The sequence below is a fragment of the Micromonospora sp. NPDC002296 genome (genome assembly GCF_040296145.1).
Lineage (GTDB): Bacteria > Actinomycetota > Actinomycetes > Mycobacteriales > Micromonosporaceae > Micromonospora.
On the sequence record NZ_JBEOWQ010000006.1, the window covers coordinates 1 to 56,804 of the forward strand.

At 73.5% G+C, this 56,804-nt stretch carries 53 protein-coding genes, 1 tRNA gene and 1 pseudogene (1 of these 55 running past the window's edge); 32 read left to right on the top strand and 23 right to left on the bottom strand.

What is annotated here, in order from left to right; all coding sequences use genetic code 11:
* The first annotated feature begins 147 nt into the window (after positions 1-147).
* From ABT023_RS06995 to ABT023_RS07010, 4 genes are all read left to right on the top strand, one after another.
* Positions 148-828, top strand: a complete 681-nt coding sequence (locus ABT023_RS06995) for a creatininase family protein (RefSeq protein WP_350882559.1) — start codon at positions 148-150, stop codon at positions 826-828.
* Positions 825-1,778, top strand: a complete 954-nt coding sequence (locus ABT023_RS07000) for an amidohydrolase family protein (RefSeq protein ID WP_350882561.1) — start codon at positions 825-827, stop codon at positions 1,776-1,778. The genes ABT023_RS06995 and ABT023_RS07000 overlap by 4 nt, the downstream gene beginning before the upstream one ends.
* Positions 1,779-1,843: 65 nt before the next feature.
* Entirely contained in the window at positions 1,844-3,301 is a 1,458-nt protein-coding gene (locus ABT023_RS07005) for an argininosuccinate lyase (RefSeq protein ID WP_350882563.1), read from the top strand.
* A gap of 37 nt (positions 3,302-3,338) precedes the next feature.
* The gene (locus ABT023_RS07010) at positions 3,339-4,268 is read left to right on the top strand and encodes an ROK family protein (protein WP_350882565.1); all 930 of its coding nucleotides are present in this window, start codon (positions 3,339-3,341) and stop codon (positions 4,266-4,268) included.
* A 101-nt stretch (positions 4,269-4,369) separates the two neighbouring features.
* Here the strand turns inward: ABT023_RS07010 and ABT023_RS07015 are convergent, their stop codons facing one another.
* Positions 4,370-5,086: a class I SAM-dependent methyltransferase gene (locus tag ABT023_RS07015; RefSeq protein WP_350882567.1), complete on the bottom strand. Its 717-nt coding sequence runs from the start codon at positions 5,084-5,086 to the stop codon at positions 4,370-4,372.
* A 198-nt stretch (positions 5,087-5,284) separates the two neighbouring features.
* On the opposite strand from ABT023_RS07015, the gene ABT023_RS07020 reads away from it, so the two are divergent.
* Entirely contained in the window at positions 5,285-5,725 is a 441-nt protein-coding gene (locus ABT023_RS07020; protein ID WP_350882569.1) for a VOC family protein, read from the top strand.
* Positions 5,726-5,858: 133 nt separating this feature from the next.
* Positions 5,859-6,077: a hypothetical protein gene (locus ABT023_RS07025; RefSeq protein ID WP_350882571.1), complete on the top strand. Its 219-nt coding sequence runs from the start codon at positions 5,859-5,861 to the stop codon at positions 6,075-6,077.
* Between the two features lie 76 nt (positions 6,078-6,153).
* Here ABT023_RS07025 and ABT023_RS07030 read toward each other — a convergent pair whose 3' ends face one another.
* The 8 genes from ABT023_RS07030 to ABT023_RS07065 form a co-directional block, all read right to left on the bottom strand.
* Positions 6,154-7,671, bottom strand: coding sequence for an LPXTG cell wall anchor domain-containing protein (locus ABT023_RS07030; RefSeq protein ID WP_350882573.1), 1,518 nt, complete (start codon positions 7,669-7,671; stop codon positions 6,154-6,156).
* 324 nt (positions 7,672-7,995) lie between these two features.
* Complete coding sequence (fabF, locus tag ABT023_RS07035; RefSeq protein WP_350882575.1) at positions 7,996-9,222, bottom strand: beta-ketoacyl-ACP synthase II; 1,227 nt, start codon at positions 9,220-9,222, stop codon at positions 7,996-7,998.
* Between the two features lie 2 nt (positions 9,223-9,224).
* Positions 9,225-9,464 carry an acyl carrier protein gene (locus ABT023_RS07040; protein WP_350882577.1) on the bottom strand — a complete coding sequence of 80 codons (240 nt, stop codon included), beginning with the start codon at positions 9,462-9,464 and terminating at the stop codon, positions 9,225-9,227.
* A gap of 83 nt (positions 9,465-9,547) precedes the next feature.
* The gene (locus tag ABT023_RS07045; protein WP_350882579.1) at positions 9,548-10,492 is read right to left on the bottom strand and encodes a beta-ketoacyl-ACP synthase III; all 945 of its coding nucleotides are present in this window, start codon (positions 10,490-10,492) and stop codon (positions 9,548-9,550) included.
* Positions 10,492-11,661, bottom strand: coding sequence for an acyltransferase domain-containing protein (locus ABT023_RS07050; protein ID WP_350882581.1), 1,170 nt, complete (start codon positions 11,659-11,661; stop codon positions 10,492-10,494). The genes ABT023_RS07045 and ABT023_RS07050 overlap by 1 nt, the downstream gene beginning before the upstream one ends.
* Before the next feature lie 107 nt (positions 11,662-11,768).
* A complete protein-coding gene (locus tag ABT023_RS07055; RefSeq protein WP_350882583.1) occupies positions 11,769-12,998 on the bottom strand; it encodes a PucR family transcriptional regulator in 1,230 nt (409 codons plus the stop codon).
* Positions 12,995-13,705 (bottom strand): response regulator, encoded by a 711-nt coding sequence (locus ABT023_RS07060; protein ID WP_350882920.1) that lies wholly within the window; start codon positions 13,703-13,705, stop codon positions 12,995-12,997. Before ABT023_RS07060 ends, ABT023_RS07055 begins: the two co-directional genes overlap by 4 nt.
* Positions 13,706-13,803: 98 nt before the next feature.
* Entirely contained in the window at positions 13,804-14,988 is a 1,185-nt protein-coding gene (locus ABT023_RS07065; protein ID WP_350882585.1) for a sensor histidine kinase, read from the bottom strand.
* A gap of 266 nt (positions 14,989-15,254) precedes the next feature.
* Here ABT023_RS07065 and ABT023_RS07070 point away from each other — a divergent pair, with 266 nt between their 5' ends.
* From ABT023_RS07070 to ABT023_RS07080, 3 genes are all read left to right on the top strand, one after another.
* Positions 15,255-15,794, top strand: coding sequence for a hypothetical protein (locus ABT023_RS07070; RefSeq protein WP_350882587.1), 540 nt, complete (start codon positions 15,255-15,257; stop codon positions 15,792-15,794).
* 103 nt (positions 15,795-15,897) lie between these two features.
* Entirely contained in the window at positions 15,898-16,227 is a 330-nt protein-coding gene (locus ABT023_RS07075) for a hypothetical protein (protein WP_350882588.1), read from the top strand.
* Between the two features lie 104 nt (positions 16,228-16,331).
* Positions 16,332-17,258: an NADP-dependent oxidoreductase gene (locus ABT023_RS07080; RefSeq protein ID WP_350882590.1), complete on the top strand. Its 927-nt coding sequence runs from the start codon at positions 16,332-16,334 to the stop codon at positions 17,256-17,258.
* A gap of 57 nt (positions 17,259-17,315) precedes the next feature.
* Here the strand turns inward: ABT023_RS07080 and ABT023_RS07085 are convergent, their stop codons facing one another.
* Positions 17,316-18,008, bottom strand: a complete 693-nt coding sequence (locus tag ABT023_RS07085; protein WP_350882592.1) for a hypothetical protein — start codon at positions 18,006-18,008, stop codon at positions 17,316-17,318.
* A 277-nt stretch (positions 18,009-18,285) separates the two neighbouring features.
* On the opposite strand from ABT023_RS07085, the gene ABT023_RS07090 reads away from it, so the two are divergent.
* Positions 18,286-18,849: a copper resistance CopC family protein gene (locus ABT023_RS07090; RefSeq protein ID WP_350882594.1), complete on the top strand. Its 564-nt coding sequence runs from the start codon at positions 18,286-18,288 to the stop codon at positions 18,847-18,849.
* Between the two features lie 121 nt (positions 18,850-18,970).
* Here the strand turns inward: ABT023_RS07090 and gltX are convergent, their stop codons facing one another.
* From gltX to ABT023_RS07105, 3 genes are all read right to left on the bottom strand, one after another.
* The gene (gene gltX, locus ABT023_RS07095; protein ID WP_350882596.1) at positions 18,971-20,380 is read right to left on the bottom strand and encodes a glutamate--tRNA ligase; all 1,410 of its coding nucleotides are present in this window, start codon (positions 20,378-20,380) and stop codon (positions 18,971-18,973) included.
* Between the two features lie 72 nt (positions 20,381-20,452).
* Positions 20,453-21,730 (bottom strand): MFS transporter, encoded by a 1,278-nt coding sequence (locus tag ABT023_RS07100; RefSeq protein ID WP_350882598.1) that lies wholly within the window; start codon positions 21,728-21,730, stop codon positions 20,453-20,455.
* 4 nt (positions 21,731-21,734) lie between these two features.
* Positions 21,735-23,093, bottom strand: coding sequence for a GH1 family beta-glucosidase (locus ABT023_RS07105; RefSeq protein WP_350882600.1), 1,359 nt, complete (start codon positions 23,091-23,093; stop codon positions 21,735-21,737).
* Positions 23,094-23,337: 244 nt separating this feature from the next.
* Here ABT023_RS07105 and ABT023_RS07110 point away from each other — a divergent pair, with 244 nt between their 5' ends.
* Positions 23,338-23,784 carry an SRPBCC family protein gene (locus tag ABT023_RS07110; RefSeq protein ID WP_350882602.1) on the top strand — a complete coding sequence of 149 codons (447 nt, stop codon included), beginning with the start codon at positions 23,338-23,340 and terminating at the stop codon, positions 23,782-23,784.
* A gap of 139 nt (positions 23,785-23,923) precedes the next feature.
* On the opposite strand, the gene aceE is transcribed toward ABT023_RS07110, so the two are convergent.
* Positions 23,924-26,662 carry a pyruvate dehydrogenase (acetyl-transferring), homodimeric type gene (gene aceE, locus ABT023_RS07115; protein WP_350882604.1) on the bottom strand — a complete coding sequence of 913 codons (2,739 nt, stop codon included), beginning with the start codon at positions 26,660-26,662 and terminating at the stop codon, positions 23,924-23,926.
* 239 nt (positions 26,663-26,901) lie between these two features.
* Here aceE and ABT023_RS07120 point away from each other — a divergent pair, with 239 nt between their 5' ends.
* The 7 genes from ABT023_RS07120 to ABT023_RS07150 all read left to right on the top strand — a co-directional run bounded on the left by ABT023_RS07120 (position 26,902) and on the right by ABT023_RS07150 (position 32,120).
* Positions 26,902-27,135, top strand: a complete 234-nt coding sequence (locus tag ABT023_RS07120) for a hypothetical protein (RefSeq protein WP_350882606.1) — start codon at positions 26,902-26,904, stop codon at positions 27,133-27,135.
* Between the two features lie 55 nt (positions 27,136-27,190).
* The gene (locus tag ABT023_RS07125; RefSeq protein WP_350882608.1) at positions 27,191-27,595 is read left to right on the top strand and encodes a secondary thiamine-phosphate synthase enzyme YjbQ; all 405 of its coding nucleotides are present in this window, start codon (positions 27,191-27,193) and stop codon (positions 27,593-27,595) included.
* An 86-nt stretch (positions 27,596-27,681) separates the two neighbouring features.
* Complete coding sequence (locus ABT023_RS07130) at positions 27,682-28,164, top strand: MarR family winged helix-turn-helix transcriptional regulator (RefSeq protein WP_350882610.1); 483 nt, start codon at positions 27,682-27,684, stop codon at positions 28,162-28,164.
* Between the two features lie 51 nt (positions 28,165-28,215).
* Positions 28,216-30,828: a transketolase C-terminal domain-containing protein gene (locus ABT023_RS07135; protein ID WP_350882612.1), complete on the top strand. Its 2,613-nt coding sequence runs from the start codon at positions 28,216-28,218 to the stop codon at positions 30,826-30,828.
* Positions 30,829-30,940: 112 nt separating this feature from the next.
* Positions 30,941-31,378: a DUF3052 domain-containing protein gene (locus ABT023_RS07140; protein WP_350882614.1), complete on the top strand. Its 438-nt coding sequence runs from the start codon at positions 30,941-30,943 to the stop codon at positions 31,376-31,378.
* A gap of 120 nt (positions 31,379-31,498) precedes the next feature.
* Positions 31,499-31,966 carry a peroxiredoxin gene (locus ABT023_RS07145; protein ID WP_350882616.1) on the top strand — a complete coding sequence of 156 codons (468 nt, stop codon included), beginning with the start codon at positions 31,499-31,501 and terminating at the stop codon, positions 31,964-31,966.
* Between the two features lie 82 nt (positions 31,967-32,048).
* Positions 32,049-32,120: transfer RNA gene (locus tag ABT023_RS07150), tRNA-Val, on the top strand.
* 465 nt (positions 32,121-32,585) lie between these two features.
* On the opposite strand, the gene ABT023_RS07155 is transcribed toward ABT023_RS07150, so the two are convergent.
* The 4 genes and pseudogenes from ABT023_RS07155 to ABT023_RS07170 form a co-directional block, all read right to left on the bottom strand.
* Positions 32,586-33,983: a hypothetical protein gene (locus ABT023_RS07155; RefSeq protein WP_350882618.1), complete on the bottom strand. Its 1,398-nt coding sequence runs from the start codon at positions 33,981-33,983 to the stop codon at positions 32,586-32,588.
* 218 nt (positions 33,984-34,201) lie between these two features.
* Positions 34,202-34,565, bottom strand: a pseudogene (locus ABT023_RS07160) (replication initiator); the annotation flags it as partial.
* A gap of 143 nt (positions 34,566-34,708) precedes the next feature.
* A complete protein-coding gene (locus ABT023_RS07165; protein ID WP_350882620.1) occupies positions 34,709-34,945 on the bottom strand; it encodes a hypothetical protein in 237 nt (78 codons plus the stop codon).
* A 1,178-nt stretch (positions 34,946-36,123) separates the two neighbouring features.
* A complete protein-coding gene (locus ABT023_RS07170) occupies positions 36,124-37,818 on the bottom strand; it encodes an FAD-dependent oxidoreductase (RefSeq protein WP_350882622.1) in 1,695 nt (564 codons plus the stop codon).
* Between the two features lie 262 nt (positions 37,819-38,080).
* Here ABT023_RS07170 and ABT023_RS07175 point away from each other — a divergent pair, with 262 nt between their 5' ends.
* The 5 genes from ABT023_RS07175 to ABT023_RS07195 all read left to right on the top strand — a co-directional run bounded on the left by ABT023_RS07175 (position 38,081) and on the right by ABT023_RS07195 (position 41,327).
* Positions 38,081-38,443, top strand: a complete 363-nt coding sequence (locus ABT023_RS07175; protein WP_350882624.1) for an ArsR/SmtB family transcription factor — start codon at positions 38,081-38,083, stop codon at positions 38,441-38,443.
* A 96-nt stretch (positions 38,444-38,539) separates the two neighbouring features.
* Positions 38,540-38,845 (top strand): ArsR/SmtB family transcription factor, encoded by a 306-nt coding sequence (locus ABT023_RS07180; RefSeq protein WP_350882626.1) that lies wholly within the window; start codon positions 38,540-38,542, stop codon positions 38,843-38,845.
* Positions 38,845-39,942: an ACR3 family arsenite efflux transporter gene (gene arsB, locus ABT023_RS07185; RefSeq protein ID WP_350882628.1), complete on the top strand. Its 1,098-nt coding sequence runs from the start codon at positions 38,845-38,847 to the stop codon at positions 39,940-39,942. Before ABT023_RS07180 ends, arsB begins: the two co-directional genes overlap by 1 nt.
* 5 nt (positions 39,943-39,947) lie before the next feature.
* Complete coding sequence (locus ABT023_RS07190; protein WP_350882922.1) at positions 39,948-40,448, top strand: GNAT family N-acetyltransferase; 501 nt, start codon at positions 39,948-39,950, stop codon at positions 40,446-40,448.
* Positions 40,449-40,727: 279 nt separating this feature from the next.
* On the top strand, positions 40,728-41,327 hold the full coding sequence (locus ABT023_RS07195) for a PASTA domain-containing protein (RefSeq protein WP_350882630.1): 600 nt from the start codon (positions 40,728-40,730) through the stop codon (positions 41,325-41,327).
* A gap of 61 nt (positions 41,328-41,388) precedes the next feature.
* On the opposite strand, the gene ABT023_RS07200 is transcribed toward ABT023_RS07195, so the two are convergent.
* A complete protein-coding gene (locus ABT023_RS07200; RefSeq protein WP_350882632.1) occupies positions 41,389-42,201 on the bottom strand; it encodes a hypothetical protein in 813 nt (270 codons plus the stop codon).
* 187 nt (positions 42,202-42,388) lie between these two features.
* On the opposite strand from ABT023_RS07200, the gene ABT023_RS07205 reads away from it, so the two are divergent.
* From ABT023_RS07205 to ABT023_RS07230, 6 genes are all read left to right on the top strand, one after another.
* Entirely contained in the window at positions 42,389-44,113 is a 1,725-nt protein-coding gene (locus ABT023_RS07205) for a sigma-70 family RNA polymerase sigma factor (RefSeq protein WP_350882634.1), read from the top strand.
* A 212-nt stretch (positions 44,114-44,325) separates the two neighbouring features.
* Positions 44,326-45,123, top strand: coding sequence for an alpha/beta fold hydrolase (locus tag ABT023_RS07210; protein ID WP_350882636.1), 798 nt, complete (start codon positions 44,326-44,328; stop codon positions 45,121-45,123).
* Positions 45,124-45,210: 87 nt separating this feature from the next.
* Positions 45,211-45,762 (top strand): PadR family transcriptional regulator, encoded by a 552-nt coding sequence (locus tag ABT023_RS07215; protein ID WP_350882638.1) that lies wholly within the window; start codon positions 45,211-45,213, stop codon positions 45,760-45,762.
* Positions 45,763-45,928: 166 nt separating this feature from the next.
* Positions 45,929-46,249, top strand: coding sequence for a hypothetical protein (locus ABT023_RS07220; protein ID WP_350882640.1), 321 nt, complete (start codon positions 45,929-45,931; stop codon positions 46,247-46,249).
* 25 nt (positions 46,250-46,274) lie between these two features.
* Positions 46,275-46,769 carry a GNAT family N-acetyltransferase gene (locus ABT023_RS07225; protein ID WP_350882642.1) on the top strand — a complete coding sequence of 165 codons (495 nt, stop codon included), beginning with the start codon at positions 46,275-46,277 and terminating at the stop codon, positions 46,767-46,769.
* 118 nt (positions 46,770-46,887) lie between these two features.
* Positions 46,888-48,093 (top strand): polysaccharide pyruvyl transferase family protein, encoded by a 1,206-nt coding sequence (locus tag ABT023_RS07230; RefSeq protein ID WP_350882644.1) that lies wholly within the window; start codon positions 46,888-46,890, stop codon positions 48,091-48,093.
* On the opposite strand, the gene ABT023_RS07235 is transcribed toward ABT023_RS07230, so the two are convergent.
* The gene (locus tag ABT023_RS07235) at positions 48,066-48,272 is read right to left on the bottom strand and encodes a DUF8847 domain-containing protein (protein ID WP_350882646.1); all 207 of its coding nucleotides are present in this window, start codon (positions 48,270-48,272) and stop codon (positions 48,066-48,068) included. The genes ABT023_RS07230 and ABT023_RS07235 overlap by 28 nt on opposite strands.
* A gap of 189 nt (positions 48,273-48,461) precedes the next feature.
* Between ABT023_RS07235 and ABT023_RS07240 the strand changes: the two genes are divergently transcribed.
* Positions 48,462-48,983 (top strand): DinB family protein, encoded by a 522-nt coding sequence (locus ABT023_RS07240; RefSeq protein ID WP_350882648.1) that lies wholly within the window; start codon positions 48,462-48,464, stop codon positions 48,981-48,983.
* A gap of 52 nt (positions 48,984-49,035) precedes the next feature.
* On the opposite strand, the gene ABT023_RS07245 is transcribed toward ABT023_RS07240, so the two are convergent.
* Positions 49,036-49,908: a carbohydrate kinase family protein gene (locus ABT023_RS07245; RefSeq protein WP_350882650.1), complete on the bottom strand. Its 873-nt coding sequence runs from the start codon at positions 49,906-49,908 to the stop codon at positions 49,036-49,038.
* A gap of 176 nt (positions 49,909-50,084) precedes the next feature.
* Between ABT023_RS07245 and ABT023_RS07250 the strand changes: the two genes are divergently transcribed.
* Together ABT023_RS07250 and ABT023_RS07255 are read left to right on the top strand one after the other, a co-directional pair.
* Positions 50,085-53,432 (top strand): DEAD/DEAH box helicase, encoded by a 3,348-nt coding sequence (locus tag ABT023_RS07250; RefSeq protein ID WP_502890611.1) that lies wholly within the window; start codon positions 50,085-50,087, stop codon positions 53,430-53,432.
* A complete protein-coding gene (locus tag ABT023_RS07255) occupies positions 53,429-54,526 on the top strand; it encodes an SWIM zinc finger family protein (RefSeq protein ID WP_350882652.1) in 1,098 nt (365 codons plus the stop codon). Before ABT023_RS07250 ends, ABT023_RS07255 begins: the two co-directional genes overlap by 4 nt.
* A gap of 78 nt (positions 54,527-54,604) precedes the next feature.
* On the opposite strand, the gene ABT023_RS07260 is transcribed toward ABT023_RS07255, so the two are convergent.
* Positions 54,605-54,862, bottom strand: coding sequence for a DUF3040 domain-containing protein (locus ABT023_RS07260; protein ID WP_350882654.1), 258 nt, complete (start codon positions 54,860-54,862; stop codon positions 54,605-54,607).
* Positions 54,863-56,498: 1,636 nt separating this feature from the next.
* On the bottom strand, positions 56,499-56,804 hold the end of the coding sequence (locus ABT023_RS07265) for a bifunctional DNA primase/polymerase (protein ID WP_350882656.1). 366 nt of this gene lie beyond the right edge of the window; only the last 306 of its 672 coding nucleotides appear in the window; its start codon lies off the right edge, out of view; the stop codon is at positions 56,499-56,501.

The window sequence follows — 56,804 nt, forward strand, 5'->3', positions numbered from 1 at the left end:
TCCCCACCCCCCCGTACTCCCCACCGGGCCCCCCGGCCCCCCGCGCCGGGCGCCCCCCCCCCCGGGGGGGCGCCGGTCGTCCCCGGGGCCGCGGGCGGGGGCGGCCCCGCCACGGCCCCCGCGACCCCGGCCGAGGGCCGGCCGGCGGTGGGCCCGCGCGGGGTGCTCTTCCCCGCCGTGCCGTACGCCGCCTGCCCCGGCCAGACCCGGCCCTGGCCCGGCACCGTGGCGATCCGGCCCGAGATCGCGGTCGGCTACCTGGCCGACGTGATCGAGGGCATCGTCGCGGCCGGCTTCCCCCGGCTGCTCATCGTCAACGGGCACGACGCCAACATGTCCACCGTCCGGGCCGCGATGGAGTGGGTCTCCGGGCGGCGCACCGCCAGCCTGCTGCTGGTCAACTGGTTCCAGCTCGTCACCCCCGGCGAGACCACCGAGCTGTACGGCCCGCTGGTCTCGCGCGGGCACGGCGGGGCGTACGAGACCTCCGGGGTGCTCGGGTTCGACCCCGGCGCGGTCCGGCTCGGCGCGGTCGACGACCTGCCGCCGAAGCCGAAGCTGCCGGTGACCCACCCGTACGTGCTGGTGGAGTCCCGGCCCGACCCGTGGCAGGGCTGGTCCGGGCACATCTCGCTGGCCGACGAGCCCGCCGGCCGGCGGGTGCGGGAGCTGGCCGGGACGCGGCTGCGCGAGGTCGTCGCCGCCTGGGTGGCCGCCCCGCCGCCCGCCCCACCCACCGCCGACCCGCTGCCGGACCCGGCCGGCGACCCGGCGCCGGCGCCGGCCCGCGAACCGACCGAGGGCGAACCGACCGAGGGGGCATCGTGACCGTCGACCGGGGACTCGACATCGTCGACTTCCACCTGCACTTCCGCATCGGCGCGGATTCGACCATCCAGGCGTGTGAGCACGCCGCCGGGATGCACCCAGGCGGGGAGCACGAGCGGGCCGTCCGGGCCGCCGGCTCCGCCCCGTACGCCCGGCAGTGGCGGCAGGCCTGGGCCTTCCCCGACCCGGAGCCCCCGGCCGAGCGCTGGCAGGACGAGGCGGACCGGTGGGCCGAGGAGCTGCGCCGGGTGAACGTCCGCCGGGCCGTCTTCGTCACCGGCGGCGGCAACGACACCGTCGCCGACGTCGTCGACCGGCACCCGGACCTGCTGCTCGGCTTCGCCCACCACGACCCGTACGGCCCCGACGCGGCCGGCGAGCTGGACCGCGCGGTGACCGAGCGCGGCCTGCGCGGGCTCAAGCTGTTCGCCCCGCTGCTGCGCGGGCCCCTCGACCACGCCGACCTGGACCCGCTCTGGTCCACCGCCCAGCGGCTCGGCGTGCCGGTGCTGATCCACATCGGGCACTACGGCAGCGCCGGCGGCCTGTCCCACGGCCGGTACGGCGGCCCGGACGAGCTGGCCCGGATGGCCCGCCGGTTCCCCGAGCTGGCCGTGGTGGTGCCGCACTTCGGCGTCCAGCACGTGCAGGATCTGCTCTTCGCCGCCTGGGGCTGCCCGAACATCCACGTCGACACGTCCGGGTCGAACCAGTGGGTGCGCTGGATGCCGTACAAGCTCACGCTGGAGGAGCTGTTCCGGCGCTGCTACGAGACCATCGGCCCGCACCGGATCGTGTACGGCAGCGACTCGTCGTGGTTCCCGCGCGGGTACGTCACCCGCTACCTCGACGACCAGCTCCGGATCTGCCGGGAGCTGGGCCTGCCCGACGACCACCTGGGCGCGATCTTCGCCGGGAACGCCGAGCGCCTGCTCGGCGTGCACGAGTAGACCGGCTGACGTCCGGGCGCGGCGAACAGCGCCGCACCCGGCCTGGAAGGAAGCAGAGACTCCTGATGAGCACACCCGCGCTGACCACCTACCAGCGGTACCACCTGCGGCCGACATACGACCACCACGTCGGGTACCTCTACCCGGCGATGGTGCGGGCCAGCCAGGCGCACGTGGTCATGCTGACCGAGCAGGGGCTGATCCCCGCCGCGCGGGGGGCCCGACTGCTGCGCGGGCTGGCGGAGCTGCGCGCCGACACGGGCCCCGCGCCCGCCTTCGACGGCAGCTTCGAGGACACGTACTACCTCATGGAGAAGCGGATCGCCGAGGCGTGCGGCATCCCCACGTCCGAGCTGGACGTGCAGATGGCGCGCAGCCGCAACGACCTCGACGCCGGGGTGTTCCGGATGCTGCTGCGCGACCAGCTCCTCGGGGTGCTCGACCGGGTGCTCGCCGCCGGGGCCACCGCCCTGGACTCCGCCGACCGGTACGCCGACGTGGTCATCACCGGCTACACCCACCGCCGCCCGGCCCAGCCGACCACCATCGGCCACGCCCTCGCCGGGTACGCCGAGGCCCTGGCCGGCGAGGCCGTCGCGTACGCCGACCTGATCGACCAGATCAACACCTCGCCGCTGGGCTCCTGCGCGTTCGCCGGCACCGACCTGGACATCGCCCCCGCCCGGGTGGCCGAGCTGCTCGGCTTCGGCGGCCTGGTCACCAACTCGTACGAGGCGGTGGCCGGCGCCGACCACCTGGTCCGGGTCGGCACCCTCAACGCGCAGGCCCTGGCCACCGGGGCGCGGCTGGCCCGCACCCTGATGGACTGGCTGACCTGGCGCTGGGTGACCACCCCGGGCGACTTCACCCAGGGCAGCAGCATCATGCCGCAGAAGCGCAACCCGGTGGTGCTGGAGCACCTCGTGTCGATGGCCGGGGCCACCGCCGCCGACGCCGCGAGCGTGCTGAACAACGTGGGCGCGGCCTGGTGGGAGGACTCCAACAACGCCACCACCGACGTGCAGGTGCGCCTGTGGGACAGCAACGACCGCACCGACCGGTTCTTCGCCCTGCTCGGCGGCTTCCTCGCCGAGATCGAGCCGCTGGAGCCGCCGTCGCGCGAGGAGATCGTCGCCTCCGGGGCCACCACCACGGCCGCCGCGGACGCGCTGACCCGGCACGGGGTGCCGTTCCGGGCCGCCCACTCGGTGGTCGGCCGGCTGGTCCGGGGCGGTGCGCCGGACACCTGGACCCCCGAGGGCGTCCGGGCGGCGGCCGATCAGATCACCGACCGGCTCGACGACGACGCGATCGGCGACCTGATCGCCGCCGCCGTCCGCCCCGAGCTGGTGCTCGACCGGGCCCAGGTCGACGGCCCCGGCGCGTACGCCGTCCGGGCCCAGGTGACCGTGCTGCGCGGCACCTTCGACACCGTGGCCGGCCGGCTGGCCGCCGTGCGGGACCGACTGGCCAGGGCCGACGAGGCGCTGGACGCCGTGGCCGCCGAGCGAGCGGCCCGATGAGCGCGGGCGTCGCGGACGCGATCGACGGGACTGAACTGTGAGCGTGCGGCTGGCCGGGCGGGTCGCCCAGCCCGCGCCGGTGGCCGGTGACGCCCCCGTGCTGCTCGGCATCGACTTCGGCGGCACCAAGATGGCCGTCGGGGTGGCCGACGGCGAGGGCCGGCTGCTGGCCTGCGAGCGCGTGCCGACGCACGCCGAACAGGGTGCCCCGCAGGCCCTGGACCGCGCGCTGGACCTGGCCGCGAAGCTGGTGCGGGAGGTCGGCGGCCCGGTCGCGGCGGCCGGGATCGCCTCGCCCGGGGTGGTCCGGCCCGACGGCATAGATCTGGCCCCGAACGTGCCCGGCTGGGACCGGCTGCGGCTGGCCGACGCGGTCCGCGACCGGTTCGGCGTGCCGGCGGTGGCGGTCGACAACGACCTGAACGCCGCCGCCCTCGCCGAGCTGCGCTTCGGCGCGCTCCGCGACGCCGACCCCGGCCTGGTCGTCGGCATCGGCACCGGGGTCGCGGCGGCGCTCACCGTGCGCGGGTCGGTGCTGGCCGGGCACCACGGCGCGGCCGGCGAGATCGGGTACGCCGTGGCGGGCGGCCCGTGGCCCGGCACCATGCTGGAGCTGGAATTCTCCGGCCGGGCGCTGGACCGGCTCGCCGACGAGCTCGGCGTGCCGGGGACCGCCGCCGGGCTGGCCGCCGCCGCCGAGCGGCCCGGCCCGGCCCGGGACGCCCTGACCGCCCGGGTCGACGAGCTGGCCCGCCACCTGGTCACCTGCTGCCTGCTGCTCGACCCGCAGCGGGTGGTGCTGGTGGGCGGGGTGGCCGGCAGCGAGTTGATCCGCGGCCTGCTGGTCGAGCGGCTGGCCGCCGTGCTGCCGTACCGGCCGGACGTGGTGCTCTCCGGCTTCGCCGACGACGCCGCGCTGCTCGGCGCGGTCGTCCTGGCCCGCGAGGCGGTCCCGGCCCCCCGCTGACCCCGCTCGCGAGGCGGTGCCCTCCGGGTGCGGTTGTTGCGGCTCTGGCACCAACAACCGCACCCGGAACCGTCGGTCCGCTCAGCCGGCCGGCCGCCCGGTCAGTCGGCCGTCGGGCGGTGGGCGCGCAGCATCAGCGACACCCCGGGCAGGGAGCGCACCGGCAGGTACCGCTCGGCGGTGACGATGGTCCGTAGCCCCAGGTTGACCACCGGGTTCAGGTCGTCCAGGTCGCTGCCGGTGGACTTCCGCCGACGCCACGCCGCCACCGGCCGGAGCAGCACGTTCCAGCTCCACAGCTCGTCGACCACCAGGCCGGCCTTCTCCACCACGGCGCGCAGCGACGCCCGGTCGTAGCGCCGGACGTGGCCGACCGCCACGTCGTGCGCCGACCAGAGCGCCATGTCGGCCGGTACGGCGATCAGGGCGACGCCGCCGGGGCGCAGGGTGCGGCGGATCTCGGCGGCGGCCAGGTGGTCCTCGTCGAAGTGTTCCAGGATGTCGAACGCGGTCACCAGGCCCAGGCTCGCCGAGGGCAACGGCAGGTGCCGGGCGTCGGCCCGGATCACGTCGAGCCCACGCTCGCGGGCCACCCCGGCGCCCTCCACGCTGTACTCCAGGGCCACCGGACGCCAGCCGTGCGCCCGCAGCACCCGGGTGTTGCCGCCGCCGGCCGCGCCGACGTCCAGCGCCCGCCCGGGGGAGTGGCCGGCGGCGGCCAGCCGGCGCAGCGCCCGGGCCAGCAGGGCCCGCCGCTCCCGGTACCACCAGTGGGTGTCCTCCAGGGCGGCGAGCTTGCGGATCTCGGTCGCTTCCACGGCATGCTCCTCGCAGGGTCTCGGCGGATCCCACCCTAGCGGCCCGGCCCGTCCGCCCCGCCCGGGTGTGCGGAGGTGCCCGGGGCCGGGCGGCGGGCCCAGCGCAGGAACCGACGGAACAGCTCGGTGGGCGGCGGGTCGGCAGGTGTGCCGTGGCCGCACGCGGGTACCCGACGGGTCATCCCGAGGGAGGCGGCAGTGACGAACGAGGCCCCGGACTACTTCCGGCCGGAACACGGCATGGTGCTCACCCACCTGTTGATCGTGCGGGACGTGGAACGCTCGCGTGAGTTCTACCGGACGGTGCTCGGCGCGACGGTGGTACGGGAGCGCCAGCCCGCCATCCTCCGGCTGCACAACAGCTACCTCGTGATCAACGACGAGGGCGGCCCGACCGACGACAAGCCGACCGTCGTCGCCCGGGCGCCGACGGACCCGAACCTGCTCCACAGCGCGCTCAACGTCCGAGTGACCGACGTGCACGCCGTCTACGAGCTGTGGCGCTCGCGGGGCGGACAGTTCCTCACCGAGCCGAAGGACCACGGCGTGGAGATCCGGTGCTACCTGCGCGACCCCGACGGCTATCTCATCGAGCTGGGCCAGGGCACCGGAATCCTCGCCGAAAAAGCTCCCGACTAGCCGCCCCGCCGCCGCGCGACAGATCTTGGAGGATTCCGGCCCCTGGAGGGGCCGTCTCCTTACCCAAGATCTGTCCGGTGCCCGGGCGAAATCGGGGTGCGGTGGCCGGGGGCGGGGTGGGAGTGTGCCGGGCATGGCAGAAGCACAGGGTTTTGCGTACGCCCAGCGGGCGGACGGGTCGGTGGTGATCACGCACCACGGACGGGCGGCCGGCACGCTGCGGGGCGGCCGGGCGGCGGAGTTCCTCGCCGAGGTCGACGGCGACCCGCAACTGGTGATGGCCCGGTGGACCGGCAACTACCGCCGGGGCAACGAACGCGCCGCGCGGCAGCACCCCCGCAACCGAGCCTGACCCGCGACCGGGCCCGAGGCCCAGCCCGGCGACCGGTGTGGACCCGGTGGCCAGCCCGAACAGCACCGTGCCGTGTTCAGGCGACGAAGCGGGTCCGGCGGCGCCTGGCGACCAGGACGCCGCCGACGCCGGCCACGAGCAGCAGCCCGCCGATGCCGGCGATCAGGCCGGTGGAGGAGCCGGTGATCGGCAGGGTGCCGCCGTCACCGCCTCCGCCGCCCCCGCCGGTCGTGGCGAGCTTGACGGTGATCGCGGCCTTGTCGTTGCGCTGGTTCGGGTCGCGGTCGAGGAGCGCCCTCACCTCGCCGGAGGTCCTGGTGGTGAGCTTGTCGATGCGGAGGCTGAACTCGTACTCGGACGCCGCACCCTTGGCGAGGTCCTTCGTGGGCAGGCAGCCGTACTCCTCCGCGCCCGGCCGCCCCCAGTTGTCCGCCGGTTGCCCCATCCAGTCCCCCGAGGAGTACGGGGCGCACAACTTCGGCACGGTCACCGCCGTGGTTCCCACCGGCACGCGAACCGTCACGAGCGGCTTCGTCACCCACACCGGCCAGGCCTCGAAGTACGCCGGGCCCAGGTTCCGCACGCCGGCTCTCACCCTGACCTTGTCGCCGACCTTGCCGGTCACCGTCGAGCCCTCCACGGTCAGGTCCGCGGTGCTGTTGCCGGTGACCCTGATGAAGGACTCGGTGAAGTTGTTCCCGCGCACGTCGGTCTGCGGCACGGCGGCGCGCCGCCCGCCGTCGTCGACCAGGCGCAGCTCCTTGCCGGTCCCCGGTTTGCCGGGGGGCACCGGTGAGTCGGGGTTGTTCTCGATCAGAGCCCAGTCGTCCTTGGTCCGCCAGGTGAGGAAGTTGCTGATCAACGTGCCGGTACGGGCGGCCGCGTCGAGGTGGACCGGCAGCGGATCGGAGAGCCGGTAGCGCCTGCCGGGCTCCAGGTCGGCGTCGAACCGGCAGACGACGGACTGCCCGCCCCGGGAGGCGCAGTTGCTGAAGTTGCCGAGGTAGGGGCTCAACTTGTGGGGACGGAACTCCAGCACCGCGCCGTGCACGATGTTCTGACCGCTGTTGCGGATGATGCCGCGCAGGCTCACATCGGTGCCGGGCTCGCCATCGACCGCGTCCTCGATCTCGGAGTCCAGATCGACATCCTCGCCGACGGTGACGTTGATCGTTCGGTTGGCCTTCCGGCCGGCGTACGTGGCGGTGATCGCCAGTTCGCCCCTGTCGCCCGGGGCGGCACCCGCCTTGGCCATGGCCCGGTAGGAGAAGCGCGGGCGGACCTCCAGGGCCTTCCAGGCCTCGCAGTGCAGCTTGTCGCCGGCCCGGTCGCAGTCCCAGCCGTCCGAGGGCGGTTGCAGGGTGATCAGCCTGTCCACCTTCGACAGGTCGAGTTCGAGGCTGAACGACTGGTCGTCGGGCTTGTCACCGTCCAGGGCAACGTCGATCTCGTGAATCGAGTTGACGACCTCCACGACCAGGATGTCGGCGGCGAGCACCCGGAGCGGGCCGGCCGCGACGGCGGGGGTGGCGGAGACGAGCGCGCCTGCGACGCCGAGCCCGGCCAACCAGCGCAGGGTGGGGTGCTTGAGCATCAAGGAATTCCTCCCGGGCGGGGCCACAAGTGGTCCCTGTCAATATAAGGACTCCTCGACCCGCAGGTCGCCCCCATCGACCGATGGCCTGTGAAAGGGAGGCCGAACGGCTGGACACGCCCTGCGCCCCGCAACGTCGAGAGGGCCCCCTGCTGCGCGGATCGCGTCAACAGGGGGCCCTCTCACAAGCGGTCACAGGCCACGCCGTCCCACTCCTGCTCCGGCCGGGCAGGTGGCCGGGGTCGGCAGCGGCGCGGTCAGTTGGTGCCCGCGCCGCTGCCGGCCGCCTCGTCCGGACAGATCCGCCTCCGAGGGCCCGGATTCTCAGGGCCGGGCGAAGACGAGAGCCACGTTGTGCCCGCCGAAGCCGAACGCGTTGTTCAGCGCGGCGGGGATCTCCATGTGCCGCGCCTTGTGGGCGACCACGTCCAGATCGAGGCCGGCTTCCGGGTCGTCCAGGTTGATCGTCGGGGGGATCACACCGTCGCGGATGGCCAGGATGGTGGCGATCGACTCCAACGCGCCGGCCGCACCGAGCAGGTGACCGGTCATCGACTTGGTGGCGGTGAGCACCGGATGGTCGCCGAGCGCTGCGCGCAGCGCCCCGATCTCCAGCATGTCCCCGACCGGGGTCGAGGTGGCGTGCGCGTTGACATGCACGATGTCGCTCTTCGCGATGCCGGCGTCCGCGACCGCCTTCGCGATCGCCCGGATCGCGCCCTCGCCCTCCGCGTGCGGCTGCACGATGTCGTACGCGTCAGAGGTGATCCCGGCGCCGGCCAGCCGCGCGTACACCCGGGCGCCCCGGGCGGCGGCGTGCTCGGCCCGCTCCAGGACCAGCACGCCCGCGCCCTCGCCGAGCACGAAGCCGTCCCGGCCGGTGTCCCACGGTCGGGAGGCCCGCTCGGGCTCGTCGTTGCGGGTGGACATCGCCCGCATCGAGGCGAACCCGGCGATCGGCAGCGGGTGGATGACCGCCTCGGTGCCGCCGGCCAGCACCACGTCGGCCCGGCCGGAGCGGATGATGTCCAGGCCGAGCGAGATGGCCTCCGCCCCGGTCGCGCAGGCGCTGGCCACCGTGTGCACCCCGGCCTTCGCGCCCAGCTCCAACCCCACCCAGGCGGCGGGACCGTTGGGCATCAGCATCGGGATGGTGTGCGGGGACACCCGTCGAGGGCCGGAGGCCTCCAGGATGTCGTCCTGGGCTAGCAGGGTGGTGGCCCCGCCGATGCCCGAGCCGACGCTGACCGCCAGCCGCTCCGGGTCCAACCCGGAGTCGGCCAGGCCCGCGTCCGCCCAGGCCTGCCTGGCCGCGATGATCGCGATTGCCTCGGAGCGGTCGAGCCGGCGCAGCTTGACCCGGTCCAGCACCTCGGACGGGTCGACGGCGAGCTGCGCGGCGATCCGGACCGGGAGTTGCGCGGCCCACTCCTGGGTGAGCGGACCCACCCCGGAGCGGCCGGCGAGCATGGCGTCCCAGGTCGACGCGACGTCCCCGCCCAGCGGGGTGGTCGCGCCGAGCCCGGTGACGACGACGTCGGAGCGAGCCATGATCAGACCTGCGCCTCGATGTAGCTGACGGCGTCGCCCACGGTCTTCAGGTTCTGCACCTCGTTGTCGGGGATCTTGACACCGAACTTCTCCTCGGCGGCGACCACGACCTCCACCATGGAGAGCGAGTCGACGTCGAGGTCGTCGGTGAAGGACTTGCCCTCGGCCACGTCGTCCGGGTTCACCCCGGCAACCTCTTCGAGGATCTCGGCGAGGCCGGCGGTGATCTCGTCACGGGTCATGGTTGGTGCGTTCCTTTCGATGGTTGGACTCGCCGCGCGACGCGTGCCGGCGGCGTGCGAACGGCCCTGGAAGGGGCCGGACGTCAGGGGCAGCGGACGACCTGACCGGCGTAGGTCAGGCCGCCGCCGAAGCCGAAGAGCAGGACCGGGGCGCCGGAGGGCACCTCCCGGCGCTCGACGAGCTTGGACAGCGCCAGCGGCACGCTCGCCGCCGAGGTGTTGCCCGACTCGATGAGATCCTTCGCGATGATCGCGTTGGGGATGCCGAGCCGCTTGGCGATGCCGTCGATGATCCGGGTGTTGGCCTGGTGCGGCACGAACGCGGCCAGCTCCGACGGGGCGACCCCGGCCCGCTCGCAGGCCTGCAGGGCCAGCGGGGCCAGTTCGGTGGTGGCCCAGCGGAACACCGTCTGGCCCTCCTGCTTGACGTACGGCCGCCAGCCCTCGATGCGTACCGCGTCGCCCTTCTCCGGAACCGAGCCCCAGACCACCGGGCCCACCCCGGCCGGCTCGCCCTCGGCCGTGGCGGTGACCACCGCGGCGCCGGCGCCGTCGGCGAAGATGATGCAGGTGGAGCGGTCGGTCCAGTCGGTGAAGTCGGACAGCTTCTCCGCCCCGATGACGATCGCGTTCCGCGACGCCCCGGCCCGGATCGCGTGGTCGACGGTGCCCAGCGCGTAGGCGAAGCCCGAGCACGCGGTGTTGAGGTCGAACGCGCCCGGTGCGGTGATGCCGAGCTTCGCGGCGACCCGGCAGGCCACGTTCGGGCTGCGGTCGATCGAGGTGCAGGTGGCCACCACGACGAGGTCGATGTCGGCGGCGGTGAGCCCGGAGTTGGCCAGGGCCTTGTCAGCGGCGGCCGCCGCCATGTCGGCCACCGTCTCGTCGCCGGCGATCCGTCGGCTGGCGATGCCGACCCGGTCCCGGATCCACTCGTCGTTGGTCTCGACGAACTGGGCGAGGTCGTCGTTGGTGACGACCCGGGACGGCTGGTAGTGCCCCAGCGCGAGAATCCGGCTGCCAGTCATCAGTGTTGACCCCCGATTCGGGCGAGCGGTTGGCCCGGCGCGACCGGGTCGGTGTGGTGGGCGAGCCACTCGGTGAGCACGCCGCTGTCGTGCGCGGTCACCTCGATCTGGCCCTGCCGGGTGGCGACGTGCCCGATCACCTGACCGGCGCGCAGCGACTCGCCCTCGGCCAGCCCTGCGGCGGGCTCGAAGGTGCCTGCCGAGGGGGACACGACGACCCGGAACCGCCTGGTCGGCCTGTGGCCCGGGGCCGTTCCGTGCCGGGCGATCAGGTCCCGCGCGGCCGGCAGGTCGTTCGGCGTGTTCAGGGTGACGATCTCGGGCAGGCCCGACTCCTTGAGCTCCCGCTTGACCAGGCCCGCGAGGGTGCCGGCCGGCGGCAGCTCGATCACGCCGGTGACGCCGAGGTCGGCGAGGGTGCGCATGCACAGGTCCCAGCGCACCGGCGAGGTGACCTGGCGGACCAGCCGCTGCACCATCTCCCGGCCGTGGGTGACCGCCGCGCCGTCGAGGTCGGACAGCAGGATCCGGGACGGGTCGGCCGGGGTGATCCCGGCGGCCACCGCGCCCAGCGCGTCCTCCGCCGGCGCCATGTACGGGGTGTGGAACGCGCCGGCCACCTTCAGCCGGACCACCCGGGCCTTCGCGGGCGGCTCGGCGGCGAGCTTGTCCAGCCCGTCGAGCGAGCCGGCGGCGACGATCTGCCCGGCGCTGTTGCGGTTGGCCGGCTCCAGCCCGTGCCTGTCGAGGGCGGCGAGCACCTCCTCGGTGTCCCCGCCCAGCACCGCGGCCATGCCCGTCGGCTCCAGCGCGCACGCCGCTGCCATCTCCCGGCCGCGCACCCCGGCGAGGGTGATCGCGGTCTCTGCGGGGAAGACCCCGGCGAGCGCCGCCGCGCCAAGCTCGCCGACGCTGTGCCCGGCCGTGAGTGCGACGTCGTGCATCGGCAGGTGCTCGGCCGCGAGCAGTGCCGCGGCGACCAGCAGCGGCTGGGTGCGGGCGGTGTCCTTGATCTCGTCGGCGTCGGCCGCCGTGCCGAGGTGGACCAGGTCGACGCCGGCCAGCGCCGACCACCACCGCAGCCGTGCCTCGGCACCGGTCAGGTCGAGCCAGGGTGTCAGGAAGCCGGGTTTCTGGGAACCCTGTCCTGGTGAGAGTACGGCGAGCACGGATATGACTCTTCCGGATACTCGCCGGTCACGGTGCTACCGTCCGACACCAAACCGCACTAGAACCTTTGGAGGAACCCTACAAAGATCGGCAACGGTGATGGTCGTTATGTGGACTTTTGCCGGCTTGTGGCGCTTACCGGCTGATTCGCGAGCAGGGGCACCACCGGGTCGAGCCGGCCCACGGTCAGGGCCACCTGGAGGGCGAACGCGTCCCGGGGGATCAGCGGCGAGAACCCGGTCACCTCGGCGATCCGCCGCAGCCGGTAGCGCACCGTGTTCGGGTGCACGAACAGCGCCCGGGCGGCGCTCTCCAGCGTCCCGCCGGCGGCGAAGAACGCGTCCAGGGTCTCCAACAGCTCGCCGCCGGCACGGGCCAGCGGCGCGTACACGTCGTGGCGCAGCAGACGGCGGGCCTCGGCGTCGCCGGCCAGGGCCCGCTCGGGCAGCAGGTCGGCCGCCGGCACCGGGCGCGGCGCGGTCGGCCAGGCCGGGGCCGCCCGGAACCCGGCCAGCGCGGCGCGGGCCGAGTCCGTCGCCTCGTCCAGGCTCGGCACCGCCGGGCCCACCACCACCGGGCCGTCGCCGAACGCGGGCAGCAGCGTCCCGGCGGCGGAAAGCGGGTCGGCTGCCCCGCCGAGCACGATCACCAGCCGGTCGCCGTGCACCCCGCCGATCATCTCCACCCCGATCCGCCGGGCCAGCCGGTACGCGGTGTGCAGCACGGCGGCCACCTCGCCGCCCGGGGAGCGGCCCACCGCGACCGCGACCGGAGGGGCGTCCGACCAGCCCAGCGCGGCGGCGCGGCTGGCCAGGACGTCCGGGGAGTCCCCGCGCAGCAGGGCGTCCACCAGCAGGGCCTGCAACCGCGCGTCCCAGGAGCCGCGCGACTCGGCGGCCCGCGCGTACGCCCGGGCGGCGGAGAAGGCGATCTCCCGGGAGAACCGCAGCACCGCCTCCCGCAGCCGCTGCTCCTCGCCCTCGGCGGCCAGGGCGCCGACCTGCTCCTCCACCACCTCGATGGTCACCTTGACCAGCGCCACCGTCTGCTGGAGGCTGATCGAGCGGGCCAGCGCCTGCGGCGCGGTGGCGAAGACCTCGTCGGAGACCTCCTGGGTGCTGTCGGCCGAGCCGCCGCCCTCGCGCAGCCACTGCACCAGCGACCGGGCGCCGGCCTGGGCCACCAGCATCACCCAGGAGCGCTGGTCGGCCGGGAGCGACCGGAACCAGGGCAACGTCTCGTCCATCCGGGCCACGCTGGCGGTGGCCAGCGCCCCCGCCGCCCGTTCGATCCGGCGCAGCGTGGCCGACAGCTCGATCCCGCCCGGCTCGCTCACCCCCCCAGCCTTCCAGAAGGCCGGGGGCCCCGGTCAACGGCACCGGTGGCGTGGGCCGGCGGCGGGGCCGGCAGGGCCAGCTCCTGCGCCAGGATCGCGGCCTGGACGCGGCTGCGCAGGTCGAGCTTGGCCAGGATCCGGCTGACGTGGGTCTTGGCGGTGCTCTCCGCCATCGCCAGCCGGTCGGCGAGCTGCTGGTTGGACAGGCCCAGCCCGAGGCAGGCCAGCACGTCCCGTTCCCGGGCGGTCAGGCCGGCCACCGCCTCCCGGACGGCGGCCGACGCCCCCGGCGCGGTGGCCGCGAACGCGCTGATCAGCCGCCGGGTCACCGCCGGGGCGATGAATCCCTCGCCCCGGGCCACCGTCCGGACGGCGGCGACCAGAGTGTCCGCCTCGGTGTCCTTCAGCAGGAAGCCGGCCGCCCCGGCCCGCAGCGCGCCGAACACGTACTCGTCGAGGTCGAAGGTGGTCAGCACCAGCACGTCGGCGAGCCGGCCGGCGACGATCTCCCGGGTGGCGGAGATGCCGTCCAGGCGGGGCATCCGTACGTCCAGCACGGCGACGTCGGGGCGCAGTTCGGCGCAGAGCCGCACCGCCTCCTCCCCGTCGGCGGCCTCGCCGACCACCGCGATCCCCGGCGTCCCGGCCAGGATCAGCGCCAACCCGGACCGCACCGCCGCCTGGTCGTCGGCGAGGACCACCCGCACCGGACCGTCCGCGCCATCGCCCCGCCGGCCGGGGAAGGCCGCGTCCGGGCCGCCCACCGCCTCGCCCCCTCGGCCGGGGCCGGCGACGCTCGGGCCGCTCACGCCGGCTCCCCCGTGGGCAGCGCCGCCCGCACCCGCCAGCGCCCGTCGGCCGGGCCGGCGGCGAACTCGCCGCCCAGCAGCACCGCGCGCTCGCGCATCCCGATCAGGCCGGCGCCCGCCCCGGCCAGCCCACCGCCGCCCGCCTGGACCGGGTTCGCCACGGTCACCACCACCTCCGCCGGTCGGTACGTCACGATCAGCTCCGCCTCGCCCGCGCCGTGCTTCAGCGCGTTGGTCAACGACTCCTGCACGATCCGGTACGCCGCCAGGTCCACCCCCACCGGCAGCGGACGCGGCCCGCCGGTCACCTCGGCCCGTACCGTCAGTCCGGTGGCCCGCATCCGGTCCACCAGCAGGTCCAGCTCGTCGAGGCGGACCCGGGTCGCCTCCTCGGCCGGGTCCGCCGTCCCCGGCGTCGGCTCCCGCAGCAGCCCGATGAGCTGGCGCATCTCCGCCATGCCCTGCACGCTGCTCTCCCGGATGACCCGCAGCGCCGAGTTCACCTGCGCCCGGTCCAGCCCCGGCACGGAGAGCGCGGCGGTGGCGTGGATGGCCACCGCGCTGAGGTGGTTGGCCACCACGTCGTGCAGCTCCCGGGCCATCCGGGACCGTTCGGCGCGGACCGCCTCCCGCCGGTCCAGCTCGGTGAGCCGAGCGGTCTGCTCGGCCCGGGCCCGTTCGGCCGCCGCCTGGTCCCGGTACTGCCGCACACTGATCCCGGTCAGCACCGGCAGGACCGCGACCAGCACCACGGGCACGGTGAACGCCACCCCCCGCCAGTTGCCGGACACCAGCGTCCCGGCGCCAGCGGCGAGCAGGCTGAGTGCCACGGCGACCCGCAACAGCCACCGCCACAGCCGGGGCGGGCCGTACACGCAGGAGTCGTAGAGCACCTGGGTGTAGATCAGCGCGGTGCCGAGGGTGGTGCCGAGGGCGACGTCGACGACCAGCGCCGCCGTGCCGAGGGCCAAACCGGTACGGGTGGCCACCCGGCGCAGGCCGACCGCCGCCGACACGGCCAGCAGCGACGGCAGGAAGGCCGCAGCCGGTACGTCGGTGCGCGGGGCGATCGCCAGGTACGAGCCGAGGCTGAGCAGCGCCAGCCCGCCCGTCAGGGAGGCGCCGGCCAGCGCCAGGTCCCGGCCAAGGGTCCCGGAGCCGAGCCAGGGTGGCGGTGGCATGGCCCGATCCCACCACACCCGTCGCCGCGCCGGCTCCGCCCACGGCACGAGGCCGTGGTCCGCCGAAGGAGGTACGGCTCAGCCGTACACCGGGTCAGGACGGCGGCCAGGCGCAAGTACACCGGGGTCATGACGGCGGCCAGGCGCAGGTGCCCCGGGCGGGGCGCCCCGGGTCCATCCTTCGGCGGACCCGGATCTCACCGTCCGCGCCGACGCCGGGGCCCGCGCCGGGCGGCACGCTGGACCTCGACGAACGGGAGGTCGGCGTGCTGGTCGCGGTCATCATCGGGTGCGAGATCGGGTTCTGGGTGGTGCTCGCGGCGGGTCTGGTGGCCCGCTACCCGCTGCGTAGACCGCGCCTCGGCGCGGCGCTGCTGTTCTGCGTACCCGTGATCGACCTGGTGCTGCTCGCGGCGACCGCGCTGGACCTGCGGCGCGGCGCCACCGCGGACGTCACCCACGGCCTGGCCGCCGCCTACCTGGGCTTCTCGGTGGCCTTCGGCCACTCGATGGTGCGCTGGGCCGACCAGCGCTTCGCCCACCGGTTCGCCGGCGGCCCGCCCCCGGTCCGGCCGCCCGAGCACGGCTGGGCGCGCACCCGCCACGAGTGGCGGGAGTGGGGCAAGGGGCTGCTCGGCTGGGCCGTCGCCTGCGCGCTGCTCGGTGCCGCGATCCTCTACGTGGGCGACGCCGAGCGCACCCGTGAGCTGTGGAACTGGATCCAGAAACTCACCCTCGCCATCGCGATCTGGCTGGTCGCCTTCCCGGTCTGGGAGACGATCTTCCCGCGTCGCCCCAAGCGCTGAGGTGGGGTACGCGCCGCACGACGCGTCGGCCCGCCCCAGTACGGTGACAGGGCGCGCGGGCCACGACCGGCCAGGCGCGACGGCGAGCATGAGGAGACCGGGGATGGCGCACGGGGAGGCCGAGTACGGCTGCGCCCAGGGGGAGACCCGCCGGCCGGGCCACCACGACCCCCAGCCGGCGGCCGAGCACCACCGCCGGCTCACCGGCCCGGTCCACCCCGTCGAGCCGACCTCCGGCCGGGCCGCCGAGCGGGCCGAGGACGACGCGCCGGTGCCCCGCCAGCGCACCCCCGAGCCACCCGCCGACGAGCTGGGCCGCGCGGCGGCCTGCCGCAGCGACCTGTCCGGCTGGGCCGGCGCGCACCGGCACGGCCCGGTCCGTCCCCGGCACCGGGCGGTCCGCCGGGAGCGCCCGCCGCGCCGCTGGTGCTGACAGCGGCCTGACGGCCCGCCGCCGGCCCCGCCCCGTGGCGCGGGGTCTGCGGGGCCCACCCGTGCCGGCCCCGCGGTGACCCCGCAGCGGCTAGCGTGAACAGGGTGAAGGCGATCGCGATCGACGCGTACGGCCCCGCCGACCGGCTCGCCGTGCGGGAGCTCCCCGACCCGCCGGTCGGGCCGGACACGGTGCTGGTGCGGGTGCGCGCGGCCGGCGTCAACCCGGTCGACGGGAAGATCCGCGAGGGGCACCTCGACGCGGCCATCCCCGCCCACTTCCCGCTGGTGCCCGGCTGGGACGCGGCCGGCGTGGTGGCCGCGGTGGGCCCGGCGGTGGCCGGGTTCGCGGTGGGCGACGAGGTGATCGGGTACGTCCGCCGCGACGACATCCAGCACGGCACGTACGCGGAGCTGGTGCCGGCCCCGGAGCGGACGGTGGCGGACAAGCCGGTCCGCGCGTCCTGGGCGGAGGCGGCCGGGTTGCCGCTGGCCGGGCTCACCGCGTACCAGGCGCTCCAGCTCACCCGCACCGGGGCGGGGGACACCGTGCTGGTGCACGGCGCGGCCGGCGGGGTCGGGCACCTCGCCGTCCAGATCGCCCGGGCGCTCGGCGCCGGCAAGGTGATCGGCACGGCGGGTGAGGCCAACCACGACTTCGTCCGGTCGCTCGGCGCGGAGCCGGTCAGCTACGGCGACGGGCTGCTCGACCGGGTCCGCACGGTCGCCCCCGACGGGGTGGACGTGGCCCTGGACCTGTTCGGTGGGGCGGCGCTGGACGTCTCGGCCGAGCTGCTGACCCGCCCCGCCCGGCTGGTCTCCACCGCCGACCCCGAACACGTCACCCGCCTCGGCGGCAGCTACCTGTTCGTCAGACCGTCCACGGCGGACCTGAGCGTCCTGGCCGGGCTGGTCGACGCCGGCCGGCTCACCGTCCACGTGGCACGGACGTTCCCGCTGGACCAGGCGGCCGAGGCGCAGCGCCTGGTCGAGCAGGGACACGTCCGGGGCAAGGTGGTCCTGGAGGTCTGACCGGCCGACCGCCCGGCCGGGTAGCGCGGTCGGCTCAGGCGGTTCGGCGGGCGTGGCTCAGCGGGTGCGGCGGCGGATCAGCAGCGCGATCCCGGCCAGCCCGAGGGTGATCACCAGCATCACCCCGACGTTGAGCAGCAGCAGCCGCTGCAACTCGCCGAGGGCCTCGTCGAGGTCCTGGCCCGGGTTCAGCGACTCGTCCGGGGCCACCCGCTCGCCGCCGCCGACGCCGCCGCCGCCGACCGTGTCGGGCTGCAGCTCCAGCGGCACCCCGGCCGTGCGCAGGGTCTCCGACATGTTCAGCCGGCCGAGGAACCAGCCGGCCTTGGCCTTGGGGGACGGGCCCGGCTGCTTCGCCGGCCGGTACACCCGCGGGCCGCCCTTGGCCAGCGGGTACAGGTCGTACGTCTGGGTGGCGATCTCCCCGGCGAACACCACGACCGTGTACTTCGGGCCGAGGTCCTTCGCGGCCGGGCCGGAGGGCGAGCCGGTGCGACCCAGCCAGCTCACCTGGTCGATGACCGCGAGCACGGCGGCGGAGTGGGTGGCGGCCCGCAGCCGCAGCGGCTCGGCGAGCCGGTCGCCGGTGATGTCCACGCCGGCCGGCTGCGGTTTCGGGGCGGCAGGCACCGCCACGCGCGGCGGGCCGGGGGTCCGCGCCGGACCGCCCGCGTGGGCCGGTCCCGTGAGGACCGCCGCCAGCAGCACCCCTGCGGCCAACGCGATCAGCCGCCTCACCTGTCGGACCATCGCCGCCTCCTCGCCCCGTTTCGATTTGGATGGCTTCACTGCGGGTCACGCGCTGGTCGGTCGACGGCGGTGACCATGCCCCCAGGGCGGGTGCCCACCTCTAAGACTGTGCGGAACGTCGATCAGTTGCAGCTACTGGATCGGGAATTGGAACTATCTGCGATCCTGGGCCGACTAACCATCAGCCGTTGATTAGCGGGCGGATAGTACCTTTCCGGAGGGGTTCATGGGGGGCACATTCCCACGTGTGGCGCGTACCTGGCTAGTGGTTCTCGGTGTGTCGCTCGGTGTGTCGCTGGCGCTCCCGGCGTCGCCGGCTTCGGCACACAATTCGCTGACCGGCAGCAATCCGGAGAACGGCGCGCGGGTGGCCGCCGCGCCGCAGCGGATCGAGCTTCGCTTCCTGGCGAAGCCGGACCCGGGTACGACGAAGATCACAGTGACCGGTCCGGACAACGTGGCCGCGCTCGGGGGTGAGCCCACCTTCTCCGGAAGCCGGGTGAGCGTCCCGTTCGCGCCCGGGGCCGCCGGCCGCTACGTCGTCGGGTACCAGGTCGCCTCGGGCGACGGCCACCCGGTCAAGGGCGAGGTGCGGTTCACCCTCACCACCGGCACCCCGGCCGAGCCCCCGTCGTCGCCCCCGACAGCGAGCGCCGCCCCGACGGCCGCGCCGTCGTCACCGGCGGCCACGGCGAGCCCGCCGGCGGCTGCCCCGGCCGCCGCCGAACGCTCCGACGACGACGGCGGCGGTGCCGGTTGGCTCTGGGCGCTCGGCGGGCTCGCCGTCCTCGCGGCCCTCGCCGCCGGCCTCCTGCTGCGCCGCCGCTCGCCCCGCCCCTGACCGGGCGCGCGCCCGGGCGCATCCGGCGAGGGGCCAGCGCCGGCGCGCCCGGGCACCGACGGCGAAGGGCCCGCCGGGTCACCGGCGGGCCCTTCGCGTGCGGGCCGGGGCAGCGTGCGGGTCAGGGCAGGCGGAGACGCGCGGCGCGCAGCCGGGTGAGGGCGCGCTCGCGGCCGAGGACCTCCAGCGACTCGAACAGCGGCAGGCCCACGGTGCGGCCGGTGACCGCGACCCGGACCGGCGCCTGAGCCTTGCCGAGCTTGAGGCCACGCTCCGCGCCGACCGCCTCCAGCGTCGCCTTCAGCGCGTCGGCGTCCCACGACTCCAGCGCCTCGAACGCGACCACCGCCGCGTCCAGCAGTTCGGCCGCGCCCCCCTTCATCGCCTTGGCCCAGGCCGCCTCGTCGATCAGCGGTGCGGCCAGGAAGAGGAAGTCGACGTTCGGCACGATCTCGCTGAGCACGGCGATCCGGGTCTGGGCCAGGGGGGCGACCGCGGCGAACGCGTCCGCGTCGAACTCCTCCGGCTGCCACGGCGGTGGGGCGATGGTGTCGGTGCCGGTCAGCCACGGCTGGCAGGCCGCGACGAACTCGTCCACCGGCAGCGCCCGGATGTAGTCGCCGTTGAACGCGCGCAGCTTCTTCTCGTCGAAGAACGCGGGGGAGGGGTTGACCTCCTCCAGCCGGAACTCCTTTTCGATCACCGACCAGGGCACGATCTCCCGATCGCCGGACGGCGCCCAGCCCAGCAGCATCAGGTAGTTGCGCATCGCGTCGGCGAGGTAGCCCTCGTCCCGGAACGCCTCCAGGGCGACCTTGTCCCGCCGCTTGGACAGCTTCTGCCGCTTCTCGTTGACCACCACCGGCACGTGCGCCCAGATCGGCGGGGTGACCCCGAGGGCGTCCCAGAGAAGCTGCTGCTTCGGGGTGTTGGGCAGGTGCTCCTCGGCCCGGATCACGTGGGTGATCCCCATGGTCATGTCGTCGACGACGTTGGCCAGCAGGAACACCGGCGAGCCGTCGCCCCGGGCGATGACGAAGTCCTCGATCAGCTTGTTCTCGAAGGTCGGCTCGCCGCGGATGAGGTCGACCACCACGGTCTCGCCGGAATCGGGGGTCCGGAAGCGCAGCGCCCGACCCTCGCCCGGTTCCAGCCCCCGGTCGCGGCAGAAGCCGTCGTAGCCCTGGTACTGGGAGCCGGTGCGGGCCTGCACGGCGTCGCGGGTGCAGTCGCAGTAGTACGCCCGGCCGGCCTCGAACAGGCGCTGGGCGGCGGCGCGGTGCTCCCCGGCGTACGACGACTGGAAGTGCGGGCCCTCGTAGCTGCCCCGGGCGATGCCGATCCAGTCCAGCGCCGAGAGGATGCCCTCGGTCCACTCCGGCTTGTTGCGGGCCGCGTCGGTGTCCTCGATGCGGAGCACGAACACCCCGCCCTGCTGCTTGGCGTAGATCCAGTTCTGCAGGGCCGAGCGGGCACCGCCTACGTGGAACATACCGGTCGGGGAAGGGGCGAAGCGCACACGTACCGTCACGTCCCCCAGCCTACGGCCGTCGGCCAGCGGATTCCGCGAGGGGGCCGGGCCACCCCCTCCCGACGGGGTCGGTCAGGCCACCGAGCGGATCTTGACCACCAGGACGCTGCCGAGCAGGGTGACCGCCGCGGTGGCCGCGTACAGGGTGGGGTAGCCGCCCAGGTGCACCACGAGCGGGGCGGACAGTGCCGGGCCGAGCACCTGCGGCGCGGAGTTGGCGATGTTGATCACCCCGAGGTCCTTGGCCCGGTCGGTCGCCGTCGGTAACACCTCGGTGATCAGCGCCGCGTCGACGGACAGGTAGACGCCGTAGCCCGCGCCGAGCAGCAGCGCGGCGACCATGGCCATCGACCAGACCGGGGCGATGGCCAGCAGCGTCGCGGCCACCGCCATCACCAGGCCCGAGGCGATCACGAAGACCTTCCGTCGCCCGGACCGGTCGGACAGCCGTCCGGCGACCACGGCGGTGAGGATCATCCCGAGGGTGTAGAGCAGGATCAGGATCAGCAGCCCACCCTCGGGATCGGGGTGGCGCACCCCGTCGGTGAGGAAGTACAGCAGGTACAGGGTGCCCAGCGCGTTGCCGAGCTGGACCAGGAACCGGGTGATCCAGGCCCAGGCGAAGTCGGGGTGCCGGCGCGGGCTGATCCACATCGAGGCGAGCAGCGTGCGCAGCCGCAGCGCCGGGCGGTGCTCCCGGGGCAGCGGGTCGTCGGCGGTGAGCAGCGCGAACGGCAGCGACAGCAGCAGCACGGCCAGCGCGACCGCGGCGTACCCGGCGGCGTTGCCGGTCACCAGGGCGGTCACCAGCACCGCGCCGAGCACCAGGCCGAGCGACTGCGGGATGCCGATCCAGCCGGAGACGCCACCGCGCTGCACCACCGGCACCCGGTCCGGGATGCCGGCGGTGAGGCTGGCCAGCATCGCGTTGAAGCAGACCTGGGCGGCCACCCAGCCGACCGCCACCCCGGCGATCGTGTTCTGCCGGGCCAGCAGCACCAGGGCGAGCGCCCCGAGGATCGCGCCGCCGGCCGTCCAGACGTGCCGGCGGCCCAGCTCCCGACCGCCCAGCCGCAGGCAGGTCCGGTCCGACAGCGCCCCGGCGAGCGGGTTGGCCAGCACGGCGGCGAGCGCGCCGAGGCCGGTGACCACGGCGAACATGGCCTCCTTGTCGCCCGGGGCGATCCGCTCGATCTGCTGGGGCAGCAGCACCTGGATGGGGGTGAAGAAGGCCATCCACACCCCGAGGTTCGCCGCGAAGATCAGCGCGATCCAGCCCCGCCGAACCGGCGCGATCGGCTCGGCGAGCGCCGCCGGGAGCACGGCCGGCGGCGGGTCGACGGTGGTCACGGCCCTACTCCGCGCTCGGTGTCGCGGGGCCCGCCGGCCGGGTGACGGCGTCGCGGAACCAGGCGTACGACGACTTGGGCGTGCGGGCCCCGGTGGCGAAGTCGACGTGCACCAGGCCGAAGCGTTTGGTGAAGCCCTCCGCCCACTCCCAGTTGTCCAGCAGCGACCAGACGAAGTACCCGGTCACGTCCACGCCGTCGTCGATCGCCGCCCGCACGGCGCGCAGGTGCCCGTCCAGGTAGGCGATCCGCTCCGGGTCGTGGACCCGGCCGTCGGCGTCCGGCGCGTCGTCGTAGGCGCAGCCGCTCTCGGTGACCTGGATCGGCGGCAGCCGGTCGCCGTACCGGTCGCGCAGGCCGGTGAGCAGCTCGCGCAGCCCCTCGGGCGCGACCGGCCAGTCGAACGCGGTGCGCGGGTACCCGGTCAGCTCCACCAGCTCGAACGGCAGCGGCGAGTCCGCGTCGGGGGCCCGTACGCCGGTCGGGTTGTAGTAGTTGACGCCGAGCACGTCGATCGGCGCGGCGATCACCGCGAGGTCTCCGTCCTGGACGGCCCCCGTGTCGGCCCCGGGGACGTCGGGGTGGCCGAGGCCGAGCAGCGGGTCGGTGAACAGCCGGTTGTGCAGTGCGTCGTACGCGTCGGCGGCGGCCCGGTCGGCGTCGGTGTCGCCGGCCACCCGCACGGGCGAGTAGTTGTTGGTGATGGCCACCGGGCTCGTGGTGCGGGCGCGCAGCGCGGCGACGGCCAGGCCGTGCCCGAGAAGCTGGTGGTGGGCCACCGGGAACGCGTCGAACAGCAGCGTCCGGCCGGGGGCGTGCTGGCCGGTGCCGTAGCCGAGGCTCATGTGGACGAACGGCTCGTTGAGGGTGATCCACAGCTTGACCCGGTCGCCGAGCCGGGCAGCCACCAGGTCGGCGTACTCCGCGAACCGGGCGGCGGTGTCCCGGTTCAGCCAGCCGCCCGCGTCCTCCAGCGGCTGCGGCAGGTCCCAGTGGTACAGGGTGGCGACCGGGTCGATGCCGGCGGCGGCCAGGTCGTCGACGAGCCGGTCGTAGAAGTCCAGGCCGGCGGCGTTGGCCGGGCCGGTGCCGCCGGGCTGGACCCGGGGCCAGGCGACCGAGAACCGGTACGCCGACACGCCGAGCCCGGCCATCAGCGCGACGTCCTCGCCGGTCCGGTGCCAGTGGTCGCAGGCGACGTCGCCGGTGCTGCCGTCGGCGACCAGCCCCGGGGTGTGCGCGAAGGTGTCCCAGATGGACGGCCCGCGTCCGGCGGCGGTCGTCGCCCCCTCGATCTGGTAGGCGGAGGTGGCGACGCCCCAGCGGAATCCGGCCGGGAACTCGGGCAGCGGCTCGGTGGTCATGCACCCTCCAGGCGAGTCGAGAACCGACGGCGTTCGTGGGTCCGCGGGGACGCCGGGAGCGCGACCCGCGAAACGCGAAACGTGTTCGGACTCTAGGCCCCCGACCGCCGATCGCGCCATAGGCGGCCGGCGATCGGTGCGCAAGGGTTTTCGGCGTGTCTTTTCCGAAGAAGTCCTAGTAAGTCCGTTTTCGTGCATAGAGTGCGGAATATCGCGGATGTCCTCAGTGGGGGAAAGAACGAAAATGATCCTCGTGGAACGCAGTACGCACGTGGCGGCGCCGGTGGAAGCGGTCTGGGAAGTCGTCCAGCGGGCCGAGCAGTTGCCGGCCTGGCTGGCGGGGGTCCGTGCGGCCGAGGTGCTCTCGGGAGAGGGCTTCGGTCGCCGGCAGCTGGTCCAGGCCGGGCGCGGGTCGGCGCACGAGGCCGAGGTGATCGCCTACCAGGAGCCGAACCTGATCGGCTGGCGGGAGCGCGCCAAGGGCGCCGGTGCCCGGGCCGAGGCCCGGACCGAGATCTACGTCCAGCTCACCGGGGACGAGGAGCAGGGCGGGACCGTCGTGCGGCTCATCGTCGTACGCTGGCCGGCCGGCCCGGTCAAGGCCGCCCTGCTCCGGCTCGGGTTGCGTCGGGTCGGCGCCGACCTGGAGGACTCGCTGGCCCGGCTCACCGATCTGGCCGCCGTCGGCTGACCGGGCCCGTCCCGGCGTCACCCGCGATGAAGATGGTCCGGCGTCCCCGCCAGGGATGCCGGACCATCACCCTGCCAGGGGTGGGGCAGACGAAGGGCCCGGCGCGTTGTTCACCGCGCCGGGCCCCCTGCTCGCCGCCCTAGCTGTCGCCGCCGGTCTCGCCGACCGGGGCCGCGTTGACGTCCTCGATCGCGTACTTCTTGGCCGCCTCGGCCGGGACCGTGGCCGGCACCACGCCGCGCAGCGCGAGCTGCCGCAGCGTCGCGACCGCCACCGACTCGGCGTCGACGTGGAAGTGCCGACGCAGCGCGTGCCGGGTGTCCGACATGCCGAACCCGTCCGTGCCGAGCGAGGTGTAGTCGCCCGGTACCCAGCGGGCGATCAGGTCCGGCACCGCGCGCATCCAGTCGCTGACCGCGACCTTCGGGCCGTCGGCGTCGGCCAGCTTCTGCTGGATGTACGGCACCCGCTGCTCCGCGCCCGGGTTGAGCAGGTTGTGCTCCTCGCACTGCACCGCGTCGCGGCGCAGCTCGGCCCAGGAGGTCACCGACCAGACGTCGGCGGCCACCCCCCAGTCCTGGGCGAGCAACTGCTGGGCCTTGAGCGCCCACTGCATGCCGGTGCCGGAGGCCAGGATGTTGGCCTTCGGGCCGTCGACCTGCGGGGCGGGGGAGTAGCGGTAGATGCCCTTGAGCAGGCCCTCCACGTCCACGTCCGCCGGCTCCGCCGGCTGGTGGATCGGCTCGTTGTAGATGGTCAGGTAGTAGAAGATGTTCTCCGGCTGCTCCCCGTACATCCGGTGCAGGCCGTTCTCCACGATGTGCGCCAGCTCGAACGCGAACGCCGCGTCGTAGGCGACCACCGCCGGGTTGGTGGCGGCGAGCAGCAGCGAGTGGCCGTCCTCGTGCTGGAGGCCCTCGCCGTTGAGCGTGGTCCGCCCGGCGGTCGCGCCGAGCACGAAGCCCCGCGCCATCTGGTCGGCCGCCGCCCAGAAGCCGTCGCCGGTGCGCTGGAAGCCGAACATCGAGTAGAAGATGTACAGCGGGATCATCGGCTCGCCGTGGGTGGCGTACGAGGTGCCGGCGGCGGTGAACGAGGCCACCGAGCCGGCCTCGTTGATGCCCTCGTGCAGGATCTGCCCGGTCGTCGACTCCTTGTACGACAGGAACAGCTCCCGGTCGACCGAGGTGTACCGCTGGCCGTGCGGCGAGTAGATCTTCTGCGTCGGGAAGAGCGAGTCCATGCCGAAGGTGCGGGCCTCGTCCGGGATGATCGGCACCCAGCGCTTGCCGAACTCCTTGTCCTTCATGATGTCCTTGAGCAGGCGGACGAAGGCCATCGTGGTGGCCACCTTCTGCTTGCCGGAGCCGCGCTTGACGTCGGCGAACCGCTCGCTGCCCGGGATCGCCAGCGCCTTGCCGGCGGTCCGCCGCGACGGCAGGTAACCGCCGAGCTGCTGCCGCCGTTCCTTCAGGTACGCGATCTCGTCAGACTTCTCGCCCGGCTGGTAGTACGGCGGGAGGTAGGGGTTCTCCTCCAGCGTCTTGTCCGAGATGTCCAGGTAGAGCCGGTCGCGGAAGAGCTTCAGGTCATCCAGCGTCAGCTTCTTCATCTGGTGGGTGGCGTTGCGGCCCTCGAAGTGCGAGCCGAGCGTCCAGCCCTTGATCGTCTTGGCCAGGATCACCGTCGGCTGACCGGTGTGCTCCGTCGCCGCCTTGTAGGCCGCGTAGAGCTTGCGGTAGTCGTGGCCGCCCCGCTTGAGGTTCCAGATCTCGTCGTCGGTGAACCCCTCGACCATCTTGCGGGTCCGCTGGTCACGGCCGAAGAAGTGCTCCCGCACGTACGCCCCGGACTCCGCCTTGTAGGTCTGGTAGTCGCCGTCGGGCGTGGTGTTCATCAGGTTGACCAGCGCGCCGTCGGTGTCGGCGGCGAGCAGCGGGTCCCACTCGCGGCCCCAGACGACCTTGATGACGTTCCAGCCGGCGCCCCGGAAGAACGCCTCCAGCTCCTGCATGATCTTGCCGTTGCCCCGGACCGGCCCGTCGAGCCGCTGGAGGTTGCAGTTGATCACGAAGGTGAGGTTGTCCAGCTCCTCGCGGGCGGCCACGCCGATCGCGCCGAGCGACTCCACCTCGTCCATCTCGCCGTCGCCGAGGAACGCCCAGACGTGCTGCTGGGAGGTGTCCTTGATGCCCCGGTGGTGCAGGTACCGGTTGAACCGGGCCTGGTAGATCGCGTTCAGCGGGCCGAGACCCATCGAGACGGTCGGGAACTCCCAGAAGTCCGGCATCAGCCGCGGGTGCGGGTACGACGGCAGCCCGCCGCCCGGGTGGGACAGCTCCTGGCGGAACCCGTCGAGCTGGTTCTCGCTCAGCCGCCCCTCCAGGTACGCGCGCGCGTACATACCGGGGGAGGCGTGACCCTGGTAGAAGATGTGGTCGCCGCCGCCCGGGTGGTCCTTGCCCCGGAAGAAGTGGTTGAAGCCCACCTCGTAGAGCGATGCCGAGCTGGCGAAGGTGGAGATGTGCCCGCCGACGCCGATCTCGGGGCGCTGCGCGCGGTGCACCAGCATCGCCGCGTTCCACCGGACGTACGCCCGGATCCGCCGCTCGATGTGCTCGTCACCGGGGAACCACGGCTCGCGCTCCGGCGGGATGGTGTTGATGTAGTCGGTGGTGGTCAGCGACGGCACCCCCACCTGGCGCTCGCGCGCCCGCTCCAGCAGACGCAGCATGACGTATCGGGCGCGCTTGGTTCCGCGCTCGTCGATCACTCCGTCGAGCGACTCGATCCATTCGCCGGTCTCTTCGGGGTCGATGTCCGGAAGCTGGCTCGGCAGACCGGCGGTGATCACCGGGCGCTTGCGTTCCGTGGCCACAGGCGTTCCCTCGGTTGTGTGTGGGACAGGTCTCTGGTTGCCATCCTGCCTCCTCCCGGCGGTGATCGTCACGTCTGCCTCCCCCGGACGCGACGCTGGACACAGGTACCCGTCGGTAATTTGGGGTCGGCCGCCCCGTCCGGGGCCTCGGCGGAGCATTGAGGCCCCTGCGCCTACCCGGACCGTCCCGTCCCGTCCGGCGTGGCGGGCGGGTTGCCCGCGCCCCCTACCGTCGGGCCATGACGATGCTGCGGGGGTTGGCCGGCGCAGTCGTACTGGTCGGTGGGCTCGTCCTCCTGCTGGCGCTGATCGGGCTCGCCGGTGGGGAACTCGACGCGGCCCGGTCCGGCGTGCTCGGCCTGGCCCTGCTGGCGGCGGGCCTGGTGCTGTTCGACCGGGCGGGCCGCCGGCGCGGTGGGGAATGTGGCGGCTGGTCGGGCGGCGGCGACAGCGGGGGCGGCGGAAGCTGGTGACCGCCGTCGCGGCGGCTGCCGGCGGGCACGCCGTGCCTCGGGCAGAATGCGCCGTATGCGCACCGAGGTGATCACCGTCCAGACCGGGTCCCGGCCGACCGTCCGGGACATCACCGCCGAGGCGGAACGGTTCGTCTCGGGCCAGGGCGACGGCCTGCTGCACGTCTTCGTGCCGCACGCGACCGCCGGCCTGGCCGTGATCGAGACCGGCTCGGGCTCCGACGACGACCTGCTGCGGGCGCTGGACGACCTGCTGCCCACCGACGACCGCTGGCAGCACCGGCACGGCTCGCGGGGGCACGGGCGGGACCACGTCCTGCCCGCCTTCGTCCCGCCGTACGCGACCCTGCCGGTGGTCGACGGGCGGCTCGCGCTGGGCACCTGGCAGTCCCTCTGCCTGGTCGACACGAACGGCGACAACCCCACCCGCAAGGTGCGTCTCTCGTTCCTGCCGGGCTGACCCGGGGCGGGACCCCGCCCGCCCATCGGCACCGGCTCAGGGCGGGACGGTCCCCCCCTCGGCAGGCCGGACGTACGATGACGCCCATGCCGCACCCAGTCCCTCCCGGCAGCGGGCCCGACGCGGGCGACCGCTCCGGCCTCGCCGGGGACACCGTGCGCCGGCTCCTGCACGTGGCGGCGGCCGTGCGGCACCATCAGGACGCCGAGGTGGCCGAGCTGGGGCTCACCCCGGCCGCCGCCCGGGCGCTGCACCAGCTCGACCCGGACCGCCCGCAGCCGGCCCGCGACCTGGCCGAGCAGCTCGGCTGCGACCGGTCGAACGTCACCACCCTGGTCGACAAACTGGAGCAGGCGGGGCTCGTGGAGCGCCGGGCCGACCCGACGGACCGCCGGCTGAAGACGCTGGCGGTCACCGAGGCAGGCCGGCGGACGCGCGGCCACGTCGAACGGGTGATGTCCGACTCCCGACTGCTCTCCGGGCTCACCGACGCCGAGCTGGCCACCCTGCGCGAGCTGGTGTGGAAGGTCTCAGACGGAGGCTGCCCGCAGCGGTGCGCGGAGGACTGAGCCACGCCGGGCGAATCGTGTCTGAGTGGGCGAGCGGGCGTCGAGTCGGTAATGCTGTCCGACGTGACCACCCCGCAAGATCTCGACGACCGGTTCCGGGAGGCCCTCGACGGGCTGGCTGCCGCGCCTCGGCGACGTGACCCGGCCGAGCCCGTCCGCGACGGCACGGCGCTGACCGGGGCGCAACTGCTGGACCTCTTCGACGCCCAGGTCACCAGCCGGCAACTCGACCTCGCCGGGCGGTGGCTGCGCAGCTTCGGCGAGGGTTTCCACACCATCGGGTCGGCCGGCCACGAGGGCAACGCGGCGGTCGCCGCCGCGCTGCGTCCCGGTGACCCCGCCCTGCTGCACTACCGTTCGGGCGCGTTCTACTGCCTCCGGGCCGCCCTGGCCGCCGGCCGGACCGCCTTCCCCGACCTGACCTTCCCCGACCCGACCGGGAACGCCGACGAGGGCGGCGCGGACGACCACGCCGGCCCTCGCCGCCCGGACACCGACCCAGACGCCGCCGTCACCGATGCCGCCGTCACCGGTGCCGAGGGCCCCGACGCCGGCCTGACCAGCCCGGCCGGTCCGACCAGCCCGGCCGGCGCAGTCCGCCCGAACGGCCCGGCTGACCCGCCGGCCGACGCCGCAGCGGGGGGCGGCGCCGCCGAGGGGGCCCGCCCGGCGGGGGAGACCGGCCCGGAGGACGCGTACGCCGAAGCGGCCCGGGACGTGCTGCGCGGCATGGTCGCCTCCGCCCGGGAGCCGATCGCCGGGGGCCGGCACAAGGTCTTCGGCCGGGCCGATCTCGCCGTCGTCCCGACCACCTCCACCATCGCCTCGCACCTGCCCCGGGCGGTCGGCGCGGGCCTGGCCCTGGAGCGGCTGCGCCGGCGTGACCCGGCCGGGCGGCCGGCCGGGGCGGCCCCGGCCGGCGACGTCGGGCAGCCACCCCGCTCGCCCTGGCCGCCGGACGCCATCGTGGTCTGCTCGTTCGGCGACGCCTCGGTCAACCACGCCAGCGCCACCGCAGCGTTCAACACCGCGGGTTGGTACGACCACACCGGGCTGCGCATCCCGGTGCTCTTCGTCTGCGAGGACAACGGCCTCGGCATCAGCGTCCGCTCGCCCAGGGGCTGGGTGGAGGCGACGCTGCGGGCCAAGCCGGGCATCCGCTACTTCGCCGCGGACGGGACCGACCCGGTGCACGCGTACGAGGCGGCGGTGGAGGCGGCCGGCTGGGTGCGCCGGCACCGGCGGCCGGCCGTGCTGCACCTGTCCACCGTGCGGCTGATGGGACACGCCGGGGCCGACGCGGAGGCCGCGTACCGCCGCCCCGGGGAGTTGGCCGCGGACCTGGCGCGGGATCCGCTGCTGGCCACCGCGCGGCTGTTGGTCACCGCCGGCGTGGCCACCGCCGACGAGCTGCTGACCCGCTACGACGAGCGCGGCTGGCAGGTACGCCGGATCGCCGAGGAGGTGCTCGGCGAGCCGAAACTCGCCTCCGCGGCCGAGGTGGTCGCCGAGATCGCGCCCCGGCGGCCGGCCCGGGTGGCCCGCGCGGTGGCCGACGCGGCGACCAGGGCCGCCGGGCCCGGCGCGGTCGCCCGTGCCGAGGCGTTCAGCGGCCGGCTGCCCGAGTCGGCCGGCCCGCTCACCCTGGCCCAGAGCATCAACGCCGCCCTCGCCGACGGCATGCTCGACCACCCCGGGATGGTCGTCTTCGGCGAGGACATCGCCGCCAAGGGCGGGGTGTACGGGGTGACCAAGGGGCTGCGCGACCGGTTCGGCGCGGCCCGGGTCTTCGACACCCTGCTCGACGAGACCTCGATCCTCGGGCTCGGGCTGGGCGCCGGGCTGGCCGGGCTGCTGCCGGTGCCGGAGATCCAGTACCTGGCGTACCTGCACAACGCCGAGGACCAGCTCCGCGGCGAGGCGGCCACCATGCGGTTCTTCTCCTCGGGCGCGTTCCGCAATCCGATGGTGGTCCGGGTGGCCGGGCTGGCCTACCAGGAGGGCTTCGGCGGGCACTTCCACAACGACAACTCCCTCGCCGTGCTCCGCGACGTGCCGGGCCTGGTGATCGCCGTGCCGGCCCGCCCGGACGACGCCGGGGCGATGCTGCGCGCCTGCCTGGCGAGCGCGGCGGTGGACGGCAGCGTGTGCGTCTTCGTCGAGCCGATCGCGCTCTACCACACCCGCGACCTGTACGCCGAGGGCGACGGCGAGTGGCTGGCCGACTATCCGGAGCCGGAGGCGTGGGCGGCCGGACACGTCCCGGTCGGGCGGGCCCGGGTCTACGGCGTGGGCTCGGCCGAGGACGTCACCATCATCACCTTCGGTAACGGCGTGCGGATGTCGTTGCGCGCGGCCGCCGCCCTCGCCGACGAGGGGGTCGGCACCCGGGTGGTGGACCTGCGCTGGATCGCGCCGCTGCCGGTCGCGGACATCGTCCGGGAGGCCTCCGCGACCGGCCGGGTGCTGGTCGTGGACGAGACGCGTCGGTCCGGCGGGGTCGGGGAGGGGGTGCTCGCGGCGCTGGTGGACGGGGGGTATGTCGGAGCGGCGCTGCGGGTGGCGGCAATTGACTCGTTTGTACCATTAGGCCCGGCAGCGCGCCAAGTGCTGGTCTCCGAGGAGGCCATCACCCAGGGTGCCCGTACGCTGCTGGCACGGTAAATTCCGATCCACCCGGTGCGCCACTTGCGCGGGGAGCCACGAGTGTGTGGACTTTGCCTGACGGCATCGCAACGATGCCGCGAGCAGGGACGAGATGAGGAGGCACGCGACAGTGAGCGCGACCGCTGGTCAGGCCGCCGACGGGGTACGCAGCCTGGCGGACCGGTTCGGTATCGAGCCGGGGATGGTCGTCATGGAGATGGGGTACGACGAAGACGTCGACCAGGATCTCCGAGACGCCCTGACCGACCGCTGTGGAGAGTTGGTCGACGAGGACACCGACGAGGTGGTCGACGCGGTGCTGGTGTGGTACCGCGACAGTGACGGTGATCTCTTCGAACTCCTCGTCGACGCCCTCGGCCCGCTGGCCGACAACGGCGTCGTGTGGCTGCTGACGCCCAAGGCCGGGCGGGAGGGTCACGTCGAGCCGAGCGAGGTCGCGGAGTCCGCTCCCACCGCCGGCCTCCAGCAGACCTCCACGGTCAACGCCGGCCGGGACTGGAGCGGTGCCCGCCTGGTGCTGCGCCGGGGTGTGAAGGCCAAGAAGTAGCAGCAGCGGCCCCGCCCGGGGCAAGACCGGGCAGCAGTCCTCCGCCACCACACCCGGCAGCCCCGGCCGCCGAGTGTGGTGGCAGGCTGATGTGACCCTGACTCGACCTGAGGAGCTTGCATGCCGATCGAGGTTGGCGCAGACGCGCCGGACTTCGTGCTCAAGGACCAGAACAACCAGGAGGTCCGGCTGTCGGACTTCCGTGGCAAGCGCACCGTGCTGCTGGTCTTCTACCCGCTCGCCTTCACCGGCATCTGCCAGGGCGAGCTCTGCGAGGTGCGGGACAACCTCAACGAGTACGTCAACGACGACGTACAGGTGCTCACCGTCAGCGTGGATTCGGTCTACAGCCACAAGATCTGGGCCGACAAGGAGGGCTACCAGTTCCCGCTGCTGGCCGACTTCTGGCCGCACGGCGCGGTGGCCCAGGCGTACGGCGTGTTCAACGACGTCGCCGGGATCGCCAACCGGGGTACCTTCGTGATCGACAAGGCCGGCGTCGTCCGGTTCGCCGAGATGAACATGCCGGGCGAGGCGCGCGACCAGCGGGGCTGGCGCAAGGCCCTCACCGAGGCCGTCGCCGCCTGATCCCATCCCGGGCACACCGGCGCGTCGGGCCGGGGCCGGCAGGGTAGGATTGCCGGACTCCGGCCCGCCGCACGGGCGTTCGGGGCGCGTAGCTCAGTGGGAGAGCACTCGCCTTACAAGCGAGGGGTCGCAGGTTCGAAACCTGCCGCGCCCACAAACCCCCCTTCACCTGCGGAAACGCAGGCGGAGGATCACAACTTCAAAGAGCTTGATCGGTCGGACAGGACTCGCTTACCTAGTTTACCGATCGTCGAAACAACGCCTTCTGGCTCCGCCCCGAGAAGCCCCCAAAGCGCGGAAACGGTCCACCGCAACCCCCACCGCAGCCGGCACCACCAACCCGGGCCGCACCGCCGCTCCGACCCCCTCATTCGGCAGCAGACGAACGGCACGCGAGTGCTGTCTGGAGGCGACGGCCATGGCCAGCAAGCGCGGTGAACTCCCCACCAACCTGGGTCCGATGCAGCCGTAGATCAACTCGTTCCGGCTGGCACTGCAAGTCGCCGAGCTGTCCGACAACACCATGCGGATCTACACCGACGACGCCACCTGGTTCGCCGGGTGGGCCATCAAGGGTGGCCTGATCAACTTAGGCTGCTGGCATTGAGCTGAGCGCGTCCTACTTGAGATACCGCTCAACTTCGGCGATCCACTCCGGCATGCCCTTGTAGACCGTCTGGTATAAATCGAGAATCTCTTTCTTGGTCATGTGCTCCAATTCGTCCTTAGGGATCTTCTTGGCCAGCGCGGTAGAAATCGGCGAATGCTGACCTGCTGTCAGAATGATCGACGGAGCCTTTTGGACGTCGTGCCCAAGATGCTTGAGAACGGACTGTTCAATCATGTGGTGGGCCTGGTACGCGCCGCCGTGGCCTCTGGTGAATACCGAGAAAGAATCGAATGGCCCGATGATGCCACGCTTGTTCATTTCGGCTGCGATGATCGGCCTGCCCTTATCGAATTTCTTCGCGAGAGACTCGGCCGCCTCGACGGACAATGTGCGGCTGACTCGCTGCCCGGATCGTATTGCCTGAATGAAACCCTTTCCTTCCGCGTTGGGCGAAATCGCTTTCCTGGCGACAGCCTTGGCGACATTCCTCATTTTCAGTATGGCGCCCAGCGTCACCTTGCTGCCAGAGGCTGCTCCCTTCTTCAGTGCGCCTTTGACAAGCAGTTTCGCGCCGACGCCAGCGGCGCCCTTGCCGACGCCGGACGGTGTCGGAACGTAGTCCAGCGGCCCGAGCCCTTCGGATTCGACGCCGACCGCAGCCCCGGCATCCACGACAAAATTTCCCTCGCGATCGACGAGTCGGGAGAGTCCGTCGGCATGAAACGTCCGGTACCCGATGATTTCTTTTGTTTCCGGGTCCAGCACGACGCCGCTGATGCGGCTACGATTCTCGGGCAGGTCTTCTTCGAAATCGCTGATGCCTTGCGGCCCGGACTCGTCGTCCACGGTGATGCCGCCGTCGCCAGCGCGCGCCGCCTCGCCCGGTAGTCTGACACTGGCGGGTGGCGCGATTATCGGATCCATCTCCAAATCCGTGTTCACGAGCGCGGAACTAGTGCCGACGTTCGGTCCCCACAGAAAGTTGACAATGTCCGCGATTTGATCCCGAGGAAGTGTCTCGACCCGCTTCTTTTCTCTGAGAAGAAATTCCAGATCCCGCTGCATTTTGGCGCGCACGGTCTGCATGGCGAGCACGAGCCTGGGTCCGCCGACCAACCCGCCGGCCTCCTCATCACTGAGAACCTTCTCTGCGAGCTTGGCCAATCGAGGCAAAAGGTCGTACATCGGCAGACCCTGGATCTCCGCGAGCGGGGCGTTGTTCTCCTCCCTGCGCTGCACCACAAACCCGGTGCCCGGTGCCTTTATTGCGCCCGTCAGCAGAGCATCGACGGCGCGATTCCCCGCGAGGCGCTGCAGTCCGAGCAGGGTCGCTGGCGCTGCGGCGGTTCGCTGAGGCAACGTATCCGCCGCGCGCGCTGTTTCGCGGCGCTCGCGTGCGCTACCCATTGGAAGAGCAAACCCGTCGGGCGCAGTCGGGCGCAAGCGAACCGTGCGCATCCTGCAGGGCAGAGATCGTTGCCCTGCAGGGCTCATGTCCAGGGACCAAAGGTCCCAGACCTCCGGAACTTGGGTGAAGCCCGTGCGGCCGGGCCGCTGCGGTACGGGCGGGTGGAACCGACGGTGGTGGTGGAGATCGCGGGGGACGTCGCGTTCGAACATCAGCGGTGGCGCCACCGGGTCAGGGCTGTTCGTGGCAGGCCCGAGACGGAGTATCGCCGGGCTTTGGTGAGGAAGTGGCCGCCGAAGCCGAGCATGTGGGCCCACCGGCGCAGTCGGGTGTACGGGTTGGGGTTGGCCGGTTTCGTCGGTTCGGTGTCAAGGGCGCTTGACGGTGGGCGACGCAGACGGGGCAGGCTGGTATCGGGTGTGGGTGCCGCATTCGGGGCACTCCCAGCGGTCGACGAAGCCGGGCCGGGGTCGTGGGTCCCGGGGCCGCTGGGACAGGGGGACCGGGGTGCAGGTCGGTCGGCCGAGTCGCCAGCAGGCGTCGATGAGGTGGGCGGCGTGGTCGCCGTCGGGGTCGGCGTGGGTGACGATCTGGGCGCGGGGGATGCCGCGGCGGAAGGTCCGCTTGACGGGCGGACCGGGCGGCGGCCCGTTCCCCAGGAGGGCGGGTGGGCGGCAGGCAGGGATGGCTAGCGAGCGAAGATGGGGGACGAGTTGGGAAGCGTTCAGGCTAAGTCCTCGGGCTTCACCCTCCCCTTCCCGAGGAGCTCTCTAGCGAGGAGCAGGCGGCCGAGGATGATCGCGTAGACGTTGCCGATCAAGATCAGCGCAGCTCCGCCAAAATCGCCGTGACCGGCCAACATCAAGGCAGGAAGGCCGGCGAACAGCAGCACGGGCAACGTGAAGAGCCACAAGGGGAACCGCAGGTAGTAGAGAAGTGAGGGGGGCGAGGGTTTCGGCACGAGGCCATTAGAACGCACGCGGACAAGGAAGCCTGCCCGTGTACTGACTGACGAACCGGGTGACGACCGAGGTGAGCGAAGACGGACGCCTGCGGACTCTGGCGGACCGTTCGAACAGGTCACCTCTGTCGGCTGCGCAGCTCATTAGCAAGCGATGTTCCTTCACATCGAAGAGGTCACTGGTTCGATCCTGGGGAGGTTCGGGCAGCGGCGCGCCCACTGAAGACCAGTGCGGCTGCCGCGATCAATGCGGGCACAAAGGACACTACTAGTCCAATCTTACCCAGTTCGACCCATGCTGGATATATTCGACCGAATGCGGCCGGAAGTGCTTCATCAATCTCTGTCGGTTCGTCAGATAGCCATAGCCGCCCCCCGGAACCGCAACAGCAAAGCAAGCTAAGCAGGCTCGTTGCGAGGGCGACTACTCTCGCACTCTGTTGACCCGTCCTGACCCACAACGCGACGCCAACCAATGCAGGCGCGAAGAAGAGTGCATACCACAGGGTAAGCCGAGTTTCGAAATGGAAGTAGGACGCCTTGAGTGCGACCGAACTGCTGTCTACCGGGACGCTGGAACGACCTGCTGCGTCGTTTACGGCAGTGTTGATTCCCCCTTGGGCATATATGGCGGAAATCGCCGCGAGTATTAGCAACGACGCCTGAAGAACCAACAATGCGCTTGCGATGTTGACTCCCAGCGGGAGACGCCGAGGCGGCAGCCCGCCGGCTGAGTTCGTGCTAGTTGGAACCACGAGGTGATGCTAGATGGCTATCAACGCCGAACACTTGCCAGGGTGACGTGCAGTGATCGACCGAAACCATGACGGTGGCCTGCCGCACCAGCTTGGCGTCTTTCAATCAGCTCATCGACCGGTGACCGTATGCTCACGGACCAAAAGCTTGCGTGCCCGACGCGTGCCCGTCCGGTTGGTCAACAGGGATCAACTAAGCGATAACGAAGCTGGGTGCAGCGTGTCGGCGTGGTTGCGTCCAGAGATGTGGTGTGCGACTTGCCCGTCATTGGGCGCGTTGCGTAGATGAGAGGCGGCCATCGCGTCGATCCTTCAAGACACACCAAGTCAGAGAAGGAAGAGAGAACGCGGTGGCCGCATTTGACTGGGTGTGCTGGTCCCCGCCGGCCAACTGGCCGGCGGGGACCGTCGAGGTGGGGGTGTTCACCCGCAGCAGCTACCACCGTCGGAGGTTGAGGCGGCGACCATGCCCAGGTCGGCGCGTGGCAACGACGAGGTGTCGACGGCACCGCTGCCGGTGGGGTCGAACTGGTCGCCAGCCAGAGCGGCGAGCTGCAGGGCAACGTCTGGGTCGATGCCGATCTCGGTGGCGGCGGCCCGGGTGGCGGCGGCGACGGTACCGGCGGTGGGCAGGTGTCGTAGCGCTGCGGAGACCAGCCGGGCCGGAACGTCGGGGGCAAGACCGTAGCGGACGACGGCATCGTCGAGCATCGACTGGTAGCCCAGGGTGGACGAGCAGACGCCGGTCTCGGGCAGATCGAGTTGCACGTCACGGGCGGCGACCCAGTCACCGGCCAGGGCAGCGGCGATCGAGCGGACCTGCTCGTAGCCGGTGGCCATCAGGAACGTCGGGGCCCGGCCGTAGGACTTCATGCCGACGGCGAAGTAGTTCGGCTCGGGCTGGGTGAGTTCGTCGATGCCGTGCGGGCGTACAGAGCCACAGGAGTGCTCGTTCGGGTCGATCAGCGGGGCCAGGGCTCGGGTGCAGCCCAGCGCCGGGTCGAGGTCCAGGCGCAGCTCGTCGGCGATGGTGTGGTCGGGACGGAAACCGGTGGCCGCCACGATCCGGTCCACGGCCAGGGTACGGCCGTCGACCGCGGTGAGCTCAACGCCGTTGTCGACGGCCCGGACCTTGTCGACGGCGAAACCGACGACCAGGTCGATCCGGCCGGAGTCGACCAACAGCTTGATGCCGGTGCCGAGAGCACCCCGGCCGGGCAGGGCGTCGGCGTCTCCTCCACCGAGGGCGCGGTCGATGGAGCCGCCCCGTGTGGCCCAGGTGATTCGGGTGCCGGGTTCCTGCTGAGCGAGTTCGGCGAGGGCGAGCAGGGTGTTGGCGGCGGAGTGCCCGGCACCGACGACGACCGTGTGCTTACCGGCGTAGGTGAGACGGTCAGCGCCGAGTACGTCGGGCATTGCTGGGCCGATCAGTCCGGCCGCCTGCTTTTCGCCGTGGGCTGGCAGGCCGTTTGCGCCGAGCACGTTGGGCGTGTTCCAGGTTCCGGAGGCGTCGATTACCGCGGCAGCGAGAACGTCCTCGCCGTTGTCGAGGCGGACGACGAACGGGGCGTTCTGCCGTCCTGCGGTCTTGATTCGGTCGACGCCGACCCGGCCGATCGCCACGACGCGGGCGCCGTAGCGGATGTGCGGGGCCAACTGCGGCAGCTTCGCCAGCGGCTGTAGATACTGCTCGACCAGTTCGCTGCCGTCCGGCAACACGTCCAGGTCGGGGGCGGCCCAACCGGCGGTGTCGAGCAGTCGACGGGCAGCGTGGTCGATGTTGTACCGCCACGGGGAGAACAGCCGGACGTGTCCCCACTCGGCGACCGATGCGCCGGCCGATGCGCCGGCCTCCAGCACCGTGAACGGCAGGCCACGTACCCGCAGGTTCACGGCGGCGGCCAGACCAACCGGACCGGCACCGATCACCACGACTGGCGAGCGGTCATCGGCCGCGACCGGCCTTCGCGTGGGTTCGGCAGTGGTCTCAGCGGTGCCGCAGCAGCCTGCGCCGTCGGCGACAGCCTCAGACTTGGCCGTAGGCTCGCAGCACGCGTCGGCCTGCTCGGCAGCCGGGGCGGTGCCGCAGCACGGACCGTCGACTGGGTTCTGGCTCATCGTGTTCTCCTTGAAGTTTGGTGACCGGTCAACGGACGATGTGCGTCAAACGGTGGTGCGGACCCGGTCGGGGTGGGCAGCGGCGCGGCCTTGGGTGGTGCACACCCGGCTACAGGAGTCACAGAACGAGACCCGCGACTGGTCGGCGGTGTTGCGGAGGCGGCGCAAGACCCCGAACGTCAAATACTCCTTGGCTAGACGAACATCTAAGCAGCGCACCACCACCTTGCACGACTGTTTAGACAGGTGTCAAGCTAGACGCATGTCGAAACTGCCTGTTCGTGATGTCGGCCCGGTCGCCGGGTGCTGTCCGCCGCTGGCGGTCCGGGCCCTCACGCCCGAGTTGGCCGGGCAGTTGGCGCCGATGTTCAAGGCCCTGGGTGACCCGGTTCGGCTCCGACTGCTGTCGATGATCGCCTCGACATCGGAGATCTGCGTCTGCGATCTGACGGAGGCGTTCGACCTGTCCGGCGCTACCATCTCCCACCACCTGCGAGTGCTTCGGGAAACCGGACTCGTGGACTGTGAGCGGCGGGGCACCTGGGTCTACTACTGGCTCCAGCCGGCGGCGCTCAGTCAACTCGGTGGCCTGCTCCAGGTCGCCGAGCCCGCGACGGTCAGGTAGCTGCCTCGCCCGGCCGGCGCCCGTACGCGAGATGCTCATCTCGCTCACATCGCCATTCGGTGGACGGGCCAGCCAGGCCAGTGCTTGAATCAGGACATGCTGATATCAGAGCTGCCTGATGTGATCAGGTTGTTGTCGGACCCACTGCGCGCGCAGATCGTCGAGATCCTCGCGGCCGGTCCGGCCTGCACCTGCCACCTGGTCGCCGATACCGGCGCGAAGCAGCCCAACATCTCCGGGCACCTACGCCAGCTGCGCGACGCCGGCCTGGTCGTGGCCGAGCCGCACGGCCGGTTCACCTACTACCGGCTGCTACCCGATGTTCTGGAAGCCGCCGCCGGACAGTTGACCGACCTCGCCGCCCGTACGCGTGTTAACGCCGAATCCCGCCGGGAGTGCTGATGCCCACCGCCTACGCTGATGCGCCACCGGCGGTGGTGGCCCGCCTGTCCCGCCTCGACCAGTTCCTGCCCATCTGGATCGGCCTGGCCATGGTCGCCGGGCTACTGCTTGGCCGTACGATTCCTGGGCTGAACACCGCCCTGGAGGCGGTGAAGATCGGCGGCATCTCCCTGCCCATCGCCCTCGGCCTACTGATCATGATGTACCCGGTACTGGCAAAGGTCCGCTACGACCGGCTCGACACCGTCACCGGCGACCGGCGGCTACTGCTGTCGTCCCTGCTGCTGAACTGGGTGCTCGGCCCGGCGCTGATGTTCGCCCTGGCCTGGATCTTTCTTGCCGACCACGCCGAGTACCGCACCGGCCTGATTATCGTCGGCCTGGCCCGCTGCATCGCCATGGTCATCATCTGGAACGACCTCGCCTGCGGTGACCGGGAGGCCGCCGCAGTCCTGGTCGCCCTCAACTCCGTCTTCCAGGTCGTCGCCTTCGGCCTCCTCGGCTGGTTCTACCTCTCGGTGCTACCGGACTGGCTGGGACTATCCGGTGCCAAGCTGGAGGTCTCCGGCTGGGACATCACCGTCAACGTCCTGATCTTCCTCGGCATCCCGCTACTGGCCGGCTACCTCACCCGCCGCTTCGGCGAACGCGCCAAGGGCCGTACCTGGTACGAGACGAAGTTCCTACCGAAGATCGGCCCGGGTGCCCTGTACGGACTGTTGTTCACCATCGTCATCCTGTTCGCATTGCAGGGCGACGCCATCACCAGCCGCCCCTGGGACGTCGTGCTCATCGCCGTACCGCTGCTGGCCTACTTTGTGATCATGTGGGGCGGCTCCTACGCCCTCGGTCGCGGGCTCGGCCTGGGCTACCAGCGCACCACCACCCTCGCCTTCACCGCCGCCGGCAACAACTTCGAACTCGCCATCGCCGTGGCGATCGGCACCTTCGGCGTCACCAGCGGCCAGGCCCTCGCCGGAGTCGTCGGTCCCCTGATCGAGGTGCCCGTGCTCGTGGCCCTGGTCTACGTCAGCCTTGCCCTGCGCCGACGTGTGTTCAGCGGCGCTCGCCGCGCCAAGTCCGGGCTGAGCACATGAGCACCATGCCGTTCGAGGCCCGTCTGGCACCCATGACGCCAGCACACGCCGAGCAGGTGCTGGCCATCTACGCCGCCGGTATCGCGACCGGAAACGCCACCTTCGACACCGAGCCACCGAACTGGGCGGCGTTCGACGCGGGAAGGTTGCCCGGCCACCGGTACGTCACCCGCACCGCCGATGGCACCGTCACCGGCTGGATCGCCTGCTCGCGCGTCTCCACCCGCCCCGCCTACGCCGGTGTCGTGGAGCACTCCGTCTACGTACACCCCGACCACGGCGGATACGGAATAGGCCGTACCCTGCTCCGGGCTCTGATCGCCTCCACCGAGGCCGCCGGAATCTGGACCATCCAGTCCGGCATCTTCCCCGAGAACACCGCCAGCCTCGGCCTGCACCAGCGGTGCGGCTTCCGCGTCATCGGTACCCGTGAACGCATCGGCCGCCACCACGGACATTGGCGCGATGTCATCCTGCTGGAGCGCCGCAGCCCCACCATCAACTGACCGGAAGAACCCGGGCAGTCCGGCGACCTGCTCGGCGATGCCGGAGATGAGCTCCGGCGCGAGGTGCTGCCAACGGGTCGTCATTACCGTCTGCGACCATCCCAGGGCCTCCGGTGAGACCGTACGCGGGGGTGCGCCTCCTCACCTCGGACCGACGTGCAGACCGGCCAGGGCCGCAGGCGCCCCGGTCTGCACGTCACACGGGAGTCGGCTTCCTGACAGCAGCCCAACCGATCGGCTGGTTACAGCCAGTGGCCGCCGCCGACGACACTCCACCGGGTGACCTACCAACCACCGAACGACCACACCGCGTGGCAGGGGCAGCCGCCACCCACGCAGCAGTTTGCTTACGGACCGCCGCCAGCAGTACCGCCCCGCCGGAAGCTGGGCACCGGCGCCATCATCGGCATTGTCGCCGGGGCGCTCGTCCTCGCCTGCTGCGGCATCACCGGGATCGCTGCGATCGTCGGTGGCGGTGACACCCAACCGGAGGCGAGGTCCTCCCCGACTGTGGCAGCGGTCGCCGAGCGTGTCGCACCACCCGCGGAGCCGACCCCGACCCCGGCCCCGGTGCCGACGACGGCCGCTCCCACCACGCCGGCTCCCGCGGCGACGACGGCCCCCGCACCGACCGCACCAGCCGCGCCGCCCGCACCGGCGAAGCTGGTCATGCCGAACGTGAAAGGCATGAACGCCGCAGTCGCCGACGACAAGCTCCGCAAGCTGGGGTTCACGAACATCCAGTACGGCAGCCAGGACGAGAACGACACGCTGGTGTTGATGCTGGCGAACTGGACGGTGACGAAGCAGTCGGCGAAGGCTGGCAGCAAGATGTTGCCGGACGATCTGATTGTGGTTACCTGCACCAAGCAGGGCTGAAACAGCCGAGCGGTGTGGTCCCGCGCCGGACTCCCGGCGCGGGACCACGGATACCTGCCGGTCAGCTCGCGCAGACGGCGTACGCGCGCACCTTCCAGGTGTCGCTGAAGCCGTTCTCGTCCTCCGCGGCGCGGACGGTGACGACAGTCGAGGACGTGGCCCGCATCTCGGTCAGGCGCACCTGTCCCTCGCCGCCGAGGATCTCGCCGCCCACCCCGTGCACGCGGGTGCCGGCGGGGCAGGTGGCCGTGACCGACTGGGTGGCGGTGGAGCTGTAGACGCTGTCGTCGATCACGCGCTGCTCGCCGGGCAGCGGGTCGGCGCAGATCGCGGTGGCGTCCAGCCACCACGTGCCGGCGAAGCCGGTGCCGTCCTCGGCGCCCGCCACCACGACGCTGTTCTGGTTGATGCGCAGATCCTCGAGGACGACCTCGCTGTTCGACGCCCCGACGACCGCGCCACCGACCCCGATGGCGTGCTTGCCGGCCGGGCAGGACTTCTCGAACCAGTTCGACGTGCCGAGGCTGGGCGCCGAACTGCCGGAGACGGTCACCAGGCCCGGGGGCAACGGGGCGCACACCGCGTTGGCCGTGACCGCCCAGTTGCCGGCCACGCCGTTCTCGTCCTCACGCCCGGTCACCGAGTACGTGTCGCTGCCGATCAGCGGCACCATGATGTCCATGCCGACCTGCCCGAGGCCGGAACCGGTGATCGCGCCGCCGCCGCCGATGACCTTGGTGCCGGCCGGACAGGTCGCGTTCTGCGACTTCGCGACGCTGTTGCTGGGGCCGGTCGTCGTTTTGAGGCTCAGGCCGGGTACCGCCGCGACCGGTCCGGTGAGGGCCACCTGGCCGAGCACGAGTGCGCTCAGCACGCTCCCACCCACGGCGGCCGTCCGACGCGACCAACGGTTCCGGTTCAATCCTGCTCGCATGGTGTCTTCCTTTTCCAGAGGTGTTGGACACCGGTAGGAGCGCGGCCGGGTCGGGATACCAACAGAAAGTTCCGAAGAAAAGAATTCGCGGCTTCACTGACATGGTTGACGAGCAGCGGGGGACACGATGGACACGGCGGCACAGGACGACACCGCGCTGGTCGAGGCGGTGCGTCGCGGCGAGCGGGCCGGGCTGGAGGGCATGTACCGGCGGTACGCCGACCGGCTGTACACGTACGCCCGGACCGTGCTGCGCGAGCCGGAGGCCGCCGCGGACGCCGTCCACGACGCGTTCCTCACCGCAGGCCAGCGCATCGGCCAGCTCCGCGAGCCCGACCGGCTGCGCTCCTGGCTGTACGCGATCGTGCGCAACGAGTGCCTCCGGCAGCTCCGGGAGCGGTCCCGCTCCCTGCCGCTGGAGGAGGCCGGCGAGCCGGTGGCCGACACCGCCGACCCGGCCACAGGCGTCAACGCCGAGCAGGTACGCGACCTGGTGCACGCCGCGGCCGCCGCGCTGAACCCGGGCGACCGTGAGGTGGTCCACCTGGCCATCCGCCACGACCTGTCGCCCGCCGACATCGGCGCGGCCCTCGGGGTGCCCGCCAACCACGCGCATGCCCGCCTCTCGCGCGCCCGCACCCAGCTCGAACGGGCGCTGGGGGCGCTGCTGGTGGCCCGTGCCGGGGCCCGGGACTGCCCCACCCTCGCCGATCTGATCGACGGCTGGCAGGGCCGGCTCACCCCGACCCTGCGCAAGCGGGTCTCGCGGCACATCGAGAACTGCGCGGTGTGCGGGCTGCTCCGGCGGGAACAGCTCAGCCCGGCCGCGCTGCTGTCGGCGTACACGGCACCGGCCTTCCTGGTCGTCGCCGACACGGTGTGGCCGAGACTGGCCGAGGTCTGCGCGACCGACCTCCTCGCCGGCCCGGCGTCCGACGCGGCGGGTGCGGTCCCGGCCGACCCGGGGGCCGACGCGGCAGCCGATCCGGCGGGTGCGGTCCCGGCCGACCTGGCGCCGGCGGCCGACGAACCCGCCGGTGCCGGCGATGCCGGTCCGGCCGACAGACCGGCCGACCGGCCCACTCCGGCAGCCGACGGTGCGGCGGCGGTGCCGCGCGGGGCGGCGCACGCCGTGCGGGTGACCTCACGGGCGGACCGTGACCGGCACCGTCGGCGGCTGGCCGCGACCGTGGCCCTGCTGATCCTCATCGCCGTGTTCGGCACCTGGGCACTGGCCCCCGGTCGCCCGACCGCCGCGCGGGACGGCTCCGGCCAACCGGTGTCCGAAGTGCTCGGTCGGCCGGCCGGGGAGCCGGCGGCACCCCCCGCCGCGCCGCTGCCGTCCGGCACGGCCACGGAAGCCGACCCGCCGGCTCCGCCCGGTGCCGGCGGTGCGACGTCCGGCCCTGTCGCCGGGCCGGCGGACGGCGACGGGGCCGCCCGGACCGATGCGCCCGCCGCGCCCGATCTCGTGCCGGGTGGCACCGCACCGGCACCGACCGTGGCACCGAGCAGACCACCGACCGTGCCCCGCCCGCCCGCCGCACCGCAGGTCGCCGCTCCGTTCACGGTCTCCGCCACCGCGCGGGTGCGGTGCGGTGCGGAGACGTACAGCCTCGCGGTGCAGGCCACCGGCAGTGCCACGCTCGGCGGCGCCGAGGTTCGCTGGACGCCGGCCGGCGGCCGCACCTCGACCCGGGCCACGACGGTGGACGGATCCGTCGGACGGGTGACCGTCGGAGGGCTGCGCGCGTCGGCGCTGACCTGGTCGGTACGGGCGACCGCGGTGGACGGCCGCACGGCGCAGAGCCCGACCTACACGATCACCGACCCGTGCGTCCGGCCGGGATAGGAGGGGATTCCGGCCGGCATCAGCACCGCCCCCAGTGACCGCGTCGACAGACCCGCGCCCGGACGTCCCCGTCGTACTGGCCGGCCCCGGCCTCCCGGGCGGTCGGCGGTCCGCCGGACGTCGTCGTGGGTGGGCCGGGGCGATCGGCGCCGCGATCTCGTACGGCTGGTGTTGGATCGGGGCGAGTGGCCGGACGAGCCGGAGGTGCCCTGGTGAGCTACGCGGAGGTCAACGGCCTGCGGCTGTGGTACGAGGTGCGCGGCTCCGGCCGTCCGCTGGTGCTGCTGCACGGCGGGTACGGCGCGGTGGAGATGTTCGCCCCGATCCTGCCCGCCCTCGCCGGGCGCCGCCGGGTGGTCGCGGTCGACCTTCAGGGGCACGGCCGCACCGCCGACGTCGATCGCCCGCTGCGGTACGAGTCGATGGCCGACGACGTCGCCGCGCTGATCCGCCGCCTCGGCCTCGGCGAGACCGACGTGCTGGGCTACTCGCTGGGCGGTGGCGTGGCCCTGCGGGTCGCGATCCAGCACCCGGACCTGGTGCGCCGGTTGGTGGTGGTCTCCGCCCCCTGCCGCAGGCAGGGCTGGTACCCGGAGGTGCTGGCCGCGATGGGCGCCCAGGACGAGCGGACGGGCGAGCGGATGCGGGGCACCCCGCCGCACGAGCTGTACGCCCGGGTCGCCCCGCGCCCGCAGGACTGGCCGGCGCTCTGGGCCAAGACCGGCGCTCTGCTCCGCCGCGAGTACGACTGGTCGGCCGAGGTGGCCGCCCTGGCCCTGCCCGCCCTGCTGGTCTTCGCGGACGCCGACTCGATCCCGGTCAACCACGTGGCGGAGTTCTTCGGGCTGCTCGGGGGCGGCCACCGCGACGCCGGCTGGGACGGCACCGACCGCCCCGCGTCGCGTCTGGCCGTTCTGCCCGGCCTCACCCACTACGACATCGTCGCCTCGCCGGCGCTGCCCGCCGCGGTGATCCCGTTCCTCACCACCCAGGTCCGCGAGCCGGCCTGACCGGGCGTGGTGTCGGGTACGGCGGCGAGGTCCCTCGGCCCGGTTCCGATGTTGCGCCTAGACGTATACGTCTATTAGGTTGTCCCGGTGCCCACGAACGCCTCCCGGAACACCCTGGTGCTGCCGCTGCTCGGGCTCCTCGTCGAGCAGCCGTCGCACGCCTACGACGTCGCGACACGCCTTTGCGGCCGGTACGGGCACCTGTCGGTGACCCGCAGCACCGTCACGTCCCTGTTGAAGGCGCTGGAGCGGGCCGACCTGGTCGCCGCCCGCGCTCCCGAGCGGGTGGGAAACCGGCCGCCCCGCACGGTCTACGAGGTGACCGAGGCGGGTCTGGCGGACTTCAGCCGCAGGGTCGTGGAGGGGCTCAGCGACGCCCAGGTCGCCTCCCCGGACTTCATCATGGCCGTGGCCTACCTGGGGATCCTCCCGGCCGGCGACGCGGCGGCGATCCTGGACGACCGTGCTGCCCGCCTCGGCCAGCGGCTGACGGACCTGCGGCAGGAGCCCGCCGGGGTGCCCGAGGCGTACATGCTCGAAGTCGCCTACTGGCGCAACGTCGTCGCCGCCGAGGCGGGCTGGATCAGGATCCTGGCGGCGCGGATCCGGTCGCGCGACATCGACTGGCCGACCGAGTAGCCCGGCGGACGGGGGAGGACCGACGCATGGAGTCGCCCTCGTCGACGACCTCGCGGGCGGCCAGCCGTTCGTCGTCGACGTCGCATCCCTCACCGGGCACGCCCTCGACCACCTGCGGAACCACTCGCTACCGCGCGCCAAGATCCCGCCCGGCATTCCGATCCACGTGGTCGAGAACGGCAGCCCCAGCGGGGCGCCGCGCACCGGACAGGGGCAGGGCGACTTGCTGTCCGACATGCTCGGCGCCCTCGCCGGGCGGATCTTGGAGCGGTACGCCCCCGACGAGGTGCCGCCGCCGGTTTACCGGGTGGCGCGTTCGAGATCGCTTTGCTCCACTATGCGGTGGACGGGTTGCTGCCCGACCTTGCTCACCGCCTCGATCGACGCCGGCTTCGACGTCGAGGAGGTGCTTTCCGCCCTGGTGTCCCGCCTGGTCGGTGGTGCCGCCCCGCATCCGGGTGACGCGGGTCCGGCGCCGCACGGCTGACGGCGGCCTGCCCCGAGGAGCCGCCGTGCCGCTCACCCTCGCTCCGATGACCGCCGACCAGCTCGCCCGCCTGAGGCTGCCGCTGGAGCACTCGTACGCCGAGAACCTGGCCGCAGCCAGGCACCTGTCGCCGGAGGCGGCCCGGGCCGAGTCCGCCCTGCAGATCGCCCAGCTGCTGCCCGACGGGGTGGCGACCCCGGGCGTGCTGCTGCGGCTGGCCCTGGTCGACGACGTCGAGGTCGGCTGGATCTGGGTGACCCTGCCCCGCCCGGGCGGCCCCAGCAACCCGAGCACCCCGTGGATCCACAACATCGAGGTGCATCCCGCGCACCGGGGACGCGGCCACGCCGCGCGGATGATCGGGCTCGTCGAGGCCGAACTCGCCCGTCTCGGCTTCGACCGGCTCGGGCTGAACGTCTTCGCCGACAACACCGTGGCGGTCCGGCTCTACGAGCGCCTCGGCTTCCGGGTCACCGCCCAACAGATGAGCAAGCCGGTCGGCCCGCCCGGACCGGGCTGACCGACGCAGGTGTGCCCCCGTACCCAGCGGGAACCCTGCCCGGACGCACGCCGGGAGGCCGGACGCCCGGGCGCACGCCGGGAACCCTGCCCGGACGCACACCGGGAGGAGCGAGGCGATGGGGGACCGCACCGCACCGACGATCGGTGTGCTGGGCTCGTACGGTGGCCGTAACCTCGGCGACGAGGCGATCCTGACCGGCCTCCTGGCCGACCTGCGCTCGCACGAGCCGCACGCGCGGATCATCGTCTTCTCCCGGAACCCGGAGCACACCGCGCGGTCCCACCCCGACGTGGAGGCGGTGCCCTGGGAGGGGGTGAGCCGGGTCGACTCGGCGCAGGTGCTGGCCGAGCTGGACCTGCTGATCCTCGGCGGCGGCGGCATCCTCTACGACCGGGAGGCCCGCCGCTACCTGCGGGTGGTCCGGGTGGCCCAGGAGCGCGGCCTGCCCCTGCTCACGTACGCGGTGGGGGTGGGGCCGCTCAGCGACGGCGTGGACACCGGGATGGTCCGGGAGACGCTGGCCGGTGCCACCGAGGTGACCGTGCGGGACCAGGAGTCCCGGATGGTGCTGGAGGAGGCCGGGCTGATCAACCCGATCACGGTGACCGCCGACCCGGCGTTCCTGCTGGAGCCCGAGGAGTTCCCCGAACGGTTCCTGCGCGAGGAGGGGGTGCCGGCCGGCCGGCGACTGGTCGGGCTCAGCGTCCGGGAGCCGGGCCGGGCCGCCGAACGGCTCGACGTCGACGGCTACCACCGGCTGATCGCCCAGATCGCCGACTTCCTGATCCACCGGATCGACGCGTACGTGCTCTTCGTGCCCATGGAACGCGACGACATCCGGCACTCGCACGGCGTGATGTCGCACATGACCGCCGCCGAGCGGGGGCGCATCCTGCACGGCGACTACTCGCCCCGGCAGGTGCTCGGGCTGATGCGGCACTTCGACCTCGCCGTCGGCATGCGGCTGCACTTCCTGATCTTCGCCGCGATGGTCGGCACCCCGTTCCTGCCCCTGCCGTACGCGGGGAAGGTCTTCGACCTGGCCCAGCGCCTCGGCGTGCCGGCGCTGCGCGGCGTGGAGCGGGAGGTGGAGGGGCCGCTGCTGGCCGAGGTGGACCGGTTGTGGGACGAGCGGGAGGCCCGCGCCGCGCAGACGGCCCGCCGGGTGGCCGAGGTCTGCGACCAGGCCCGGGGCACGTCGCAGGTGACCGGCGCGGTGCTGGAGAGCCTGCGCTCGTCGAGGCTGCCGGGCCGGGTGGACGGCCGGCTTCGCCCGACCGGGGCGCCGGGCGGTCAGACGGCCGACCCCCGCCACCGGTAGAGCCACCCCCGGCGGCCCTCGGCCACCGATTCCAACTCGTAGATCTCGGCCTCGGCCAGCCCGTGCTCGCCGAGATGGTGGTGGGTCAACGGCGGACGGCCGTTGCTGTCCAGCTCCACCGTGACCGCCTGCCCGTCGGCGGTGCCGCCCGCCAGCGGGATCTCTTCCGTTGCTGCCATGCGCCCAATCCTGCCGGGGCGACCGCCGCCCCGCAGGAGATCCCCGGCAGCGCGCGCCGCGCTCGCAGGGGCGGGCGAGATATTGGTAGGAAACGGTCCCTCCGGGAGCCCTTTTCCACCGAGATCTCCCGCTGCGAGGCACGGGCGAGCGGGGCAGCGTGATCTAGGGGTGACGGCTAGGGTCCGTGGATGGCGGAGATCGCGATCGACCCCACCCTCGGGCCCGTGCTGGCCCGCACCGGCGACGAGCGCGCCGTGCTCGAATCCTTCCTCGACTTCCACCGCGCCAGCGTGACGCGCAAACTGCGCGGCCTCAGCGACGCCGACGCCCGGCGTCGGCTGGTGCCCTCCCTCACCACCCTCGCCGGCCTGGTGAAACACCTGACGCTGGTGGAGCGGAACTGGTTCCCCTACCTGCTCACCCCGGAGCCCGGCGACGTCTACCCGACCACCGAGGAGGACGCGGCGGCGAGCTTCGTCCTCGACGACGCCGACACGGTGCGGTCCCTCCTGGCCGGCTACGAGCAGGCCTGCGCCCGGTCCCGCGCGGTCGCCGCGCGCTTCGACCTTGACCATGTGGTGCCGCACCGGCAACTCGGCGAGGTCTCCCTGCGCTGGATCCTGACGCACATGGTGGAGGAGACGGCCCGGCACGCCGGCCACGCCGACATCCTGCGCGAGCTGACCGACGGCTCCACCGGGGCGGTCTGACCACCGGCGTCGCCCGGCCGGGCGGGCGGCGCGCCCACCTCGGCCGGGCCGTTCACCCGGGCGGCAGCAGCCCCGGCGGGTACTCCATGCCGTCGTGCGCGCAGGCCGCCGCGGCGACCCGGGCCGCGTACGCCGCCGCCTCGGGCAGCCCCGCGCCGCGCAGCCGGGCGGCGACCAGGCCGGCCGCGAACGCGTCCCCGGCGCCGTTGGTGTCCACCACCGGCCCCGGCGGCGCGGCGACGGGGACCCGGGCGGGCGGCCCGCCGGCGACGAAGAGTTCCGCACCGTCCGCGCCCCGGGTGACCACGGTGGTCCGGGGCGCCAGCGCGGCGACGACCGCCCCGGCCCGCTCGCCGAGCCGGACGCCGCTGACGAGTACCAGGTCGGCCACCTCGGCGAACGGGCGGTGGTAGGGGTTGTCGCCGTCCCAGTCGTGCAGGTCGGTGGAGAGGCCGACCCCGGCCGGTAGCCCGGCACGCAGCGCGGGTAGCACGGGCGGCGCCCAATCCATGATCGACAGGTGTACGTGCGCCGCGTCCCGGGCCAGCGCGGCCAGCCGCTCCGGCGCGAACGGCGGCGGACCCTGCCACGGGCGGGGGTCGTGGAGGGACATCCGCCGGCCGGCCGGGTCCACCAGGTTCACCGACCGGCGGGTCCCGCCCGGGTCCACGGCCAGCACGGTGTGCACCCCGGCCCGGTCCAGCGCGGCCCGGACCACCTCGCCCGCCGGGTCGGCGCCGAGCACGTCGACGACTGCCACCCGCAGGCCGAGCGCGCGGGCGGCCAGCGCCACCCCGGCACCGGTGTTGCCGACCCGCAGGTCGATCGGGGGAACGGTGAGCGAGTCGGCAGCCGGCAGCGGAAGCTGTGGCACGCGTACCCGCAGGTCCACCCCCAGCCCGCCGAGCACGAGAAGATCGAACATGGGCGCCACAGTAACGGCGGGGCTCGCTCCAGCGGCGTCGGCTCGGGCCGTGCCGGCGCGCCCGCCCGGGAACGCAACGAAGGAACCCGGACGACACCAGCTGCTGTCCCGGTCCGGTCCGTCCGGGTCAGGTCGGGCCCGGCTATTCTCGGTGGTCGTCGGGCGGAGGGGGACGGGTGCTGGTCATCCACGGGGCGTGGCTGCCCGGCTCGGGGCTCGCCGTCTGGGCCGAGGACACCGCCCTGCCGGCGCGGGCGCCCCGCCGTCCCGGCCGGGCCCCCCGCGAGCGGTCCCACCCGTTCGCCGCCGACCACGCCGCCCTGGCCGCTGCCCTCGACCCCACCGACCCGCGGACCGTCGGCCCGCCGCCCGCGGGCCCCGAGACCGCAGGCCCCGAGACCACCGGGTCGACGGCCCTCGGCCGGCCGCCCGACGCGCCGGGGACGACCGGGCCGGGGACAGCCGAGGCCGGGTCGGTGCTGCTGCGCCTGCCCACCCGGGCGGGCTCGCCGGTCGACTCGCCGGAGTTGGTCCGGACCGCCGTCGCCGAGCCGGTCCGGGGACCGGTCACCCTCGCCGGCTGGCGCGCTCCCGCCCTCCGGTACGCCCCGGCGGACGCGCTCGCGCTGCTGCGGGCTGCCGGCGGCCACGCCGGGGTGCCCGGCGCCGCCCTCCGGCACCTGGCCGAGCTGGCCGAGTTCGCCGCCGACCTGGTCCGCCGGGGCCGCGTCCTGCCCGGGGTCGCCCCGTCGTGGCCCGAGGACGACGACCCCTGGGCCCCGGCGGCGCGGGCGGACCCGGCCGCGTTCCGCCCGGCCGGCGCCGCGACGCGGGCCCGGCGCCGGCCCGCGCGGCCCGGGGCGGTCGCGGCGCGGGCGGTGTGGCGGCCGTTGCTCACCGGCGCCGACGCGGCCTGGGCCCGGTCGCTCGCCCTGGCCCTCCCGCCGGTCGCCCGGGCCGCCGGCGACCTTCCCCCCGGCGACCTGGTCGCCGACGCCCTCGACGCGCTGACCGACGCCGCAGCCCGGGCCGCCCTCACCCGCACCACGCCGACCCGGGGCGGCCGGCCGACCGGCGCGGTGCCGGCCTGGCTGGCCGCGTTGACCGGTCCGGCGGGGGAGTTCACCGCCGAGCCGGGGGCCCTCGCGGCGCTGCGTGCCGAGCTGGACGACTGGCAGCGGGACGCGGCCGGCGGCGCGGTCCGGGCCAGCTTCCGCCTGGTGGAGCCGGTCGCCGACCCGATCGGTGATGCCCTGACCGATTCGATCGGTGACGCCTCCACCGACCCGCTCGGCGACGTGCCGGCCGGGGTCCGGGACCTGCGGGAGGCGGTAACCGACCAGGCCGGGACGCTCCCCGACGCCGCCCGCTGGCGGGTCGAGTTCGGGCTCCAGGCCGCCGACGAGCCGAGCCTGATCGTCGACGCCGGGCAGGTCTGGCGGTCCCCGCACACCGTGCCCGCCCTCGCCGGCCGGCTGGACTCCCCGCAGGAGACCCTGCTCGCCGAGCTGGGCCGGGCCAGCCGGCTCTGGCCGGAGCTGGACACCGCGCTGCGTACGGCCACCCCGGAGGCCCTGGAGCTGGACGTCGAGGGCGCGCACCGGTTCCTGCGCGACGGCGCTCCGGTGCTGCACGCCGCCGGCTTCGGGGTGCTGGTGCCGTCCTGGTGGCGGCGGCCCTCGTCCCGGCTGGGGGCCCGGTTGCAGGCCCGCAGCCGCACCGCGCCGGGCACCGTGGCGGCAGCCGACGGCGGGTTCGGCCTGGACGCGCTGGTCGACTACCGGTGGGAGGTGGCCCTCGGCGACGAGCCGCTCACCGCCGAGGAACTGGCCGCGTTGGCGGAGCTGAAGACGCCGCTGGTCCGGCTGCGGGGGCGCTGGGTGGAGCTGGACCCGGGGCGGCTCGCCGCCGGGCTGCGGATGCTCCGTTCGGCCGGTGAGCTGACCGTGGCCGACCTGCTCCGGCTCGGCCTCGCCGACGCGGACTCCGACGACGCGCTCCCGGTGCTGGAGGTGACCGCCGACGGGGCGCTCGGCGAGCTGCTCTCCGGGCAGGCCGAGCGGCGGCTCACCCCGCTGGACCCGCCGCCGACGTTCACCGGGACGCTCCGGCCGTACCAGCGGCGCGGGCTGGCCTGGCTGGCGTTCCTCCAGTCGCTCGGCCTCGGCGGGGTGCTCGCCGACGACATGGGGCTGGGCAAGACGGTGCAGTTGCTGGCCCTGATCGCCGGGGACCCGCCGACCGCCGGGCCGACCCTGCTGGTCTGCCCGATGTCGCTGGTCGGCAACTGGCAGCGGGAGGCCGCCCGGTTCGCCCCGACGCTGCGCGTACACGTGCACCACGGCGCCGACCGGGCGCGCCGGGATGGGTTCGCCGCGGTCGTGCACGCGGCGGACCTGGTCCTCACCACCTATTCGGTGGCCACCCGGGACGCGGTCGAGCTGGCCGGGATCGACTGGCACCGGTTGGTGGTGGACGAGGCGCAGGCCATCAAGAACGCCGCCACCCGGCAGGCGGAGGCGGTCCGGTCGCTGCCCGCCCGGCACCGGGTGGCGGTCACCGGCACGCCGGTGGAGAACCGGCTCGCCGACCTGTGGTCCATCATGCAGTTCGCCAATCCCGGCCTGCTCGGCCCGGCCGCCAGCTTCAGGAAGGCGTACGCCGAGCCGATCGAGCGGCACGGCGACGCCGAGGCCGCCGAGCGGCTGCGCCGGATGACCGGCCCGTTCGTGCTGCGCCGGCTCAAGACCGATTCGTCGATCATCTCCGATCTGCCCGAGAAGTTGGAGATGGAGGTGCTGTGCAACCTCACCGCTGAACAGGCGTCGCTCTACCGGGCGGTGGTCGACGACATGCTGGCCCGCATCGAGTCCAGCGACGGCATCGAGCGGCGCGGCCTGGTGCTGTCGGCGATGACCCGGCTCAAGCAGGTCTGCAACCATCCCGCCCAGCTCCTGCGCGACGGGTCCGCGTTGGCCGGCCGGTCCGGCAAGCTGGCCCGGCTGGAGGAGATCCTCGACGAGGTGCTCGCGGCGGGGGAGCGGGCCCTGCTGTTCACCCAGTACGCCGAGTTCGGCGGGATGCTGCGCGGGCACCTCTCCGCCCGGTTCGGCCGGGAGGTGCTCTTCCTGCACGGCGGGGTGGGCAAGGCCGACCGGGACGCGATGGTGACCCGGTTCCAGTCCGCCGACGGGCCGCCGCTGTTCGTGCTCAGCCTCAAGGCCGGCGGCACCGGGCTGACCCTCACCGCAGCCAACCACGTGGTCCACGTCGACCGGTGGTGGAACCCCGCCGTCGAGGACCAGGCCACCGATCGGGCGTTCCGGATCGGCCAGCGCCGGAGGGTGCAGGTCCGCAAGTTCGTCTGCGCCGGCACGGTGGAGGAGAAGGTGGCCGCGATGATCGCCGAGAAGCGCAGCCTAGCCGCGTCCGTGGTGGGCTCCGGGGAGCAGTGGGTGACCGAGCTGTCCACCGAGCGGCTGCGCGAGCTGTTCGCACTGGAGGCCGGGGCGGTGGCCGAGTGACCGGGCCGTCGCCGGACGGGTCGGCGTCGACCGGCCGGTTCGCCGACTACGGCCGGCCGCGCCGGGTGGACGGCGGGCTGCGCGCCCGCAGCACCCGGGGCGCGATCGGCCGGTCCTGGTGGTCCCGCCGGTTCCTGGAGGTGCTGGAGTCGTTCGCGCTGGGCACCCGGCTCACCCGGGGCCGGTCGTACGCGCGGGCGGGCCAGGTGCTCAGCCTCGACGTCGCCCCCGGTGTGGTGACCGCGCGGGTGCAGGGCTCCCGGCCCGGGCCGTACCGGGTGCGGATCGCGTTGGAGCCGTTCCCGGCGGCGCTGTGGGACCGGATCGAGGCGGAGCTGGGGGCGCAGGCGTTCTTCAGCGCCCGGCTGCTCGCCGGCGACCTCCCCGCCGAGTTGGAGGAGCTGTGCGCCGGCGTCGGGGCACCGCTGTTCCCCGCCAGGGTCGACGAGCTGGCCCAGCGGTGCGACTGCCCCGATTTCGCCGTCCCGTGCAAGCATCTCGCGGCGGCGTTCTACCTGCTCGCGGAGGCGTTCGACGCGGACCCGTTCGAGCTGCTGCACTGGCGGGGACGGCGTCGGGCGGAGCTGCTGGACCGGCTGCGCGACCTGCGCGCCGCCACGGCTGCCGACCGCGCGGAGCCGGCCACCGGTGCTGCCGGTGTCACGTCGGGCGATCGGGGCGCTCCGAGGGCCGGTCGGGTGCCCGCGCCGTCCACCCCGGACGGTGCCGGTCGGGCACCCACGTCGTCCACCCCGGCGGCTGCCGGCGGCGGGTCCGGATCGCCGTCCACGAGGGACGGTGGTGGCCGGGTCGCGCCGGCCGTCGGCGCGGCGCGGGCGTTCGCCGGGCTGCCCCCGGCGCCGCTGGACGAGGCCGTCGACCGGTTCTGGCTGCCTCCGGTGCCACTGCCGGACCGCCCGCCGACCCTATCGACCGGTTCGGACCTGCTGCTGCGGCAGCTCGGCGCGCCCGCGCCCGCGCTCGGCGGGCCCGGCCTGCTGGAGCGGCTGCGCCGGGCGTACCGGGAGTTCGGCCAGGCTCGCCCGGAGACGGGCCGGGCGCCGGAGTCGGGGTCCCGCCCGACGCCGCGATGACGGTCCCGGCCGACGACGGACCATCCGGCGGGGAGGGTCCTGGCCACGGTCCACGGCGGACCGGCGGCCGGGCCGGCGTCACAGCCAGCGGCGGCGGAACCGCCACATGAGCGCGGCGTTGGCCAGCAACACCACCGCGAAGATCGCCCCGGCCAGCCCGCCGGCCAGCACGGTCGCCGCCGGCAGCGAGGCCCACAGCACGATGGTCAACAGCATCAGGTACCGGCCGCGGTGGGACCGGGCCCGGTGTTCCAGGCGGGCGAAGAACTCCGGATCGCTCTCCCGGAGCTGACGGGTGATCTGTTCGAACCTGCGCTGATCCTCTTTGCTGAGCATGGCGGTGCCTTCCCCTCACGCGTTCAGCGGTTCGGCGGCATACCCGCTGCGGCGGCGGCTCACGCGCTCCTCCTGCTGCTACTTTCGACAGGCCGCCGGGCGGGAGCGGTCACCGACGTCCCGCCGGCGGTCTGTCCACCGCCGCCGGAGCGCGGTTCCCCGGGTCGCGGCCGCCTGAGCGCAGCCTTACTCCCGCCTCAGGATTCCCTGCGCCGTGGAACGGCGCACCTCGCGCCGGACGGTGCGAACCGGCACGTCCCGGCCCGCCCGGTGCGTGTTCGTCCTGCTCCGGACGTCGCCCCCGTCGGCAGTCGAAACGGACCCTCCACCCGTGGTGTTGAGCCCCGCCTCAAGTGCCTCCACCGGCTGGTTCGGCGTCTCTTGAAGGCCCTCCACCCCCGGCTACCTTCCGTGGCAGCTCCTCCAGCGGTAGCCGCCGCACCCCGGGCGCGGCCATGCCGGCGTTCGACGAAAACGGGATTGGTACGCGGCCGACCAGAATGTGCCACCGAGCCGACCGCGGGACGACCGCGGCTGGGACGGACGACAGCACCCCACCCCGGACGGTTACCGCGACCACGGCACGTCCGCCCCCTACGGGCCCGACCGGCCACAGCCGAACCATCCGCACCCCGGCGCCCGCCCCGCCCCGGCCGGCCGGTACCCCGGGCACGCGCCCGCCGCCCCCGGGCCGGCGCGGCGCGGCCCACAGCGGGTCGGCCCCGACGGACTGGGCCGGCCGGCCCAGCCCGCGACCCCCGGCTACGGACTGCCCAACCTCGACGATGACGACGACCCGGGCCGCAGGGTGGGCCGGCGGCGTGCCCTCGCCGCCATCGGGGGCACCGCCGCGGTGGTGGCCGGCGGCGCAGCCCTGGCCATGACCCCGCAGGTACGTGGGCTCTTCGAAGGCGACGCCCCGGTCGGCGACGCCACCGGCACCACGGTCACCGACGGCACCCCCGCCCGCCCCAGCGGCCAGCGGCCAGCGGCCGAGCACGGTGCGCACCTACACCGAGCAGAAACGAGAGCTACATCGGCTCCCGGGCCGGCGAGGCGCTGAAGAAGAACAGCCCTTCCGGCGGGCGCACCTTCTCCGGCCCGGCCGCCGCCTGCCCGCGGTGATCACGGACGACACCAGCTGCCTGCACTCCCCCACCCCCGCCTCCCCGCCCTGACGGACCTGCGCCCCGCCGCTTGCCGTGATCATGCACTTGCGGCCCCCAGGATGGGGCTTTCGTCCCGGTGTGACCGGGCCCGAACTGCAAGATCGCGGAGGACGGGGTGGGTGGGGTGGTTAGCGGGCGGGGTGTCAGCAGGCGGGGCGGCGGGTGCCGGCCGGGTGGGTGCCTCCGGGGCGGGGGCGGCCGGGGCGAGAGCCGGCCGGGCGGGTCGGCGGCCAGCGGTGCCCGCGTCGGTGGTGCGGTGGCGGTTCCGCGCCGTCTGGCCGGCGTGCCGCGTCATCCCTGCTGGACATCACACCCCCGCTCGGGGCGCTGTCGCCCCCTCGTCCGGATCAACGACGTCCCGGGGCGCGGGGACGCTGCCCGGGGCGCGTCGGCTCCCCGACAGGGGCGGGCCCGCCGGCGTCAGTCCGACGGCGGACGGATCCACCAGCGGCGTCGCCGGGGCGGGTTCACCAGCCGCGGCGTGGCAGTGGCAGGTGGCCGGGGAGCAGCTCGGGGGTGAGCGTCACGCCGGTCGCCCGCAGCGCGTCTACCAGCACGTTCTGCACCAGGTAGGAGTCCGGGAGCTGCCAGCGCGCCTGTTCCGGGGCGACCGCCCAGCGGACCGTGCCCTCCGGCAGCCGGGTCGGCGGTGCCGGGATCCACGAGCCGGTGCCGTGCCGGACCACGTGGAAGCAGTGCTCCAGCTCCGGGCGCAGCGGGTCGCCGGGACGGACCAGGAACATCCAACGCCCGGTCGGCGTCACCACCACCGG

What these genes read in the sequence shown, in the direction of transcription:
- ABT023_RS07260 (WP_350882654.1), bottom strand. Translation starts at nt 54,862, where the DNA reads ATGCTCAGCAAAGAGGATCAGCGCAGGTTCGAACAGATCACCCGTCAG.
- fabF (WP_350882575.1), bottom strand. Translation starts at nt 9,222, where the DNA reads ATGGCTCGCTCCGACGTCGTCGTCACCGGGCTCGGCGCGACCACCCCG.
- ABT023_RS07085 (WP_350882592.1), bottom strand. Translation starts at nt 18,008, where the DNA reads ATGGTCCGACAGGTGAGGCGGCTGATCGCGTTGGCCGCAGGGGTGCTG.
- ABT023_RS07180 (WP_350882626.1), top strand. Translation starts at nt 38,540, where the DNA reads ATGCTGATATCAGAGCTGCCTGATGTGATCAGGTTGTTGTCGGACCCA.
- ABT023_RS07005 (WP_350882563.1), top strand. Translation starts at nt 1,844, where the DNA reads ATGAGCACACCCGCGCTGACCACCTACCAGCGGTACCACCTGCGGCCG.
- ABT023_RS07240 (WP_350882648.1), top strand. Translation starts at nt 48,462, where the DNA reads ATGGCGGAGATCGCGATCGACCCCACCCTCGGGCCCGTGCTGGCCCGC.
- ABT023_RS07030 (WP_350882573.1), bottom strand. Translation starts at nt 7,671, where the DNA reads ATGCTCAAGCACCCCACCCTGCGCTGGTTGGCCGGGCTCGGCGTCGCA.
- ABT023_RS07105 (WP_350882600.1), bottom strand. Translation starts at nt 23,093, where the DNA reads ATGACCACCGAGCCGCTGCCCGAGTTCCCGGCCGGATTCCGCTGGGGC.
- ABT023_RS07145 (WP_350882616.1), top strand. Translation starts at nt 31,499, where the DNA reads ATGCCGATCGAGGTTGGCGCAGACGCGCCGGACTTCGTGCTCAAGGAC.
- ABT023_RS07245 (WP_350882650.1), bottom strand. Translation starts at nt 49,908, where the DNA reads ATGTTCGATCTTCTCGTGCTCGGCGGGCTGGGGGTGGACCTGCGGGTA.
- ABT023_RS07155 (WP_350882618.1), bottom strand. Translation starts at nt 33,983, where the DNA reads ATGGGTAGCGCACGCGAGCGCCGCGAAACAGCGCGCGCGGCGGATACG.
- ABT023_RS07120 (WP_350882606.1), top strand. Translation starts at nt 26,902, where the DNA reads ATGACGATGCTGCGGGGGTTGGCCGGCGCAGTCGTACTGGTCGGTGGG.
- ABT023_RS07075 (WP_350882588.1), top strand. Translation starts at nt 15,898, where the DNA reads ATGGCGCACGGGGAGGCCGAGTACGGCTGCGCCCAGGGGGAGACCCGC.
- ABT023_RS07130 (WP_350882610.1), top strand. Translation starts at nt 27,682, where the DNA reads ATGCCGCACCCAGTCCCTCCCGGCAGCGGGCCCGACGCGGGCGACCGC.
- ABT023_RS07125 (WP_350882608.1), top strand. Translation starts at nt 27,191, where the DNA reads ATGCGCACCGAGGTGATCACCGTCCAGACCGGGTCCCGGCCGACCGTC.
- ABT023_RS07170 (WP_350882622.1), bottom strand. Translation starts at nt 37,818, where the DNA reads ATGAGCCAGAACCCAGTCGACGGTCCGTGCTGCGGCACCGCCCCGGCT.
- ABT023_RS07065 (WP_350882585.1), bottom strand. Translation starts at nt 14,988, where the DNA reads ATGCCACCGCCACCCTGGCTCGGCTCCGGGACCCTTGGCCGGGACCTG.
- ABT023_RS07190 (WP_350882922.1), top strand. Translation starts at nt 39,948, where the DNA reads ATGCCGTTCGAGGCCCGTCTGGCACCCATGACGCCAGCACACGCCGAG.
- ABT023_RS07230 (WP_350882644.1), top strand. Translation starts at nt 46,888, where the DNA reads ATGGGGGACCGCACCGCACCGACGATCGGTGTGCTGGGCTCGTACGGT.
- ABT023_RS07235 (WP_350882646.1), bottom strand. Translation starts at nt 48,272, where the DNA reads ATGGCAGCAACGGAAGAGATCCCGCTGGCGGGCGGCACCGCCGACGGG.
- ABT023_RS07025 (WP_350882571.1), top strand. Translation starts at nt 5,859, where the DNA reads ATGGCAGAAGCACAGGGTTTTGCGTACGCCCAGCGGGCGGACGGGTCG.
- ABT023_RS07175 (WP_350882624.1), top strand. Translation starts at nt 38,081, where the DNA reads ATGTCGAAACTGCCTGTTCGTGATGTCGGCCCGGTCGCCGGGTGCTGT.
- arsB (WP_350882628.1), top strand. Translation starts at nt 38,845, where the DNA reads ATGCCCACCGCCTACGCTGATGCGCCACCGGCGGTGGTGGCCCGCCTG.
- ABT023_RS07045 (WP_350882579.1), bottom strand. Translation starts at nt 10,492, where the DNA reads ATGACTGGCAGCCGGATTCTCGCGCTGGGGCACTACCAGCCGTCCCGG.
- ABT023_RS07205 (WP_350882634.1), top strand. Translation starts at nt 42,389, where the DNA reads ATGGACACGGCGGCACAGGACGACACCGCGCTGGTCGAGGCGGTGCGT.
- ABT023_RS07135 (WP_350882612.1), top strand. Translation starts at nt 28,216, where the DNA reads ATGCTGTCCGACGTGACCACCCCGCAAGATCTCGACGACCGGTTCCGG.
- ABT023_RS07110 (WP_350882602.1), top strand. Translation starts at nt 23,338, where the DNA reads ATGATCCTCGTGGAACGCAGTACGCACGTGGCGGCGCCGGTGGAAGCG.
- ABT023_RS07040 (WP_350882577.1), bottom strand. Translation starts at nt 9,464, where the DNA reads ATGACCCGTGACGAGATCACCGCCGGCCTCGCCGAGATCCTCGAAGAG.